Here is a 46,060-nt window from a genome sequence, read left to right as displayed (position 1 = left end):
CCCCCCCCCCCCCCCCCCCCCCCCCCCCCCCCCCCCCCCCCCCCCCTCCTACAGGGGGGGCATTCCCATGCAGGGAACGATCACATCAACCTTTGGTGCGGGTTTCGTGCATCCGCGCCAACTGTCGCTCAAGCATCGACGGGTACGGTTCCATCAACCGCTCCACGCAGCTTGCACCCTCAGGGCTGGCAATTGGGCGGATACGCGCGCGCTGGCGGATCAGCGTGTCTTCGCTGATCTTGCGCTCCACCAGCAGCAGGTTGCGGCTGTGCTGGGACAAGGCCAGTGCGTCCTGGGCGATTTCGGTGAGCAGCAGGTCGATCTGGCTGATGCCGAACAGGTCGTCGCCTACCGTCAGGCCCAGTTGCAGTTGCAGGGTAATGCCGCTGTCGGCCACTTCGATCTGCAGGGCATGGCCCAGGGCACGCAGCAACTCGCCGCAGCAGATGGCGTTGGTCAGGTAGTCTTCGCCGCTGTCTTCACTGTGGAACAGCATCAGCGTGCTGCCATCGTTCAGGGTGTGCAGTTCGCTCTGGTACAGCGAGGCCGCCTGGTCGAGACAGTCGCGGTAGCGCTCCAGCAGCTCAGTCAGGCGTGCGCGCGGCAGGCGGCGCAGTTGGTCCTGGGCACCCAATTGCACAGCCAGTACGGCGCTGTGCTGAGGCTCGGCGTTCTTCACCGGCACGGGCTTGGGCGCTGCAACAGGGGCCGAGGAGTTGTCGCGCAAGTCGGCGAACGGGTCTTCGTCGTCCAGTTCGTCTTCTTCAGCCTTGATCACCTGGCGGGTGGCCGGTTTGAGGCCGGCCACCGGCGGGCTTTCGTCAAAGCCCGGGTCGCGCAGGTTGCGCACTTCAAACTCGGGCTCATCGTCGTAATCGGTGTCGTCGAACTCAGGCTCTGGTTCTGGCTCGCGCACGGCGGGTTCCGGGGCGAAACTGGCGTGCAGTTGGCGAGCGAGGTCGCCGATTTCATCCTGGCGATCAGTGGCCGGGGTGTGTTCGTCGATATCGCGCAGCCAGATGCGCAGTTGCATCAGGGGCGTAGAGATGTGCCGGCCCAGGCGCAGGCTTAAGGCCAGGGCCAATGCCAGCAGGATCGCGCTCAAGATGCCCATGCTTTGCAGGCTGATGGTCATCGGCTGCTGGAACTGCTGCATGTCGAGGCTGATGCGCAGTTGGCCGGCCTTCACGTCCTGGAACGTGATGTTGCTGGAGTACAGACCTTCGGCTTCACCCAACAGGCCGTTTTTCGGGCGCTGCCCGGCTTCGGCCATGATCCGGTTGTCCACGCTGTAGATGGCGGCATGGGCCACCAGCGGGTTTTTGGTCAGGTTGTTGAGCAGCACGTTGAGGCTGAGGATGTCGTTGGACACCAGCAGCTCAGTCGCCGAGGTGGCGGTCTGGGTAGTCAAGCTTTCGCCCAGGGCGTCGGCTTGCTCGTGCATGGCCTGCTTGAACTGCAATCCCATCACGCAGGCGTAGATCACCAGGGCCAGGGCGACCAGGATCACGTTATGGCTGGCGATGCGTAATGCGATCGGTACACGGCGGTGGCGCAGTGCCCGGAAGATCAGCAGGAAGAAATTATCGGTTTTTACTGGCGTGGGCCGGTTCACTTGCGCTCGGCTCTTGGTCCGTGAAGTTGACGCGCAGTATAGCGACAGCCCTAGAACCGGCAAAGCGCTGGCTGTGCCCGATGGTCACTGAAAGTGGGTAGAATGCGGTTTTTTTCCAGCCTGGGGGTGCGCCTTGCGCGAAATTGTCCTGATTAACATCACCGGTGAAGACCGTCCGGGTCTTACTGCGGCTATTACCGGCGTTCTGGCCCAGGGTGGTGTGAACATTCTCGACATCGGCCAGGCAGTGATCCACGACACCCTGTCGTTCGGCATCCTGGTCGAGATCCCGAGCACTGAACAGGCGTCTTCGGTCCTCAAGGACATCCTGTTTACGGCGTACAAGCTGGATCAGCAGGTGCGTTTCACGCCAGTGTCCGAAGAGGATTACCAGCACTGGGTGGCCGGTCAGGGCAAGAAACGCCACATCGTGACGTTGCTGACCCGCAAGGTAACCGCCGAACAATTGCAGCGTGTCAGCTCCATCACCGCGCAATACGGCTTGAATATCGACCATATCGACCGCCTGTCGGGCCGCATGCCATTGGACACCCCGGCCGACAAAGGCAAGGGCTGCATCGAGTTCTCCGTGCGCGGCGAACCAGCTGACCCGCAAGCCCTGCGCGCCGAGTTTCTCAGCGTGGCCCAGGAGTTGAATGTCGACATCGCTTTCCAGGAAGACTCGCTGTTCCGTCGCAACCGTCGCCTGGCCGTGTTCGACATGGACTCCACGCTGATCGAGGCCGAAGTCATCGACGAACTGGCCAAGGCGGCCGGTGTGGGCGAGCAGGTTTCCGAAATTACCGAACGCGCCATGGCTGGCGAGTTGGACTTCCGTGCGAGCTTCAAGGAGCGCCTGGCGCTGCTCAAAGGGCTGGACGTCAGCGTGCTGGACTCCATCGGCGCCTCCCTGCGCCTGACCGAAGGCGCCGAAACCCTGTTCGCCGAACTCAAGCGCCTGGGCTACAAGACTGCGATTTTGTCGGGTGGCTTCACTTACTTCGCCAAGCAATTGCAGGCCAAGCTGGGCATCGACTACGTATTCGCCAACGAGCTGGAAGTGGTGGATGGCAAAGTCACTGGCGTGGCGGTAGAGCCAATTGTGGACGCGCAGCGCAAGGCGGATCTGCTGAAGGAATTGGCCCACAAGGAAGGCTTGCGTCTGGAGCAGACCATTGCGGTCGGCGACGGAGCGAATGACTTGCCGATGCTGGCGATCGCCGGGTTGGGTGTGGCGTTCCGCGCCAAGCCGTTGGTGAAGCAGTCGGCCAAGCAGGCGATTTCGACGTTGGGGTTGGATGGCGTGCTGTATCTGCTGGGCTTCCGCGACCGCGACGGCCAGCTCTAACTCCGCGATCCCCCTGTCGGAATGGGATCAAAATGTGGGAGCTGGCTTGCCTGCGATAGCGATGGTCAATCCAACACCGCTATCGCAGGCAAGCCAGCTCCCACATTGATTGGGTTCCAGCTTTGAATCTGGTGTGGATCAGGCTTTCGGCAGTGCGATGCCTTGGCCCATCTGTACCGGCGTACCGGCTACCAGCTCTTCAGCCCACTTCACCTGATCCGGCCCGAACAGCACGATCGCGGTCGAGCCCAGCTTGAAGCGACCCAGTTCTGCACCTTTTTCCAGATGAATCGGCGCACGCGCGGCTTCGTCGTAACGGAAGGTTTTCAGCTCGCGTTTCGGTGGCGTTACCAGGCCAGCCCAGACCGTTTCAATCGACGCCACAATCATCGCGCCCACCAACACCACGGCCATCGGGCCACGTTCGGTGTCGAAGATGCAGGCAACGCGTTCGTTACGGGCAAACAGCTCAGGCACGTTTTCAGCGGTGGTCTGGTTCACCGAGAAGATGCGGCCCGGGATGTAGATCATCTCGCGCAGGGTGCCGGCCAATGGCATGTGCACGCGGTGATAGTCCTTCGGCGACAGGTAAACCGTCGCGAAGTCGCCGCCCATGAACGGCGCAGCCACGGTAGAGTCACCACCCAACAACTCCAGCACGCTGAAACTGTGGCCCTTGGCCTGGAACACACGACCGTGTTCGATTGGGCCCAATTGGCTGACGGCACCGTCGGCCGGGCTCAGTACCGCGCCTGGGGTCTGGTCCAGCGGGCGGGCGCCGTCTTTCAAGGCGCGGGTGAAGAAGGCGTTGAAGTGCTCGTAGGCGGTCACGTCTTCAACCAGGGCCTGGGACATGTCCACTTGGTAGCGCTTGGCGAACCAGCTGGTGAAGGCATTCTTGAACCAGCGCACGCGGCATTCGGCGACGCAGCCAGCCAGGCGCGACAGCAAGTGGTGCGGCAGCAAGTATTGGCTGAGGATAAACAACTGCTTTTTCATAACTGTCCTTAAACCTTAAATCTCGACGGGGGTGTCGGGGTGGTTGCCCCATTCGCCCCAGGAACCGGCATAACCTTTGACTCGCGGATAACCGAGCGCCTTGGCCACCAGGTAGGTGAAGCCAGAGCGGTGGTGGGTCTGGCAGTGGGTGATGATTTCTTTGTCGCGGGTCAGCCCGAGGTCTTCGAGGATCTGCGGCATGTCGCGGCGGATGCGCAGGTTACGCGCCTTGTCCATGCCGGCGGTCCATTCGAAGTTCACGGCGCCGGGGATGTGACCACCCTTGGCAGCGAGCACTTTTTCGCCGGAGTATTCCAGTGGGCCGCGTGCATCCCAGATGCCCAGGTCGGCAGCACCGAGGCGGCTTTGCAGGTACTCGCGGGTGGCCGTGGGGCCATCATGCAACGTGAGGCTGACCGGGCCGCCGACAGGTGCGGGCACGTCGGTGGTTACCGGGTGCTGGCCTTCGAGCCACGCCAGCAGGCCGCCGTCCAGGTAGTGGTATTTCTGGTGGCCGATCACGTCGAGCATCCAGATGAAGCGCCCGGCCCAGCCGCCGCCTTCGTCGTCATAGACCACGTAGGTCGCGTCCGGGGTGTGGCCCAGTTCGCCGAAGAGTTTTTCCAGGTCGGCCTTGTGCGGCAGCAGGCCAGGGGCGGGTGGCTGGCCCAGTTGGGTGCGCTTGGGGTCAACGAAATGCGCGCCGGGGATATGCCCTTCGGCGTAGCGGGCGGCACTGGTGAGGTCCACCAGAATCAGGTGTTCGGCATCAAGGCGACCTTGCAGGTCGCTGGACTCGATCACCAGCGGCAAGCCAGAGAAGTCAGGCATGTGAGGTCTCCTGGGCACAAATGTTGGCGATAAAAGAGGGCGATTGTAGCGCAAGCATCAGGCGCTGCGGTTGGTAAAGCTGTGCAGGGCTTTCTCGATGCACTGGGCGGTTTTGCCGAACGCCTGCACGGTGGTTTCCGAGAACGGCCCGCCACCCTGATCGGCCACCATCAACATCACCACGCGGCCATTGCAGCTCAGGGAGCGCAGCAGCAAATGCTCGCCGGTGAACAGGCGACGCAGGATCGGCGGTAACAGCGCCGAAAACTGCGCATGGTTCTCGGGGTTGAGGCGTACCTGGGCGGATTTCTCCAGCAAGCGTTGCAGCAGCGTGCTGTTGACCACGTCCAGGCTCAGATTCGCGGCGTCTTTGGGCAAGCCGTCAGCCTGGTGCACTCGCAGCGTGCTCAGGGCGCGATCGGCCATGAACAGCAAGACCCGTTGCATGCCGCTGGCCACCAGGGCCTCTTTGGCGCAGGTGGTCAGGTGCATGGCGTTGGCAAAGCGGCTTGGCTCCACCAGCAATTCGGTGCAGCGCTTGCGCCACACCGCCAGGGACTCAGCCGTGGGTGGCGGCGCCGGCAGCAGGCCTCGATGGATCTTCTGCACATGCCACGGCCAGATCAGCGACAGCGCCGGGTGCCACAAGTCGGGCATCAGGGTTGCGCGGGCACTGGTCACCGCTTGCTGGTGAACCTGCTGCTGTACCTCGGCCAAAGGCTGTTGCAGGTACAGCGCGGTGAGGTATTGCCAGCGTTCGGTGTGCGGGCAGGTCCAGGATTCCTGGGCCGACATCGCCAGGCCATTGGCCAAAAGCACGGTGTTGGCCGGCTGATTCAGCCAGCGACGCAAATTGGGTTCGGCATCGAGCAGTTGCTGGTGGCGCAGCGGGTCATCTTCACGGGCGATGTGCAGGGCCTTGACCAGCAGGCGTTGCTCGGTCAGCAAGAGCGTATAGCCCTGGGAGACCCAGATCGGCAGGTGCCAGGTTTCGGTCAGGCCGATGCACAGGTCCAGCAGGCGCACACCGAACAATTCCTGCTCGACCTGGCGCGCGGACTGGCCCTTGTGGATCACCCGCAGTTCCCATTCTTCCAGGAGTTTGGGGTACGCCACGGCCATTGGCCACAACGGCGACAGGAACAACAGGCTGCCCCAGTGGATGTCTTGCCACAGCCGCGCCAGGCGGCTGGCGAACAGGCCGTTGGCTTGCTGTGATGCATGCTGGCTCACCAGCAGCAGTTGGCGCAGCGCCACGGGAATTTCGTTGGCCGGCACTGAAGGCAAGCGTGCCAGCAGCTCTTCGGCGCGCTTGAGACCGAGGCGGTTAAGCGCCACTTCAAGGTTTTCGGCCGGTTCCGCCAGGCTGCCGTGGGTATGGCTGTTGGCTTCGCGCATCACGCTGAGCACCAGCGCGGGGCTGTTCTGCATCAGTTCGGCAATGTCTCGCAATGAACTGCGGCTGTCGCGGATGGCTTTGCACACGCGCTCGTGGCTGGCCTGTGGGACGGGCAGCAGCACATCGTCCAGGCGCTTGATCCAAGCGGCGAGGGTGGTGGGTTTTGAACTTGGGACTGTCGTTTCATTAGCCATGATTGGGGCGCGATCATCACTTGCATTCAACACGCCCGGAACGGGCCGAATTGGCTTTTCGCCTTAACGGGCTATAGTCTGGCGCAGTTTTGCCGATAAGTAGAACAAGAGTTTTCGGCTACACCCAATATGTCCATGAACCCGACGGCGCAAGTACAGATCCCCTATGGCTAAAATTATCGGCATCATCGTCGTCATCGCAAGCGTGCTCGGTGGGTACGTCCTGTCCCACGGTAAAATTGCTGCACTGATCCAGCCTTTCGAAGTGCTGATTATCGGTGGTGCCGCGTTTGGTGCATTCCTGCAGGCCAACCCTGGCTACATGACCATGCACGTGATCAAGAAGTCGCTGGGCATGTTCAGCTCGCGCTTCTCCCACACCTTCTACCTGGATGTGCTGGGGCTGATCTACGAGATTCTCAACAAGAGCCGCCGCGAAGGCATGATGGCCATCGAAGCCGACATCGAAGATGCCGCAGCCAGCCCGATTTTCGCCAAGTACCCGGCCGTGCTCAAAGATGAGCGCATGACCGCCTACATCTGTGATTACCTGCGCATCATGTCCTCCGGCAACATGGCTCCCCATGAGCTGGAAGGCCTGTTCGACATGGAACTGTTCAGCCTCAAGGAAGAGCTGGAGCATCCCTCCCATGCGGTGACCGGCATTGCCGACGGCATGCCCGGTTTCGGTATCGTCGCGGCGGTACTGGGTATCGTGGTCACCATGGCGTCCCTGGGCGAAGGCGACCAAAAGGCTATCGGCATGCACGTAGGTGCGGCACTGGTGGGTACCTTCTTCGGTATTCTCGCGGCCTATGGTTTCTTCGGCCCGCTGGCCACCTCCCTGGCCCACGACGCCAAGGAAGAAGTGAACCTCTACGAAGCGATCAAGGCGTGCCTGGTGGCTTCGGCCTCTGGCATGCCGCCATCGCTGGCGGTGGAGTTCGGGCGCAAGGTGCTGTACCCGAAACACCGCCCAAGTTTTGCCGAGCTGGAACAAGCGGTTCGCGGTCGCTAAGTCATGGAAAACAACCAGCCGATAATCATCAAGCGCGTCAAGCGCTTCGCTGCGGGACACCATGGCGGCGCCTGGAAAATCGCCTTCGCCGACTTTGCGACGGCGATGATGGCGTTCTTTTTGGTGCTGTGGTTGATGTCTACCGCCACGCCGGAACAAAAGATTGCCATCGCCGGTTACTTCAAAGACCCGATTGGCTTCTCGGAAAGCGGTACGCCCTTTGTGATCGACCTGGGCGGCTCGCCACAGCTGGCGCCTGAGCGCACCATCAACCCCGAGGTCAAGACCGAGACGCCGCAGCAGAACATTCCTATCGAGCGCGAAACTGTCGAATCGATGGCGGAGCAGGTCGAGAAGGAACGCCTGGAGTTGCTGCTGCAGGAGCTGCAGACCAAGGTCGAGGAAAATCCGCAACTGCTGAAGTTCAAGGACCAGATTTCTTTCGAAATCACGCCTGAAGGCTTGCGCATCCAGATCACAGACGCCGCCAACCGGCCGATGTTCGACTCCGGCAGCGCCCGCCTGAAGCCGTACTTTGAGGACATCCTGCTGGCCATGGCCGATACCATCAAGGCGGTGCCGAACAAGATCAGCATCAGCGGCCACACCGATGCCAAGCCGTATGCTGGCCAGGGCGATTTCGGTAACTGGGAGCTGTCGGCCAACCGTGCCAACGCCGCTCGCCGTGCGCTGGTGGCGGGCAGCTACCCCGACCCGCAAGTGGCGCGCGTGGTGGGCTTTGCGTCCTCGCAGCTGTTTGATCATGAAGACCCGTTCAACCCGGTCAACCGCAGGATCGACATCGTGGTGCTGACCAAAAAGGCCCAGCGTGCGATTGAAGGTGACCAACCGCCACCTGCGCCGACCCCAGGCGCCGGCGCCCCGGGCGAGGTTCCGGCCGACCCGAACGCGATCCCGCCAGGGCAGGAACCGTTGCCGGCCCATGAACTGCGTCAGAAGCTGAATCTTTTTGATGATGGTGGGGTGAAGGATCCTACGGTTCCCAAGGCAGGTTCCTAACCGTCTCTTTACTTGGCCTCAATGAAAACGCCCCGATTGATCGGGGCGTTTTCATTTTTGCTCAGAAGGGCAGTTAGGCTTTGACGCCGCTGATGACGCCTCGCATGTCATCGGTGCACAAGCGGGGCACAAAATATTCCCGGCCTTTGGATCGGGTTTTTCGGTGCAGTTTGTCCAGGCGCTCGAAGCTGACGGTGTAGATCATGTCGCACTTCACCCAGAGCTCTTTGTGGCCGTCGGATTGAAGTGGATTGGCGCGCAGGAGGTGGTGCCAATCGTGCTGGATGTCGGGGGCGGTCGAGGAGATCGGTACCACTGTGCAGAGTTTGCGTTTATGTGTGGCGGTGGGGGAAATCACCACGACTTTGCGGATTTTCAGCATTTCTGGCGCAACAAAGCCTCGTGTGAAATCGCAGAGCAGCACATCGCCTTGTTTAGGGTGATAGTAGAGAGCCAATGGTTAATTCCCCACAAAAAGCAAAGCCGCCCGGAGGCGGCTTCATTCGACACGCAGTGGAGCTTGCTTCGCCCCTTCTGCGCCGCTGGATCAACTTCGAAAAGGATCCAGACTCCTGCCAGCTTGCGCTGGTGACGGAGCGATTATGAGCATCGGGAAATTCGAATTCAAGCTGGCTTGTGTCGACGAGCCACCCAGTTGTGCCGAATTCTTGATGCCAACTCCCTTTAAATCAATGGACTAGGGAGCTTTACGTTGCCCTTTATATGTATCAAGAAATGGCCTGTCAGTAACTGCTTTCCGGCAAGCTCGCAATGATCGACCGATAGCTGTTCATCCGTTGCTGCTGCACGCGGCCGTCTTCCAGCGCCTTGAGCAATGCACAGCCCGGCTCGCGGTCGTGCTTGCAGTCGCGGAAGCGGCAGGTGCCGATCAGGTCGTTGAACTCGATGAAACCGGCTTCCACGTCGCTGCGGCTGACGTGGCCGAGGCCGAATTCGCGGATGCCTGGGGAGTCGATCAACTCACCGCCGCCCGGGAAATGGAACAACCGCGCCGTGGTGGTGGTGTGGGTGCCTTGGCCGGACAGTTCCGACAGCGGGCCCACGCGGGTTTCGACGTCCGGTAGCAGGCTGTTGACCAGCGACGACTTGCCCACGCCCGATTGGCCGACAAACACGCTGATGCGCCCGTCCAACTGCTGTTGCAGCTGTTCCATGCCGTTGCCGTGATGGGCCGACACTTCCAGCACCGGGTAGCCCAAGGTGCGGTACACCGCCAGCAAGGCATTCAGCGCCGGGGCGTTCTGTTCGTCGATCAGGTCGTACTTGTTGAGCAGCAACAGCGGCCGGATGCCGGCGTGTTCAGCCGCGACCAGGTAACGGTCGATCAGGTTGGCATGGGGCTCGGGCAGTGGCGCGAACACGATCACGATCATGTCGACGTTGGCCGCCACCGGCTTGAGCTGGCCACGGCTGTCCGGGCGACGCAGCTCGGTGGTGCGCGGCAACTGGGCGACGATCACGCCGATACCCTGGTTGCCGGCACGCCAGACCACCTGGTCGCCAGTCACCAGCGCTGGCAGGTTGGCGCGCAAATGGCAGCGGAACACCTGGCCGGCGAGTTCGCCTTCCAGCGCCTCCACTTCGACCTGCACACCAAAGTGCGCGATCACCAGGCCCGTTTGTTCAGGGCCCAGGTCGCCGCCCTCAAGCGCTTCCACGGCGGAGGATTCACGTTTGGCGGCGCGAGCGGCGCGTTCACCTTGAATCTTTTCGATGCGCCAGTTTTGGCGACGATTGAGCTGGCGTTTGGCCATGGGTGTTCCGTGTCGATAATGCAAAGGTTGGGTAAAACGGTCGCGAGTCTAGCACGGCCCCGCCTGCTAAACTGCGCAGCTAAGCCAAGGTGCCAAGAGAATAGAGCCATGCAAAACCCACAGAACCTGATTTGGATCGATCTGGAAATGACCGGTCTGAACCCTGACACCGACGTCATCATCGAGATGGCCACCATTGTCACCGACAGCAACCTCAACACCTTGGCCGAAGGTCCGGTGATCGCCATCCATCACAGCGACGCCGTACTCGCCACCATGGACGAGTGGAACACCCGCACCCATGGCAACTCCGGCCTGACCCAGCGCGTGCGCGACAGCCGCATTAGCATGGCTGAGGCCGAGGCCGAAACCATCGCCTTCCTGGAAAAATGGGTGCCCAAGGGCAAGTCGCCGATCTGCGGCAACAGCATCTGCCAGGATCGCCGCTTCCTCTATACCCACATGAAGGCGCTGGAAAGCTACTTCCACTACCGCAACCTGGATGTGTCCACCCTTAAGGAGCTGGCTGCGCGCTGGGCGCCGGAAGTCAAAGACAGCTTCCATAAAGGCAGCACGCATTTGGCGCTGGATGATATTCGCGAGTCGATTGCCGAGTTGCAGCATTACCGCAAGCATTTCATCAAGGCCTGATTAAGCGGCGCCTGAACCGGCACCATCGCAGGCAAGCCAGCTCCCACATTTGATTGCATTCACACATCAAACTGTGGGAGCTGGCTTGCCTGCGATGAGGGCAGCGCGGTCTTTCGCCAAGCGCCCCCTTTTGGTGCCATCACCAAATGATTAGACTGCGCGCCTCTTTGCAAGGATCGCCATCATGCTGTTGATGCTCTACCTCATCGCCATCACCGCCGAAGCCATGACGGGCGCGCTGTCCGCCGGGCGACGCGGCATGGACTGGTTCGGTGTGGTGTTGATCGCCTGTGTGACAGCGTTGGGCGGCGGTTCCGTGCGTGACGTGCTGCTGGGGCATTACCCGCTGACGTGGGTCAAGCACCCCGAATACCTGGTGCTGACCTCCATCGCCGCGCTGGTGACCATCTTCATCGCGCCACTGATGCGACGCCTGCGCTCGTTATTCCTGGCGCTGGACGCCCTGGGCTTGGTGGCCTTCACCCTGATTGGCTGCATGACCGCGCTGGAAATGGGCCACGGCATGCTCGTGGCCTCGGTCAGCGGCGTGATCACCGGTGTGTTCGGCGGCATTCTGCGGGACATCTTCTGCAACGACATCCCGCTGATCTTCCGCCGTGAGCTGTACGCCAGCGTGTCGTTCCTCGCCGCCTGGTTCTACATGCTGTGCCTCTACCTGGAATTGCCCAGCGAGCAAGCGATCCTGCTGACCCTGTTCAGCGGCTTTTTACTGCGCCTGCTGGCGATCCGTTTTCACTGGGAAATGCCCAAGTTCGTCTACAACGACGACGTGCATTAACGGCTGGCGTGCTGGGCCAGCGCCCATTCCACGTGTTCGCGTACCAGCTCCGACGGGTAATCCCGGCGGGCCTTCAGGGCTTCCAGCACGGGAATGCTCGACGGCGCATTGCCCAGGCCCACGGCCAGGTTGCGCAGCCAGCGCTCGTAACCGGCGCGGCGTAGCGGCGAGCCCTCGGTACTGCTGAGGAATTTATCCTCGTCCCACATAAACAGTTCCGCCAGCTCGGCGTTGTCCAGGTTGTGCCGTGGCTTGAAGTCACCTTCGGCGGTTGAGCGGGCGAAGCGATTCCATGGGCACACGATCTGGCAGTCGTCGCAGCCGAACACGCGATTGCCGATCAACGGCCGCAGGTCTTCGGGGATCGCGTTCTTCAGCTCGATGGTCAGATAAGAAATGCAACGTCGCGCATCCAGCACATAGGGGCCGACGAAGGCGTTGGTGGGGCAGATATCCAGGCACGCCGTGCAGCGGCCGCAGTGTTCGGTGCTATGGGGTTCGTCTACCGGCAGCGGCAGGTCGACAAACAGCTCGCTCAGGAAAAAGTAGCTGCCGGCTTTGCGGTTGAGCACCAGGGTGTTCTTGCCGATCCAACCCAGCCCGGCTTTTTCGGCGATGGCTTTTTCCAGCACGGGGGCGCTGTCGACAAAGGCGCGAAAGCCAAACGGGCCAATTTGCGCCTGAATGCGGTCGGCCAGTTGCTGCACGCGCTTGCGGATCAGCTTGTGGTAGTCGCGGCCCAGGGCGTAGCGCGAGATATAGGCTTTTTCCGGCTTGGCCAGCAGTTGCGCCATTTGTGTGTCGCCCGGCAGGTAATCCATGCGCAGCGACACCACACGCAACGTGCCCGGCACCAGCTCATCCGGGTGCGAGCGTTTGCTGCCGTGGGCGCCCATGTACTCCATCTCGCCGTGGTAGCCCGCGTCGAGCCAGCGTTGCAGGTGCTGTTCATGCTCGCCCAGGTCCAGGCCGCTGATGCCGACTTGTTGAAAGCCCAGCTCGCGGCCCCAGTCTTTGATCGATTGGGCGAGGGCAGGCAGATCGGAGGTAATGGCAGGCATGAGACACAGGAAACCGCAGGTTAGATGCGTATAATTCTGCCAGACATCGGAGCTCGAAGACGCATGCCGCAGACAAAACACGAAATAACCGACGTTCAGCCCCTGTTGCACGGCCATTTGCCGCAACTGGCTGCGCGTTCACCCGACGCCCATAAGGGCCAGTTCGGGCACTTGCTGGTCATCGGGGGTGACCGCGGCTTTGGCGGCGCGGCCTTGCTGAGCGCCGAAAGCGCCTTGCGCAGTGGCGCGGGCATGGTGTCCCTGGGCACGCGCGCCGAGCATGTGCCTGCAGCACTGGCGCGTTTGCCGGAGGTCATGACCGTGGGCGTCAGCTCGGCGAACCAGCTAATGGGCTTGCTGGAAAAAAACTCGGTCATCGTCATTGGCCCGGGCCTTGGTGAGGCCGCGTGGGGCAAAAGTCTGCTGTCGGTTGCCGCCAATGCCAAGCAGGCGCAGGTCTGGGACGCCGATGCCTTGAACCAACTGGCCAAGGGCGGCGTGCAGCTACCGGCCAACTGCGTGATCACGCCGCATCCGGGTGAGGCGGCACGTTTGCTGGGCCTGTCGACAGACGAGGTTCAGGCCGATCGCCTTAAGGTGGTGCGCGCGCTGAGTCAGAAATTCAAAGCAGTGGCTATCCTCAAGGGTGCTGGCAGTTTGATTGCCAGCCCGGACGGGCGTGTTTCGCGCTGCGACCAGGGCCATCCGGCGATGGCCACGGCGGGGCTTGGCGACGTGCTGGCGGGCCTGGTGGGCGCGCTGCTCGCCCAAGGCATGCCGGCTTATGAGGCCAGTTGCCTGGCCGTGTGGTTGCACGCCACGGCGGGGGATCGCCAGGGCACCTTTGGTCGCGGCTTGGCTGCCAGCGACTTGATACCTGCCATTCGTCAATTGCTGGAGGAGCAATCGCCGTGTCTGAAGTAATCCTTTTCCTGGCCGATAAAGACGCCATGGTGGCGTTCGGTAATCGCATTGCCCAGGTGACAACGGGGGCGGGGCTCATCTTTCTTGAGGGTGACCTGGGCGCGGGCAAGACCACCTTGTCGCGAGGGATTATCCGAGGGTTGGGCCATACAGGGGCAGTAAAAAGCCCTACGTTCACCCTGGTAGAACCCTACGAAATCGGTGCCGTACGGGCCTTCCACTTCGACCTTTATCGCCTGGTAGACCCCGAAGAGCTGGAATACATGGGCATTCGCGACTATTTCGATGAAGACGCGCTGTGCCTGATCGAGTGGCCAGATAAAGGCACAGGCTTTTTGCCAAAGCCGGACCTGACCATTACCATTACGCCGCATGAGCACGGACGTCAGCTGAAGTTGTTGCCCCAGAGCGCGCGCGGCCAGTCGTGGTGCGCCGCTTTGGCATTGGAATTCAAATAATTGGTGGGGTTAGGTATGCGCTTTCGCGCGTTGGTTGCTGTCGTAGGGGTGTTGCTTGCGGCAATGACTGTCAATGCTCTGGCTGCTTCACAGGTGAAAAGTGTTCGCCTGTGGCGTGCGCCGGATAACACGCGACTGGTGTTCGACCTGTCTGGCCCGGTCCAGCACAGTGTCTTTACCCTGACGGCACCTGATCGCCTGGTGATCGACATCAACGGTGCGACCCTGGCCGCGCCGTTGAAAGTCTCCACCGCCAACACCCCGATTACTGCCATGCGTTCGGCCCAGCGCACGCCGACCGACCTGCGCGTAGTGATCGACCTGAAAAAGACCGTGACCCCGAAAAGCTTTGTGCTGGCGCCCAACGCGCAATATGGCAACCGGCTGGTGGTCGACCTGTTCGACAACGCCGCCGATGCCAACCCGCCACCCGCTCCGCCTCCGAGCGTAGCGACCGTACCTGCCGTGCCGGTCAACCCGTCGCAGCCGCAGGTTAAATTGCCTCCGCCGCCACCGGCACCGGCTGGTAAGCGCGACATTATCGTGGTGATCGACGCCGGTCACGGCGGTGAAGACCCGGGCGCTTCCGGTTCCCGCGGCCAGCATGAAAAAGACGTGGTACTGGCCATCGCCCGTGAGCTGCAACGCCAGGTCAACGCGATGAAAGGCTACCGTGCCGAGTTGACGCGTACCGGTGACTATTTCATTCCGTTGCGCGGCCGTACCGAGATCGCGCGCAAGAAAGGCGCCGACCTGTTTGTGTCGATCCACGCTGACGCCGCCCCTTCGGCTGCCGCCTTCGGCGCCTCGGTGTTTGCCTTGTCGGATCGCGGTGCTACGTCCGAGACCGCCCGTTGGCTGGCCGACAGCGAAAACCGTTCCGACTTGATCGGCGGGGCCGGCAACGTGTCCCTGGACGACAAGGACAAGATGCTCGCCGGCGTGCTGCTCGACCTGTCCATGACCGCGTCGCTGACCTCCAGCCTGAACGTCGGTCAGAAGGTGTTGAGCAACATCGGTCGCGTGACCTCGCTGCATAAACAGCGCGTGGAGCAGGCCGGGTTCATGGTGTTGAAGTCGCCGGACATCCCGTCGATCCTCGTGGAGACCGGGTTTATTTCCAACTCCAACGAGGCGTCCAAGCTGGCCAGCGCAAGCCACCAGCAGGCGTTGGCGCGTTCGATCAGCGCGGGTATCCGCCAGTTCTTCCAGCAAAACCCGCCACCGGGCACCTACATTGCCTGGCTGCGTGACTCCGGGAAAATCGCCCAGGGCCCGCGTGATCATCGCGTGCAGCCCGGCGACACCCTGGCCATGTTGGCGGTGCGTTTCCAGGTTTCACCCGCAACGCTGCGCAGTGCAAACAACCTGAAAACCGATGAGTTGAAAGTCGGCCAGGTGTTGACCATCCCCGGCACTGAATTGGCGGCGCAGTAATGAGCGAATCAGTCTTGAACAACGGCTCGCGCATCGAGCTGCTCAGCCCGCGTCTTGCCAACCAGATTGCCGCAGGCGAGGTGGTTGAGCGCCCGGCATCGGTGATCAAGGAGCTGTTGGAAAACAGCATCGACTCCGGCGCCAAGCGTATTGATGTGGATGTGGAGCAGGGCGGCGTCAAGCTGCTGCGCGTGCGCGATGATGGCAGCGGCATCTCCTCCGATGACTTGCCGCTGGCTTTGGCCCGACACGCCACCAGCAAAATTCGCGATCTGGAAGACCTTGAGCGCGTGATGAGCCTGGGTTTTCGTGGTGAGGCGTTGGCGTCCATCAGTTCCGTGGCCCGCCTGACGCTGACCTCGCGCACGCGCAGCGCCGATCAGGCCTGGCAGGTGGAAACCGAGGGGCGTGACATGGCGCCGCGGGTCCAGCCGGCCGCCCACCCGGTGGGTACCTCGGTGGAAGTGCGCGACCTGTTCTTCAATACCCCGGCGCGACGCAAATTCCTCAAGGCTGAAAAGACCGAATTCGATCACTTGCAAGAAGTCATCAAGCGCCTGGCCTTGGCGCGTTTTGACGTGGCATTTCACCTGCGTCACAACGGCAAGACCATCCTCAGCCTGCACGAAGCCCATGACGATGCCGCGCGTGCGCGCCGGGTGTCGGCGATTTGTGGCTCGGGCTTCTTGGAGCAGGCGCTGCCGATTGAAATCGAGCGCAATGGCCTGCGCCTGTGGGGGTGGGTCGGTTTGCCGACGTTCTCCCGCAGCCAGGCGGACTTGCAGTACTTCTTCGTGAACGGCCGTGCGGTGCGCGACAAGCTGGTGGCCCACGCGGTGCGCCAGGCCTATCGCGACGTGCTGTTCAATGGGCGGCACCCGACGTTTGTGCTGTTTTTTGAGGTCGACCCTTCGGTGGTCGACGTCAACGTGCACCCGACCAAGCACGAAGTGCGATTCCGTGATGGGCGCATGGTGCATGACTTCCTCTACGGCACCTTGCACCGCGCGTTGGGTGATGTGCGCCCGGATGACCAGTTGTCTGCGCCGATTGTGACGGCCGTGGTGCGGCCGAGCGGCCCGGAAGCCGGCGAGTTCGGCCCCCAAGGCGAAATGAGCCTGGCGGGCAACTTGCTGCAGTCGCCTGCGCCACAGCCGTCGTATAGCGCGCCAGGTTCTGGCTCGGGTGCGGGCTATCAGTACCAATACACCCCGCGTCCGCAGTCGACGGTGCCGGTGGCCGAGGCCCAAGCGGCGTACCGCGAGTTTTTCGCACCGCTGCCCGGTGCCGAGTCGGGCGCGCCTGTTGCCTTGCCAGAAGGTGGCGGGGATATTCCGCCGCTGGGTTACGCGCTGGCGCAGCTCAAGGGCATCTACATTCTGGCGGAAAACGCCCATGGGCTGGTGCTGGTGGACATGCACGCCGCCCACGAGCGGATCATGTACGAGCGCCTGAAGATCGCCATGGCCAGCGAAGGCCTCAGCGGCCAGCCGCTGTTGGTGCCCGAATCCCTGGCCGTGAGCCAGCGTGAGGCCGATTGTGCCGAAGAACACACCAGCGTGTTCCAGAGCCTGGGCTTTGAGCTGCAACGCCTGGGCCCGGAAACCCTGGCGATCCGCCAGATTCCCGCGCTGCTCAAGCAGGCTGAGGCCAACCGCCTGGTCGCCGACGTGCTGGCGGACCTGATGGAGTACGGCACCAGTGACCGCATCCAGGCCCACATCAACGAATTGCTCGGCACCATGGCCTGCCACGGCGCCATCCGTGCCAATCGCCGCCTGGCGCTGCCGGAAATGAACGGTTTGTTGCGCGACATGGAAAACACCGAGCGCAGCGGGCAATGCAACCATGGCCGACCGACCTGGACCCAGATGGGCCTGGACGATCTGGACAAACTGTTCCTGCGCGGCCGCTGATGAGTGCCTTGCCCCCCGCCATCTTCCTGATGGGCCCCACGGCCGCCGGCAAGACCGACCTGGCGATCGAGCTGACCAAGGTGCTGCCGTGCGAGCTGATCAGTGTCGACTCTGCCCTGGTTTACCGGGACATGGACATTGGCACGGCCAAGCCGTCCAAAGCGCTGCTGGCCCAGTATCCGCACAAGCTGATCGACATCATCGACCCGTCCGAGAGCTATTCGGCGGCGGATTTTCGTACCGATGCCCTGGCGGCCATGGCCGAGATCACCGCGCGCGGCAATATCCCGCTGCTGGTGGGCGGCACGATGCTCTACTACAAGGCTTTGCAGGAGGGGTTGGCCGATATGCCGCCCGCCGACGCCCAGGTGCGCGCCGAGCTTGAAGAAGAGGCTGCACGCCTTGGCTGGCAGGCCCTGCACGACCAGTTGGCTGCGGTAGATCCGGTGTCCGCTGCCCGTATTCACCCCAATGACCCCCAGCGCCTGACGCGCGCCCTGGAAGTCTGGCGGGTGAGCGGGCAGACCATGACTGAACATCGGCTGAAACAAAGTGCGCAAAGTGCTGACGCAGGCGCATCTGGCACGTCACAATTGCCCTATACTGTGGCGAATCTGGCCATCGCTCCGGCAAATCGCCAGGTGCTGCATGAACGAATTGCACAAAGATTCACAATTATGTTGGAACAGGGGTTTGTGGACGAGGTCGTAGCTCTGCGTTCCAGAGGTGACCTGCATCCAGGGTTACCTTCGATACGTGCTGTAGGCTACCGCCAAGTCTGGGATCATCTGGATGGCAAGCTGACGTCAGCCGAAATGCAGGAACGCGGCATCATTGCCACGCGCCAATTGGCGAAACGCCAGTTCACCTGGTTGCGCAGCTGGAGCGATTTGCACTGGCTGGACAGCCTGGACAGCGACAATCTGTCACGCGCCTTGAAATACTTGGGAACGGTCTCCATATTGAGCTGAGTCCTTGCAATTGCCGTCTATCCTTGGGGGTGTGACGGCCATAAGCTATCTATTTTCCGATTTTTTATTATTGATCCTTAAAGGAGTGCGGCACATGTCAAAAGGGCATTCGCTACAAGACCCTTACTTGAATACTTTACGTAAAGAGAAAGTGGGGGTTTCCATCTATCTGGTCAACGGTATCAAGCTGCAAGGCACGATCGAGTCGTTCGACCAGTTCGTGATCCTGCTGAAGAACACCGTCAGCCAGATGGTTTACAAGCACGCTATCTCGACAGTCGTTCCAGTTCGTCCAATCCGTCTGCCTAGCGCTACCGGTGATGATGCAGCTGACGCTGAGCCAGGTAACGCCTGATAGGAGTCTCCTTTGTTCTTTGAGCGCCACGGTGGTGGTGAGCGAGTCATCCTCGTTCACTTGGATGGACAGGACCCTGAGGCGCGCGAAGATCCGCAGGAGTTTCAGGAGTTGGCAAATTCGGCCGGCGCCGAGACCGTTGCGTTTTTTAACGTGCCGCGTCATCGGCCAACCGCCAAATTCCTGATTGGCAGCGGCAAGGTCGAGGAACTGCGCGACCTGGTTCATGCCGAAGAAGCCGATCTGGTGATCTTCAATCACACCCTCACGCCCAGTCAGGAACGTAACCTCGAACGTGTTTTCGAGTGTCGCGTGATCGACCGTACCGGCCTGATTCTCGATATTTTCGCCCAACGCGCCCGCACCCATGAAGGCAAGCTCCAGGTAGAACTGGCCCAGCTTGACCACATGAGCACCCGGCTGGTTCGTGGCTGGACTCACCTTGAGCGTCAAGGTGGCGGTATCGGCATGCGCGGTCCGGGTGAAACCCAGTTGGAAACCGACCGTCGACTGCTGCGGGTTCGCCTGCGCCAGATCAAGGGCCGCCTGGAGAAAGTGCGCAGCCAGCGCGAGCAATCGCGCCGCGGCCGTTCCCGCGCGGATATCCCGACCGTTTCCCTGGTGGGCTATACCAACGCCGGCAAATCCACGCTGTTCAACAACGTGACCAAGTCCGACGTGTATGCGGCCGACCAACTCTTCGCCACCCTTGATCCGACCTTGCGCCGTCTGGACCTGGCTGACCTTGGGCCGATTGTCCTGGCGGATACGGTGGGTTTCATCCGTCACTTGCCCCACAAGCTGGTCGAGGCATTTCGGTCTACGCTCGAAGAGTCGAGCAATTCCGACCTGCTGTTGCACGTGATCGATGCGGCCGAACCGGATCGCATGTTGCAGATCGAGCAGGTGATGCTGGTATTGGGTGAGATTGGGGCCCAGGACTTGCCGATCCTCGAGGTCTATAACAAACTCGATTTGCTTGAAGGCGTTGAGCCACAAATCCAGCGCGACGAAAACGGCAAGCCCCAGCGGGTCTGGCTGTCGGCGCGTGATGGCAGTGGTTTGGAACTGCTCGAGCAAGCCATCGCCGAGTTGCTCGGCAGTGATTTGTTCGTCGGCACCTTGCGCTTGCCCCAGCGTTTTGCTCGACTGCGTGCACAGTTTTTCGAGTTGGGCGCGGTACAGAAAGAAGAACACGACGAAGAAGGTGTCAGCTTGCTGGCCGTTCGATTGCCGCGCTCGGAGCTGAATCGGCTGGTCAGCCGTGAAGGCGTGGTGCCGACGGAGTTCATCGAACAACACACTTTGCAATAAAAGCCTCCGAAAGCGGTTGTGCCGCAGTAGCAGGCATTCTGTAGCATTGGTCGGCGCGCCGTGGGTGCGTCTTTGCTTTATCAGATGGAGAGCGCTATGGCTTGGAATGAGCCGGGTGGCAACTCGAATAATCAGGATCCTTGGGGTGGTAAACGCCGCAATAATGGCGACCGCAAGGGGCCACCAGATCTCGACGAGGCCTTCCGAAAGCTGCAGGAAAGCCTGAATGGGTTGTTCGGTGGTGGAAAAAAACGTGGTGGTGACGACGGCGGTCGCACAGGCAAGGGCGGTGGCTATGGCCTGCTCGGCCTGGGCCTTGTCGTGCTGGCGGCCGTCTGGCTGTACAGCGCCGTGTACGTCGTGGACGAGCAGGAGCAAGCCGTGGTGCTGCGCTTCGGCAAGTACTACGAGACGGTCGGGCCGGGCCTGAACATCTATTTCCCGCCGATCGACAAGAAGTACATGGAGAACGTCACGCGTGAGCGTGCCTACACCAAGCAGGGCCAGATGCTGACCGAAGACGAGAACATCGTCGAAGTGCCGCTGACCGTGCAGTACAAGATCAGCAACCTGCAGGACTTCGTGCTGAACGTCGATCAGCCGGAAATCAGCCTGCAACACGCAACCGAAAGCGCCCTGCGCCATGTCGTCGGTTCTACCGCGATGGACCAGGTGCTGACGGAAGGTCGTGAATTGATGGCCAGCGAAATCAAGGAGCGCCTGCAACGGTTCCTCGATACCTACCGCACCGGCATCACCGTTACCCAGGTGAACGTACAGAGCGCAGCGGCACCGCGTGAAGTGCAGGAAGCCTTTGATGACGTGATCCGCGCCCGTGAAGACGAGCAGCGTTCGCGCAACCAGGCTGAAACCTACGCCAACGGCGTCGTGCCGGAAGCCCGTGGCCAGGCCCAGCGTATCCTCGAGGATGCCAACGGTTACCGTGACGAAGTGGTCTCCCGCGCCAAGGGTGAGGCGGATCGCTTCACCAAGCTGGTCGCCGAGTACCGCAAGGCACCTGAAGTGACCCGTGAGCGTCTGTACCTGGACACCATGCAGGAAGTCTTCAGCAACACCAGCAAGGTTCTCGTGACCGGCAGCAAAGGTGGGCAGAACAACCTGCTGTACCTGCCGCTGGACAAGATGATCGAAGGGGGCCGTAGCGGTACCAGCGCGCCGTCCACCAGTTCGAATGCCGCTGCCAATGAAGCGAGCGCCCGTGCGGCCGCAGACTTGCTGCAACAGCAAACACGTACCAGGGAGAGTCGTTGATGAGCAATAAATCGCTGACAGCCCTGATTGTGGGTGTCGTCGTGGTCATCGCTGCCTGGAACTGCTTCTACATCGTGTCTCAGACCGAGCGCGCGGTGTTGCTGCAATTCGGTCGTGTGGTGCAGGCGGATGTCCAGCCAGGTTTGCATGTGAAGGTCCCTTACGTTAACCAGGTGCGCAAGTTCGACGGCCGCCTGATGACGCTGGATGCACCGACACAACGCTTCCTGACCCTGGAAAAGAAAGCCGTGATGGTTGACGCCTACGCCAAGTGGCGCGTCAAGGACGCCGAGCGTTTCTACACCGCGACTTCCGGCCTCAAGCAGATTGCCGACGAGCGTCTGTCGCGCCGTCTGGAATCGGGCCTGCGTGACCAGTTTGGTAAGCGCACCCTGCACGAGGTGGTCTCCGGTGAACGTGACGCGCTGATGGCTGACATCACGCGTTCGCTCAACACCATGGCGGAAAAAGAGCTGGGCATCGAAGTGATCGATGTCCGGGTCAAGGCCATCGACCTGCCGAAAGAAGTGAACCGCAGCGTGTTCGAGCGTATGAGCACCGAGCGTGAGCGTGAGGCCCGTGAGCACCGCGCCAAGGGTAACGAACTGGCTGAAGGTATCCGTGCGGATGCCGACCGTCAGCGCCGTGTACTGCTGGCCGAAGCCTATCGCGAGTCTGAAGAGGCCCGTGGTGATGGCGATGCTCAAGCCGCGGCGATCTACGCCAAGGCCTACGGCCAGGACCAGGAGTTCTACGCGTTCTACCGTAGCCTGCGTGCCTACCGTGAAAGCTTCGCGAACAAAACCGACGTCATGGTGCTGGACCCAAGTAGCGATTTCTTCCGCTACCTGGAAAAAGCCAAGTAATCAGCTCGTCACTGTGTAGGACCCACTCCGTCGGGCGGCTAAAACGCCTGGCGGGGTGATCCTTTCAGAAAACGGGTGTATGATGCGGCAGCCGGGAAATTCCCGGCTTTTTTGCGTCTGCATGTTTGATTGTTGTTTGGCCGCGCAGACGCCACAGGTTTTTCGAGGAAAGTGCCCGACGAGGCCGCTAGCAGGCCATTCGTCACGTCGTTCTTGCGCGTTGTTTATGCAGGGGCCGGGCATTTTCTGCTTCACTCAAGGCTCGGCCGAGGGCTGGCCGCCCGGATCATAGGGGAATGGCGTAATGGCAACGGTAGACCGCTGGCTGCTGCCAGATGGCATCGAAGAAGTACTGCCACCGGAAGCTGCGCGCATCGAAGTAGCGCGTCGGCAGGTGTTGGATCTGTTCCAGAGCTGGGGTTACGAGTTTGTCGTGACCCCCCATATCGAGTACCTGGAATCCCTGCTGACCGGCGCGGGCCAGGACCTGGATCTGCGCACCTTCAAGGTCATCGACCCGCAATCGGGCCGGCAAATGGGCTTCCGTGCCGACATCACCCCGCAAGTGGCGCGCATCGATGCGCACACCCTGCGTCGTGAAGGCCCGAGCCGCCTGTGCTATGCCGGCAGTGTGCTGCATGCACAGCCGCGTGCCTTGTCGTCGTCCCGCAGCCCGATCCAGTTGGGCGCCGAGTTGTACGGCGACGCCAGCCCGAGCAGCGACGTTGAAGTGATCAGCTTGATGCTGGCCATGCTGCAACTGGCTGACGTGCCGGATGTGCACATGGACCTGGGCCATGTCGGTATCTACCGTGGCCTGGCCCGTGCGGCCGGTTTGTCCGGTGAAGTGGAGCAACAGTTGTTCGATGCTCTGCAACGCAAGGCCATCGATGAAGTCATCGCGCTGACCGCTGGCGTGCCTGCCGACCTGGCTGACATGCTGCGTGCGCTGGTGAACCTGTGCGGTGGCCGTGAAGTGCTGGTAGCCGCCCGCGAGCGCCTGGCCAATGCGCCGGCGCCGGTATTGGCTGCGCTGGACGACGTGCTGGCGATTGCCGAGCAGTTGTCGGCGCGGTTCCCGGACTTGCCGCTGTACTTTGACCTGGGTGAGTTGCGCGGTTACCACTACCACACCGGTGTGGTGTTCGCGGTGTTTGTGCCGGGTGTTGGTCAAGCCATCGCCCAAGGCGGTCGTTACGACGATATCGGCGCTGACTTCGGTCGCGCGCGTCCGGCGACTGGCTTTTCTACCGATTTGAAAACCCTGGTGACCCTGGGGCGTGCTGAGGTCGAGCTACCGTCTGGTGGCATCTGGATGCCCGACAGTACGGACGCAGCACTCTGGCAGCGGGTTTGCCAGTTGCGCAGTGAGGGTCAGCGTGTCGTCCAGGCCTTGCCTGGGCAGCCATTGGCCGCCGCCCGTGAAGCGGACTGCGACCAGCAATTGATTCTGCAGAACGGGCTTTGGCAAGTATCGCCACTGGCTTCTTGAGTTTTCCTGCCGGCCATCGCCGGCACCAAGTTTGCGCGAATGAGGACAAGTGTTATGGGTAAGAATGTCGTAGTCCTGGGCACCCAATGGGGTGATGAGGGCAAAGGCAAGATCGTTGATCTGCTGACCGAACATGCTGCCGCCGTAGTGCGCTACCAAGGTGGCCACAACGCTGGCCACACCCTGGTCATCGATGGCGAAAAAACCGTCTTGCACCTGATCCCGTCGGGTGTACTGCGCGAAGGCGTGCAGTGCCTGATCGGCAACGGCGTGGTGGTTGCACCTGACGCCCTGCTGCGCGAGATCACCAAGCTGGAAGAGAAAGGCGTACCGGTGCGCGAGCGTCTGCGTATCAGCCCGTCCTGCCCGCTGATCCTGTCCTTCCACGTTGCGCTGGACCAGGCCCGTGAAAAGGCCCGTGGCGAGCTGAAGATCGGCACCACCGGTCGTGGCATCGGCCCGGCCTACGAAGACAAGGTTGCACGTCGTGGCCTGCGTGTAGGCGACCTGCTCAACATGCCGCGCTTTGAAGACAAGCTGCGTGAATTGGTGGATTACCACAACTTCATGCTGGTGGGTTACTACAAAGAACCGGCCATCGAGTTCGAAAAGACCCTGGCCGAGTGCAAGGAATACGCTGAACTGCTCAAGCCGCTGATGCTGGACGTGACCGCTGAGCTGCACGACCTGCGTCGCGCGGGCAAGGACATCATGTTCGAGGGCGCCCAAGGCTCCCTGCTGGACATCGACCACGGCACCTACCCGTACGTGACCAGCTCCAACACCACCGCTGGCGGCGTTGCCACCGGTTCGGGCGTTGGCCCGATGTTCCTGGACTACATCCTGGGCATCACCAAGGCTTACACCACACGCGTAGGCTCCGGTCCGTTCCCGACTGAGCTGTTCGACGAAGTCGGTGCGCACCTGGCCAAGCAAGGCCACGAGTTCGGCGCCACCACTGGCCGTGCTCGTCGTTGCGGCTGGTTCGACGCGGTTATCCTGCGTCGCGCTATCGATGTGAACAGCATCTCGGGCATCTGCCTGACCAAGCTGGACGTACTCGACGGTCTGGAAACCATCAACATCTGCATTGGCTACAAAGATACAGAGGGCAAAGACGTTGCTCCGACCGACGCTGACAGCTATGTAGGCCTGCAGCCTGTGTACGAAGAAGTGCCGGGCTGGACTGAATCGACCGTGGGCGCCAAGACCCTGGAAGAGCTGCCAGCCAACGCTCGCGCTTACATCAAGCGTGTGGAAGAGCTGATCGGCGCGCCAATCGACATTATTTCGACGGGCCCGGACCGCAACGAGACCATCGTTCTGCGTCACCCGTTCGCTTAATAAGCTGTTGATGTAGAAAGCAAAGGGCTCCTTCGGGAGCCCTTTGTCGTTTCTGGCTGGCAAACGGCACGACCCTTGCTATGGTTCTTTCTTTCGCGGTGCTATCAAATTAATGGCACCCGTGGTGGAGGGATTCCCAGTGTCTGCCGTTCTCTCATTGTTACAAAGCCGGCTGTTGCGGCCGGTGTTCGTTACCCTAGGTATCGCTCTTTTGGTGCAGGTGCTGGTGGCCGTCGCCCTGACGCGGAGCACCGTCACTGCGTTGGAAGCGGATTTGGGCAATCGCCTGGGTATCGACAGCCAGAAACTCTCTGGCGAGCTGGCGCAAGCCGGCAAGGAAGTGACGTCCAGCCTGGACAGCCTGTCGACCAGCACACGTCAGCGCCTGACTGCGGGGCTTTCGACTCGCCTGCAGGAAGAGCAGAAGCAACTGCGTGCGACCCTTGAAAAAGACCTGAAAGACTCTGCCAATGACATGGCACAGCTGCTGGCCTCGGTGGCACCCCGCGCCATGTGGGACAGCGACGTGCCGACGTTGTCGGAGTTTGCCCGGCGTGCGCAGCGCAATCCCAACGTGCTGTTCGTGGTCTATGACGACGCGGCGGGTGAGCATTTGACCCGCTACCTCAACCGTGAAAACCCGATCAATCAGGCGCTGCTGGAAAAGGGCAAGGGCGACCGTGCCCTGGATAAAGTGTTGGATGCGGCGAAAGATGACCCTTCCGTGTTCTACGTCGAAGCGTCCATCAGCCCCAATGGCGTGGAGATCGGCAAGGTGCGCATGGGGGTTTCCACCGCAGCGGTGGAGGCCGACTTGGCCGCGCTGGACAAGCGTTTTACTGCGCTGATCGCCAGTGGTGATCAATTGGTTGGCGATAGCCTCAAGGGCGCAGCGGCCGACAGTGCTGCGGCCATGGGCGCGCGCCTGCAGTCCGCGCAAGCCACCGCCACCCAGATGACCGCCAACACCAGCAGCGCCGTGCAGGACGCCGCGGGCACCTTGCGCTGGCGCATCGGCATGGGCTTGGCGCTGGTGGGTTTTGGTGTGTTGCTGCTGATCGCCATCGTGTTGGGGCGTCGTGTGGTCAACCGTTTGAAGCTACTCATCGCGGCCATGGACGACTTGGCCGCGGGCGAGGGCGACCTGACCAAGCGTGTGCAGATCAGCAGCAAAGACGAAATCGGCGACATGGCGTCGGCCGTCAATCGCTTTGTCGATAAGTTGCAGCCGATCGTGCGTGAGGCGGGCGATGTGGCCCAGCGTACCGGCGTGGAAATCGGCGCGATGACCCTGCGCAATGCCGGGGCCGATGCGGCGGCGGGTTTGCAGCGTGATGAAGTGGCCGAGAGCCTGCGCGCGTTGTCGCAGATGGCCGATGAAGCCCAGGCTGAAAGTCACGCCATGCAGGCGGCGTTGCAACAGGTGGTGGATATTCGCCAGGCCACGGATGAGAACTCACGCACTTCGGCGGAAGTCGGCAGTTTGATCGAAGCGTTGGCGGGGCAGGTGCAGGCCGGGTCCACAGTGATCGAGCGGCTCGCGCAGCAAAGCGAGCAGATTGAAGTGGTGTTGACGGTGATCCATGGCATCGCCGAGCAGACCAACCTGCTCGCCCTCAATGCGGCAATCGAGGCGGCGCGTGCCGGTGAGACCGGGCGCGGTTTTGCGGTGGTGGCGGACGAAGTGCGTGCGCTGGCGAGCAAGACCCAGAGTTCGACCGGCGACATCCAGGCGCATATCGTGGCGTTGCAGCAAGGTGCGCGTGAGGCGGTGGAAACCATCGGCAAGGCCGGGCGCCAGGCCAGCGAAGGGTTGCTGGTGCTGCGTGACAGCGTGCGCCTGCAGCAGACGGTGCAGGCTTCGGTGGAGCAGGTGCATGCGGCGATTGGTTTGGCGACGCGTGCGGCCGAGCATCAAGCTCAGGGCGCCCATGCGGTGCGTGGTCGGGTCGAGGTGATTCATGCCCAGGCCGAGCGTGCGGCGCAGGCGGTCGTGGAGACCACGGCCAGTGGCAAGGTGCTGGATGGGTTGGCGGCGCAGTTGAAGGCGAGTCTGGGGCAGTTTCGAGCCTGAGGTTGTCTGCTCCGGCCTCATCGCAGGCAAGCCAGCTCCCACAGGGGAATGCATTCCAAAGGTGGGAGCTGGCTTGCCTGCGATAGCGGTCTTAACGGCTCAAATACATCCGCGTCGTGAGCAGATACACCGGCAACCCCGACACCACTATCAACAACGCCGCATAAGGCGCCGCCGCCGCGAACTCCACATTCGAGGTATGCGCCCACACCGCTGTCGCCAGGGTATTGAGGCCCGTCGGACTCAGCAGCAAGGTGGCAGTCAATTCCTTCATCGCATCCAGAAACACCAGTGCAAATGCAGCGCCCAGCGCCGGGAAGATAATTGGCAGCGTCACCCGGCAGAACGCACTGAATGACGATGCTCCCAGTGTACGTGCCGCTTCTTCCAATTGTGGCGCGGCCTTGTTCAGTGCCGTGCGAATCGGTGCCTGGGCCAGCGGCAAAAACAGCAGCGCATACGCGATTAACAGCAGTGCCGACGTCTGATACAGCGCCGGTACATAATGCAGGGCGAAATACACCAGCGTCAGTGCAATCACCAGGCCGGGCAGGGCGTGCAGCAGGTAAGGCAGGCGTTCGGCCCAGATCGCCAACTGGCCTTTATAGCGCACCACCAGCAGCCCGACGGGTACCGCCAATACCAGGCACAACGCCGCGCCGCCCAGGGACAGCGCGAGTGACGACAGCAATGCCTCGCCAATTTCGGCTACCGGAAATGCTGCTGACGAACCCACGGCTAACCAGTAACCGAGCATCCCCAGCGGAATCCCGCTGCCGATGATTGCCAGCACCAGACAAAAGAGTTGCCCCAGCGGCGCCCACTTGCCCAGCCGTACTTGTTCGGCGTGCCGCGCCGCGCCCTGGCCGATGCGCACGTGTCGGCCTTTGCCGCGCACGCGCAGCTCCAGCCACAGCAGCGTCAAGCACATCACCAGCAATACCGCCGACAGCATTGCGGCGTTGGCATTGCTGAATTCCAGTTCGAACTGCTGGTAGATCGCCGTGGTGAAGGTCTGCAGGCCGATGATCGACAGGGCGCCGAATTCCACCAGCATGTGCAACGCGATCAGCAGCGCTCCGGCCAGTAGCGAAGGCCACAGCAGTGGCAGCGTAATGCGGAAAAACACGCCCCAGCGATTCAGCCCCAGGGTGCGGGCCGATTCTTCCAGGGAGGGATCAAGATTGCGCAATGTCGCTGCCACCGGCAGAAACACCAGCGGGTATTTGGACAGGCTCATCACCAGGATCGCGCCGCCCAGGCCTTCGAAATTCGCGCTGAGCGACACCCAGGTAAAGCTGCTGACAAATGCGGGCACCGCAAACGGCAGGCACAGAATCACACCCCAGATGCGTCGCCCCGGCAGGTTGCTGCGTTCCAGCAGCCAGGCCAGTGACAGGCCGATCACACCGCAGGTCACTGTGACGCCGACCATCAGCGCCAAGGTGTTACGCAGCAGCCCGAAGACATATGGCCGCCACAACAGATGCAGCGCCTGCGTCCAGCCGGCTTGCCATGCCTTGAGCCCGACATACACCAGCGGCAGCAGGCTGAGGCCTACCAGCAACAGTACCGGCAGTAGCAGCCAGATCGACGGGCGCTTGCGCCTGGGGCTCAAGCCCCCACGCAGGGTGGGGGCGGTCAACGATGGGTTCATCAGTTCAAGCCAACGTCACGTTCCAGGTCCAGGGCCTCTTCAGCATTGCCAAGGTCCGCCGGGGTGACTTTCGGCGGTTGCAGTTCGCTGAACGGCTTGAGGCCACGGTTGGATTCCATGCCCTTGCGCAACGGGTATTCGGCCGAGGTGTTGGTGATCACGCGCTGGCCTTCTTCGCTGGCCATGAATGCCAGCAATTGCTGAGCTTCCTTGGGGTGCTTGCTGGATTTGAGCGCGGCGGCGGACGACACGGTGATCAGGCCGCCGACATCGCCGTCGGTGAAGTAGTGCAGTTGGGAGTCCAGCTTGGTTTTTTCTTTCTTCAGGGCGAACCAGTAGTAGTTGTTCACCAGCACGGTGGCCACTTCGCCGTTTTCCACGGCTTTGAGGGCGACCATGTTGTTGCTGTACACCTTGCCGAATGCACGCAGGCCGGTCAGCCATTCCTCGGCAGCTTCGCGGCCGTGCAGCTTGATGATGGCCACGGCCTGTTCCTGGAAGGCGCCGCTGGTGGGCACGAAGCCGACCTTGCCTTGCCACTCGGGGCCGGCGAAATCCAGTACTGACTTGGGCAGGTCTTTTTCAGCGATCAGTTTGGGGTTGAAGGCCACGACGCGGGTGCGTGCGGTCACGCCCATCCAGTCGCCGTTGGCACCTACGTAATCCTTGGGCAGCACGTCGAGGGTGCTGGCGTCGATCTTGGCCAGCAGGCCTTGCTCGCCGAGTTTGTTCAGAGGCGGTGATTCTTCAGTGTAGATCACGTCGGCAGGGGAGCGGTCGCCTTCTTCAACGACTTGGCTGGCCAGCTGGTTGCTGCTGCCTTTGCGCACGTTGACGTGAATGCCGGTCTTGGCTTCGAAGGCCTTGGCGAGCTCGTCGCCGACTTCTTTATGCTGGCCGTTGTACAAGGTCAGGGAGACTTTGTCGGCGGAGTGGGCGGTAGGAGAGAGCAGGGTCAGGCCGAGCAGAGTGATGGTCAGGCCACGCAGAAGGGATGTCTTGAGACGGGTATCGCGGATCATCATCCGGGGTTTTCCTCACTTGAGTGCAACAAATCGTTGCAAGGATAAACGATAAAGTTTCTCAGGTGCGGACGAGGAGGGAATAGGGGAGTAAGTTTTCAAACCCCGGAAACGAAAAAACCCGCTTTCGCGGGTTTGATCTGAATTTGGTGCCCAGGAGAAGACTCGAACTTCCACGACCGTAAGGTCACCAGCACCTGAAGCTGGCGTGTCTACCAATTTCACCACCTGGGCTTATCAACAACGCTTGCGCTGTTGATGGAGCGAACTATACGGAGGGCTTTTTGATCTGTAAACCCCTGATTCGAAAATATAAATCAAAAATCTCGTTAAGAATCAAAGGCCTGAAACGCAAAAACCCGCTTTCGCGGGTTTTTGGAGACTCAAGGCATAACCTTGAGTTTGAAATTGGTGCCCAGGAGAAGACTCGAACTTCCACGACCTTGCGATCACCAGCACCTGAAGCTGGCGTGTCTACCAATTTCACCACCTGGGCAGCATCAACAACGTTGCCGTCGTCGATGGCGCGCACTATACGGAGGGGATTTTGAGCTGTAAACCCCTGCCATGAAAAAAGCCTGGAATTTTTCGCCAGTGGTCATGCAAGGTGCACTGCGGGGGCCGGAAAGGGCTTTTAAACGCTTGTTGATGCCTGAAATTTCCCGTTTCAATACGCGTATGCCAAACTAACCCGCATATAGACAAGGTGAAAACTCTCTAATGGCCGATTGGCAGTCCCTCGATCCCGAGGCCGCTCGTGAAGCGGAAAAATATGAAAACCCTATTCCTAGCCGCGAACTGATCCTGGCGCATCTCGCCGATCGGGGTTCGCCTGCTAGCCGCGAGCAGCTGGTTGAAGAATTCGGTCTGACCACCGAAGACCAACTCGAAGCGCTGCGCCGCCGCCTGCGCGCCATGGAGCGCGATGCACAACTGATCTACACCCGCCGTGGCACTTACGCGCCCGTGGACAAGCTCGACCTGATCCTGGGCCGCATCGCCGGTCACCGTGACGGCTTCGGCTTCCTGATCCCGGACGATGGCAGTGACGACCTGTTCATGAGCCCCGCGCAAATGCGCCTGGTGTTCGACGGTGACCGCGCCCTGGCACGCGTGTCCGGCCTCGACCGTCGCGGTCGCCGTGAAGGCGTGATCGTCGAAGTGGTGTCCCGTGGTCACGAGACCATCGTCGGTCGTTACTTCGAAGAAGGTGGCATTGGTTTTGTCGTGCCGGATAACCCCAAGGTGCAGCAGGAAGTGCTGATCACCCCGGGCCGCAACGCCAACGCCAAGATCGGTCAGTTCGTCGAGGTGAAAATCACCCATTGGCCAACCCCGCGCTTCCAGCCGCAGGGTGACGTGATCGAAGTGGTCGGCAACTACATGGCGCCAGGCATGGAAATCGATGTGGCGCTGCGCACCTACGATATCCCCCACGTCTGGCCTGAAGCTGTCGTCAAAGAAGCCCGCAAGCTCAAGCCTGAAGTGGAAGAGAAGGACAAAGAGAAGCGCATCGACCTGCGCCATCTTCCGTTCGTCACCATCGACGGTGAAGACGCCCGCGACTTCGACGACGCCGTTTACTGCGAAGCCAAGCCAGGCAAGCTGCGCCTGTTCTCCGGTGGCTGGAAGTTGTACGTGGCGATTGCCGACGTCTCCAGCTATGTGAAGATCGGTTCAGCGCTGGATGCCGAGGCTCAGGTGCGTGGCAACTCGGTGTACTTCCCCGAGCGCGTGATTCCGATGCTGCCAGAGGAATTGTCCAACGGCCTGTGCTCCCTGAACCCGAAAGTCGACCGCTTGGCCATGGTGTGCGAGATGACCATCTCGAAAACCGGCGAAATGACCGACTACCAGTTCTACGAGGCGGTGATTCACTCTCAGGCACGCCTGACCTACAACAAGGTCAGCACCATCCTGGAAGCGCCGAAGACCAGCGAAGCCAAGGCTTTGCGTGGCGAATACGCTGGCGTGGTGCCGCACCTCAAGCAGCTGTATGCGCTGTACAAGGTGTTGCTGGGCGCCCGTCACACCCGTGGCGCGATCGATTTTGAAACCCAGGAAACCCGGATCGTCTTCGGTTCCGAGCGCAAGATCGCCGCGATCACCCCGACTACGCGCAACGACGCGCACAAGCTGATCGAGGAATGCATGCTGGCCGCCAACGTGGCCACTGCTGAATTCCTGAAAAAGCACGAGATTCCTGCGTTGTACCGCGTGCACGACGGCCCGCCGCCGGAGCGCCTGGAAAAACTGCGTGCGTTCCTCGGCGAGCTCGGCCTGTCCCTGCACAAAGGCAAGGACGGCCCGACGCCGAAGGATTACCAGGCTCTGCTGGCCAGCATCAAGGACCGTCCGGATTACCACGTGATCCAGACCGTCATGCTGCGCTCCCTGAGCCAGGCGGTGTACAGCGCGGATAACCAGGGCCACTTCGGCCTGAATTACGAGGCGTACACCCACTTCACCTCGCCGATCCGTCGTTACCCGGACCTGCTCACGCACCGCGCCATCCGCAGTGTGATCCACTCCAAGCAGAACACCCCGCACGTCAAGCGCGCCGGTGCCATGACCATTCCGAAGGCGCGGATCTATCCGTACGACGAAGCGGCCCTGGAGCAGTTGGGCGAGCAGTGCTCGATGAGCGAGCGCCGCGCCGACGAAGCCACCCGCGACGTGGTAAACTGGCTCAAATGCGAGTTCATGAAAGACCGCGTGGGCGAGTCGTTCCCGGGCGTGATCACAGCCGTGACCGGCTTTGGTCTTTTCGTTGAATTGACCGATATCTACGTCGAAGGCCTGGTGCACGTCACCGCCTTGCCGGGTGACTACTACCACTTCGACCCTGTGCATCACCGCCTGGCGGGCGAGCGTACTGGTCGCAGCTTCCGTTTGGGCGACACGGTGGAAGTACAGGTCATGCGCGTCGACCTCGACGAACGCAAGATCGACTTCGGCATGTCCGACAAGCCGGCCGAATCGCCTGGCAACCGTAAAAACCGCGGCAGCAAAACCGCGACGCCGGCCGCCAAAGGCAAAGATGCGCCTGCGAAAGCAGCAGCCACCGAGCCTGCGCCAGCCAAGCCGGCTCGCCGTTCTTCTGCCAAGGACAAGGCCCCTGAAGCCTACCGCCCAAGCGACGCTGCGGCAAAAAATGCCGAAGTGCGCAAGAGCCGCGAGTTGAAGCAGCAGTTGCTCAACGAAGCCAAAAGCGGTGGTAAAGCGGCGTCTGGGGGAAAGTCCCACGGGTCGGAAAAACCGTCGAGCAAGCCAAGTAAACACCGTAAAGGCCCGCCCAAAGCGGGTTCGGCCCCTGCCAAGAGCGGCGGGTCGCGCAAACCTAAGGCCAAGTCATGAGTCTGGAAAAAATCTACGGCGTCCACGCCGTAGAAGCACTGCTGCGTCACCACCCTAAGCGCGTCAAGCAGGTGTGGTTGGCAGAAGGTCGCAGCGAGCCGCGCGTACAGGCGCTGGTCGAGTTGGCCACCCAAAACAAGGTTGCCATCGGCCAGGCCGAGCGCCGCGAGATGGATGTGTGGGTCGAAGGCGTCCACCAGGGCGTGGTGGCGGATGTCAGCCCGAGCCAGGTCTGGGGCGAGGCGATGCTCGACGAGCTGCTCGACCGTACCGAAGGCGCGCCGCTGCTGCTGGTGCTGGACGGTGTGACCGACCCGCACAACCTCGGCGCCTGCCTGCGTTCGGCGGATGCTGCTGGTGCGCTGGCGGTCATCGTGCCAAAAGACAAGTCTGCCACGCTGACGCCCGTGGTGCGTAAAGTGGCCTGTGGCGCGGCGGAGGTGATTCCGCTGGTGGCCGTGACCAACCTGGCGCGCACCCTGGAAAAACTCCAGCAGCGCGGCCTGTGGGTCGTGGGCACGGCGGGGGAGGCTGAGGTCAGCATTTATGACCAGGACCTCACCGGCCCAACCATCCTGATCATGGGTGCCGAAGGCAAAGGCATGCGCCGCCTGACCCGTGAGCATTGTGACTACCTGGTGCACCTGCCGATGGCCGGTAGCGTCAGCAGCCTCAACGTGTCGGTCGCCACCGGCGTGTGCCTGTTCGAAGCCCAGCGCCAGCGTGGCGCCAAGGCCAAGCCGAAGAAATAACTGCCTCAACCTGTAGGAGCCGGCTTGTGTGGGAGCTGGCTTGCCTGCGATAGCATCACCTCAGTATTGCTGAAAGACCGAGGTGCCTGCATCGCGGGCAAGCCCGGCTCCCACAAAGGCCGGCTCCTGCAATGGTTTTTGGTGTTTAGGTGATTGTTCAAATAATCACCAATCACCTTGCGCCCTTTCTCCCCCTTCTCTACAATTGCGCCCCTTGCCTTCCTGGCAGGCGCCTATGTGCCTCCCCGCGGCAAGATCCATAAGTGTCATTCACTCCTTGTCTGACCGTTTTTGAGCGGCAGGCTACAACCCGTAAGGAGCATTCATGCGTCATTACGAAATCATCTTTTTGGTCCACCCGGATCAAAGCGAGCAAGTCGGCGGCATGGTTGAGCGTTACACCAAGCTGATCGAAGAAGACGGCGGCAAAATCCACCGTCTGGAAGATTGGGGCCGTCGTCAACTGGCCTACGCAATCAACAATGTTCACAAGGCTCACTACGTGATGCTGAACGTTGAGTGCACTGGCAAGGCCCTGGCCGAGCTGGAAGACAACTTCCGCTACAACGATGCAGTGATCCGTAACCTGGTCATCCGTCGCGAAGAAGCCGTTACCGGCCAATCCGAGATGCTCAAGGCTGAAGAAAACCGCAGTGAGCGCCGTGAGCGTCGCGACCGTCCTGAGCACTCCGACGCCGAAGGCGTTGATGGTGATGACAGCGACAACAGCGATAACGCTGACGAGTAATCCACGGACCTTTTAAGGAGCCTATCAAATGGCACGTTTCTTCCGTCGTCGTAAATTCTGCCGCTTCACCGCTGAAGACGTGAAAGAGATCGATTACAAAGATCTCAACACTCTGAAAGCCTACGTATCCGAGACCGGCAAAATCGTTCCAAGCCGCATCACCGGTACCAAAGCTCGTTATCAGCGTCAGCTGGCCACCGCTATCAAGCGCGCCCGCTTCCTGGCCCTGCTGGCCTACACCGACAGCCACGGCCGCTGAGACCGGGCAGTCGACAAGTAGTAAGGGATTGAATGCATGCGCGCCTTAGCTGAGTTCATCATGCGCGGTCGCGTGCAGGCCACTCTGGTAGTGGCCGGATGTGCGGCATTGCCGTTGCTTTATTGGTTAGGTGCTGCCGCAGGTTGCCTTGTGCTGCTGCGGCGCGGTTTGAAGGACGCCTTTGGCGTTCTTGCCCTGGGATTGTTGCCGGCCTTGATCTGGTGGCTGCAATTTGGTGATCCACGAGTACTTCTGGTACTGCTGGGGTCATCGAGCCTTGCGTTGGTTTTACGCGCAAGTGAGTCCTGGGTCCGTACGCTGCTGGTCAGCGTGGCATTGGGTTTGGTGTATTCAGTGATGCTTGGCGCGGCTTTCCGCCCGCAAATCGAGGTGCTGGCACAGGAGATCGTCAAGATCCTGCCGCTGGCCCTCGGGGATCTCTACCAGCAATTGGAGGTAGATGAGCGAGCGCAACTTGCGTCACTGATTGCACCGGTCCTGACCGGCCTGATTGCGGCATTGTTGCAGGTCGTTAGCGTGCTGAGCCTGATTCTTGGGCGTTATTGGCAGGCGTTGTTGTACAACCCGGGTGGTTTTGGTCGCGAGTTTCGCGATATCAGGATCCCCGCGGGGCCGGCGATGTTGCTGCTGGCGTGCATGGTTGTCGGGCCGAAGTTAGGTCCACAGATGGCCTTGCTGGCGCCGATTTGCAGCGTACCGCTGGTGTTTGCCGGGCTGGCCCTGATTCATGGGCTCGTTGCGCGAAAGCGCCTTGCCAAGTTCTGGCTGGTGGGGTTGTACGTCACGCTGTTGCTGTTCATGCAGCTGATCTATCCGTTACTCGTGGTCTTGGCCATTGTCGACGGCCTGATTGATTTTCGCGGTCGTCTGGCGTCGAAAGACGCCGATAACGCGAACGGTGAAGGTTAAAAGTTAGAGGATTTTCACATGCAACTGATCCTTCTGGAAAAAGTCGCCAACCTGGGCAACCTGGGCGACAAAGTGAACGTTAAGGCCGGCTACGGTCGTAACTACCTGCTGCCATACGGCAAAGCCACCGCTGCAACCGCTGCCAACCTGGCTGCGTTTGAAGAGCGTCGTGCTGAGCTGGAAAAAGCAGCAGCAGACAAAAAAGCTTCGGCCGAAACTCGCGCTGCCCAACTGGCTGAGCTGGAAGTGACTATCACTGCCACCGCTGGTGACGAAGGCAAGCTGTTCGGTTCGATCGGCACCCACGACATCGCTGATGCACTGACCGCCTCCGGCGTTGAAGTGCAGAAGAGCGAAGTTCGTCTGCCGAACGGCACCATCCGCAACGTAGGCGAATTCGACGTAGCCGTGCACCTGCACGCCGAAGTTGAAGCCACCGTACGCGTTGTCGTGGTAGCAGCTTAAGTCGCACCTAACTGACTGGCACCTCGCGTGCCAGGCGGTTAACATCGGGCACGATCCTGTTTACAGGTCGTGCCTTTTGTTTTTCTACAAACCCCAAATTCCAAGTGGCCATGAACGATATTTCAGCTCCTGAGCAATACGATCTGCAAACCGCTGCCCTGAAGGTGCCGCCGCATTCCATCGAGGCCGAACAGGCCGTGCTCGGTGGCTTGATGCTGGACAACAACGCCTGGGAGCGCGTGCTGGATCAAGTCTCGGACGGTGATTTCTATCGCCATGACCACCGCCTGATCTTCCGCGCCATCGCCAAGCTGGCCGACCAGAATTCACCCATCGACGTGGTGACCCTGGCCGAACAGCTGGACAAGGAAGGCCAGACCTCCCAGGTCGGCGGCCTGGGCTACCTCGGCGAGCTGGCGAAAAACACGCCGTCCGTCGCCAACATCAAGGCCTATGCCCAGATCGTGCGCCAGCGGGCCACGCTGCGCCAGCTGATCGGCATCAGCACCGAGATCGCCGACAGTGCCTTCAACCCGGAAGGGCGCACCGCCGAAGAGATCCTCGACGAAGCCGAGCGCCAGATCTTCCAGATCGCCGAAGCCCGCCCGAAAACCGGCGGCCCGGTGGGCGTCAACGAGCTGTTGACCAAGGCCATCGACCGCATTGACACGCTGTTTAACACCGACGCGGCCATCACCGGTATTTCCACCGGCTACACCGACCTCGACGAGAAGACCAGCGGCCTGCAACCCGCCGACTTGATCATCGTCGCCGGCCGTCCGTCCATGGGTAAGACCACCTTTGCGATGAACCTGGTGGAAAACGCCGTGTTGCGCAGCGACAAGGCCGTGCTGGTGTACTCCCTGGAGATGCCAGGTGAATCGCTGATCATGCGGATGCTGTCGTCCCTGGGTCGTATCGACCAGACCAAGGTCCGTTCCGGCCAACTCGAAGACGACGACTGGCCGCGCCTGACCTCGGCGGTCAACCTGCTCAACGACCGCAAGCTGTTCATCGATGACACGGCGGGCATCAGCCCCTCCGAGATGCGCGCGCGTACCCGCCGCCTGGTGCGTGAGCACGGCGACATCGCCCTGATCATGATCGACTACCTGCAGTTGATGCAGATCCCGGGTTCCAGTGGTGACAACCGCACCAACGAGATTTCCGAGATCTCCCGGTCCCTCAAGGCCCTGGCCAAGGAATTCAACTGCCCGGTGGTGGCGCTGTCCCAGCTCAACCGCTCCCTGGAACAACGTCCCAACAAGCGCCCGGTGAACTCCGACTTGCGGGAATCGGGTGCGATCGAGCAGGACGCCGACGTGATCATGTTCGTGTACCGCGACGAGGTGTACCACCCCGAAACGGAACACAAAGGCATTGCCGAGATCATCATCGGCAAGCAGCGGAACGGCCCGATCGGTTTCATCCGCCTGGCGTTCATTGGCAAATACACCCGCTTCGAAAACCTTGCACCGGGCAGTTACAACTTCGATGACGACGAGTAACCGTCACGCCTACGGCACGCGTTCAAACAGCTTTTGTGCAACTTTCAAGCTGATTGCTTCACGCCAAATGGCTTGATGAGCACGCCCCGCTTGCTCCTCGCGTTGCTGAAAGTCGCTGCCCTGTCGGCTTTGCGCCAGAGTTTTCAAATGGCCGCCTTTGATCATGTAGTCCAGCGCCGGGCGATCAAGGCGGTCGTAATGGAAATGTGCTTCCCATAGCGGCGTATTGTCGGCGGCGTCGTTGATCCCATACACATCCAGATATGAGCGCTCATTACCCTTGCCCAGCGATTTGCGGTTCAGTGTTTTGACAACCCTGAGCTGGGCATTGTCGAGCAGATAATCCAGACGCTGTACATTGAGCACGTCTTTGTTCTTGTACATACGGATCAGCAGGTCGCGACCTTCCGTCATCAAACGGTTACTGCCCGCCTTCAAGCGCGCGATCCTGTCGCTGTCTACGTCCGAGCCCTCAAGTTTATGCGCCAGTTCGCTCAGCTGGTTGGCCTTGCTGCTCAAAAACTCGTAGATATTGGTCGGGTAGTGTTTTTTACGTTCGTTGGCTCGCGCCAGTGCCACATGGTCATCCACTTTTGCCAGCAGGGCGTCGGCTTGTCCTGCCAGCAAGGGTTTGGCCGGCGGGCTGAGAGCGACCTCCACGAGTTGCCATTCGCCAGCCTTTTTCTCATAGCGGCGTGCTGTATCCAGCTTGAACGGATCATCCACGGTTACCGTCACGCTGCCATCCGCTGCGGTTTCCTTGATGCCCACCATGACTTTGTAGGCACCGTTGCGCCGTGTGCGAAACATCTTCCGGACAGTGGCCGGCCCGGGGGCTTCAGCAGGTTGCGCCGGGATAAAATCAAAATCGATGTCCTGATCGTAGGCCGGTAACTCCTGATTGCTCGCCAGTTTTTCATGCAGTTGGGTAATACGGTTTTCCAGTTGGGTTTCATAGGTGTCGATGATCGCGAGGATGCCGTTGACCGATGCGATCCGTTCCGGGGAAACCGTACCCAGCAGTGCCACATAGTCGGGTTTCTCCACCGCGATCTGCTCCAGCGCCAGGCGCAACGCCACGGGTTGGGAGCGTTCGGGGATATTCGGCAGGTCCTCCGTCACCCAATGAATGGCCATGGCGGTATCGATCCCGATGGTAGGAGGGGCCTTGGGATTGTCGGTGAGCAGGCGGTTCAGCACGTTGAAACGCGTGACTTGCACCTTGTTTTCATCGGGAAGGCCAGCATTGATGCGGTCCATTTTCTCGGCATCGCTGCGTGACAGTTTGCGGATCTGTTCGATCACCTCCTTGCGCTTTTGCAGAATTTCGAGTTTTTTGTTCATGTGGGCCAGGACCTTCTTGCACGTCTCAGCGGTGATGTCTTGCTCGACAACCTGGCGACCACGCAGGTCCATGATGACCATGAGCTTGTTCAGGAAGTCGACTCGGAGGGTCTGTTGCTCCACCAGTTCTTCCTTGTACAGGCCTCCTGTCTTGAGCAGTACCAACCAGTCCTTGTGTTCAATCAGCGAGTTGACATAGCTCTCCTGCAGGCGTGTGTGCCTGATAGTGTGCACTTCAAGCGCTACCAGTGCGGCCGTTTCGGCATCGCTGCCTTCAGGGTGTTTTTGCGCCAGTGCCAATAGTTCGTCAAACCGTGTACCAGAAGAAACCAAGCCGTTGAAGGCCGTCCGAATGGGCTCATAACGTTGCATCAAGAAGGCCTTGATGTCATGCCGCTGTGCAGTGCGGCGCATTCCGCCGAGGGCACCAACGAGTGCCGTGACCCACAAATTGGCAGTATTGCGCGTGATAGCACGGGTCTCGCCGCTGCGGCTGGCACGGTAAATATTCTCGCTCTCCAGCGCCACCGGATCTTGAGGTTTAACAATGCGCCAGACCTTGTTATCGACAGTCGAGGCATCAAGGTCGAGCATTACTTGATAGGCTTTCTGATCAACATTGACGTATTTTCGACCGGCGATTGTGTAAATGCCGTCGACATCGGGCAGTTGTGCGACTTGGTGCGTGTCAAAGGCGCGCCAATCGGCCAGTGTTTGGCTGGAAAGAGGCAGCTGTGGGGAAGGCGGCAGGACGTCAGGTAGATAGTCACGATGTACGCGTGCTTGTTGCATGACATCCGTGACTAATCCAGCGCGATCATAGATGCCCCTGCCCAGGCTGTTGCGTTGCGCGTCAGTGAGGGTGCGAAGGGTGGCACTGACCAGGCTGTTTTCAGTGGCGGGCGGCAGTTGCACATCGCCGCTGTCTTGCAGGTAGCCGGCGTACTTGCGGCCATCTTTGACCAGCATCACAAACGTGTCCGAATCCGGATGGCCGTAGGTGTCCAATAAAAGGCCGCGCCCGGTCACGTGGCCGGCGTGATTATAGGTCGGCAGGTAAACCTGGATCGCAAGGTTGGTCGGCCAGTTCGGCAGCAATGGCAGCAAATGACAGAACAAGGCTTCGCTGTGCTGATCAAGGCCGATGCCAGCCGAATCGCTCAAGGCGCCCAGTGCCTGGACCACGCGACTCTCTCTCACGTGCGCATGGATTGCGGCGCGAGCGGGCGCGTCGATGGGGGAGTAGTCGCCAGCGGTCAATGAAGGATGCAGGCGCGCCAGCTCATCCGCTGCGCTGCGGGAAAGGTCAGGGAAGCGGCGCCGCAACGTGTGGCTCACCGACTGCTCGATGGGTCTGTCTGTCGGTGCGAACCGTCGGGCACCATTGCTTACGGCCAGTTGCCCGCGCGGCAGACCGCGCCACAGCGCGTGAAACACCTCGTCAAGATGTTGGCCAAGGTGCTCGCCCAGTGTTTTACGCACCTCCAACAGGCGATTCGCCAGGTGCTGGTCCTGAGCGTTGATCCCGGTTTTGCCCAGGGTTGCGCCGGGGTTCAGTCGCTCGTATTCCTTTACTGCCAGATGCAGCAGTGTGTCAGGGGGGGAGGTAGGCGCTCGCGTGCGATAGTCGCCGTCGCCGGTCTGCAGCAGTTCGATCACCGGTGCAGCCCGTTCGTTGACGGCGAGCACAGGTGAATGCCGGGTGATCAGCGTGGTGCCGTCAAGTTGATAAATAGCGAGGTCGCAACGGCTGATGTCGGCCAGCAGTGCAGGCAACAGTTGATCGGCGATCGCCGGCAGGCGCGTGTCCGGCTGTTGGAGTGCGCTGTGCAGCAACCGGATTTGCTCGCGCAGATACTGTTCCTCGATGGCTTGGGTGAACGTCCAGCGGGGTGTTTCATGGCCTGCCCAGGCATTCAGCAATTGCCGGCGATCAATGCCTGCCACATCCAGTGCCCTGCGACAGCCGTCCAGTGACAGAGCCTGTTCGGTTGGGGCCAGTATCCGTTGCAGGAGCTGATGGTCGCTGAGTGGCTGCGTGTCGATAGGGTCCAGCGTCCAGCGTTTGTGCTGTGGGTGGTAAGTGACAAACGGCTCGAAAGCGGCGGTCTGATGGGTCAGGCGATAGCGTCCTGAGACACTGTCCCGTGCAACCCTGGCCACCTTGTCCTGGCCTTCGACACTGATTTTGATGAAGTGCTGGCCGGCGCGCTCGAACAGCCCTTGCTCGTTCGCTTCGAGACCCTCCAGGGTTTTGGGATCAACCTGGGTATAGGCCTGCATGAACCACAACCCCGGGCTGCCAGCACCCTGCATGCCTGCTTTGGGCGAACCCAGGGTGTGCATCAACTGCCGGTTCCGGTGTTGTGACAAGCGAGCGCCCACACCTTGAAGGCGTGCGCTGACCACCAGATCGAAGATATCGCTTACCGCCTGGATCAGCTCGGCCTGGCGCCCCTGGCGCAAGGCGCTCACTGCCTCTACGGTCTGGGCTGTCAATGTACCAAGGGTGGCGAACAGCATGACCCTGCTCAAGCCTGTCACGCCGCCGGGTACCGGGATCAGCAGCATCGACAAGGTTTCGCTGACCACATATTTGAGTAAGCCCAGTGCAGCCTCGCGATCGGCCAGGCGCGTGTTGCGGGCCAGGCGTACAAGGTCGGACTGGATTGGCCACGACAGGCTGATCGCCAGCGTGTGCATCAATGAGTGCGGTGCCACACCGTAGGGTTCGATCAGCAATTTTTCCCGGTTTGGGGTTTTGCTGGTGAACAGGTCGTAGAAAAGGCGTGCGTGCCAGTAAAGCTTATCGCGGTTGACGGTGAGCGGCTTGATGAACGTTCTGAGCTTTTCCTGGTTGTTCAGCGAAAGGGTTTTGATAAACCAATTGAACGTTTCCAGGTTCACGTCATTGCGCAATTGCAGCTGCAAGCCTTCCACGGCGTCGGCCACGGAAAAATGACGACGAAACGCGCCGTTTGGGCGGTCGGGGAAATAGCTGTAAACCCGTGTGCCCTGGGGGGTCTCAAAGCGTCGGGTAAAGAACGGCAGGGTGATTTTTTCACCGCCTGCATCGATCTGGTAGGTACTCCAGTTGAAGGTGTTATCGGACAGTTGCCGATTGAGGCGGTTGAATTCCTGCGCGTCGATGCCCCATGGCTGCGTTGTGCGGCAGGCGTCATGCAGGGCCAGCGACAGTTTGGTGGCGTGCAAGGAGAACAGCGGGGCAGATAACCGTGCTGTGTAGTTCTGTTCAATGAAATCGGTGACTTGTCTGCCCAGGTCGGTTTGCCGCGCAACCTCAACAAATTCGGACACGTTAAGGCTATTGTCGCTGATGTAGCTGGCGTTCTGTTCTTCTGTCGAAAAGTAAGCGGTAAAGCCGAAGTTGCGCTGTGCCGCTTCCAGCAACGTCATGGACCTTTCGTACTCACGAACGGCGAGGTCTTCTTTGAACATCTGAACGTGCTGGCTCAACGCGTCGTTGTCGTCAATCTCCGGTAAATCGCTTGCAGGAATTGGCAGTTGCCGAACACGTGTTTTCAGATAAGTGGTACGCGCATTTATCGTTTTGCCGGTCTTGAGCCGGAGTGCGGTTTCCAGTGACTCCAGCATTTGTCGGTTGAGGTCACTATAGAAACTGTTGATTGCCAGGCTCAGGGTTGTTTCATGCCTGATGTGTTCCTTGCATAGACGCAGGTAGTCTTGTTGCTGTGCCGGGGTGAGTTTGCCCATGAAGGTGTTCAGGTTACCTTCAATGACATTCAGGGCCTGAAGCTCGCTCCAGTATTCACTGGACGGTATAACGCTGGGGGCGTGGGTGGCAGGAGTCGCCATGGTCGTCGCTCGAAAAAAGAATCGAGCGACTCTAGGCATTGGGAGACCCGTTCAGGCGGTACTTATTATTGTCTTTAAAAGCCGACCATTGCCGTCGGAATTGGTCAAAATTTGTGCTATATTCCGCGCCCGCGATTTTTCATCTCAACACCGGTCACCGTCATGCAAACAGCCAAGCCGTTATTTGACTATCCCAAGTACTGGGCCGAATGTTTCGGTCCAGCGCCATTCCTGCCCATGAGCAGGGAGGAGATGGATCAGCTTGGCTGGGATTCCTGCGACATCATCATCGTCACCGGTGATGCCTACGTTGACCATCCCTCGTTCGGCATGGCGATCATCGGCCGGCTGCTGGAGTCCCAGGGCTTCCGCGTCGGGATCATCGCCCAGCCGAACTGGCAGTCCAAAGACGACTTCATGAAGCTCGGCGAGCCGAACCTGTTCTTCGGCGTCGCGGCCGGCAACATGGACTCGATGATCAACCGCTACACCGCCGACAAGAAAATCCGTTCCGACGACGCCTACACCCCTGGCGGCATGGCCGGCAAACGCCCGGACCGCGCCAGCCTGGTGTACAGCCAGCGTTGCAAGGAAGCCTACAAGAACGTGCCGATCGTACTCGGCGGCATCGAAGCCTCCCTGCGCCGCATCGCTCACTACGACTACTGGCAGGACCGCGTGCGCAACTCGATCCTGATCGACGCCACCGCCGACATCCTGCTGTACGGCAACGCCGAGCGCGCGATTGTCGAAGTTGCCCAGCGCCTGTCGTGGGGCCACAAGATCGAAGACATCACCGACGTGCGCGGCACCGCGTTTATCCGCCGTGACACGCCGGTGGGCTGGTACGAAGTGGACTCCACCCGTATCGATCGTCCGGGCAAGATCGACAAGATCATCAACCCGTACGTGAACACCCAGGACACCCAGGCCTGTGCCATCGAGCAGGAAAAAGGTCCGCAGGACGATCCGGAAGAAGCCAAGGTCGTGCAGATCCTGGCCAGCCCGAAGATGACCCGCGACAAGACCGTGATCCGTCTGCCGTCGGTCGAGAAAGTGCGCAACGACGCGGTGCTTTATGCCCACGCCAACCGCGTGCTGCACCTGGAAACCAACCCGGGCAACGCCCGCGCCCTGGTGCAGAAGCACGGAGAGGTGGATGTGTGGTTCAACCCGCCGCCCATTCCTATGACCACTGAAGAAATGGACTACGTGTTCGGCATGCCTTACGCCCGTGTTCCGCACCCGGCGTACGGCAAGGAGAAGATCCCGGCCTACGACATGATCCGCTTCTCGGTGAACATCATGCGTGGCTGCTTCGGCGGCTGCACCTTCTGCTCGATCACCGAGCACGAAGGCCGCATCATCCAGAACCGTTCCGAAGAGTCGATCATTCGCGAGATCGAGGAGATCCGCGACAAGGTCCCGGGCTTTACCGGCGTGATCTCCGACCTCGGCGGCCCGACCGCGAACATGTACCGCATTGCGTGCAAGAGCCCGGAAATCGAATCCGCATGCCGCAAGCCATCGTGCGTGTTCCCGGGCATCTGCCCGAACCTGAACACCGACCACTCGTCGCTGATCCAGCTGTACCGCAGCGCCCGTGCGTTGCCGGGTGTGAAGAAGATTCTGATCGCCTCCGGCCTGCGCTACGACCTCGCCGTGGAGTCGCCGGAGTACGTGAAAGAGCTGGTCACCCACCACGTCGGTGGCTACCTCAAGATCGCCCCGGAACACACCGAGGAAGGTCCGCTCAACCAGATGATGAAGCCGGGCATTGGCAGCTATGACAAGTTCAAGCGCATGTTCGAGAAGTACACCAAGGAAGCGGGCAAGGAGCAGTACCTGATCCCGTACTTCATCGCGGCCCACCCGGGCACCACCGACGAAGACATGATGAACCTGGCCCTGTGGCTCAAGGGCAACGGCTTCCGTGCCGACCAGGTGCAGGCGTTCTACCCGTCGCCGATGGCCACCGCCACTGCGATGTACCACTCGGGCAAAAACCCGCTGCGCAAGGTCACGTACAAGAGCGACGCGGTGACCATCGTCAAGAGCGAGGAGCAGCGCCGCCTGCACAAGGCGTTCCTGCGCTACCACGACCCGAAAGGCTGGCCGATGCTGCGTGAAGCGCTGACCCGCATGGGCCGCGCCGACCTGATCGGGCCGGGCAAGGACCAGTTGATCCCGCTGCACCAGCCGAGCACCGACAGCTACCAGAGCGCCCGTCGCAAGAACTCGACGCCGGCTGGCAGCCACAAGGTCGCCAAGGAAACCACCACCAAAATCCTCACCCAGCACACCGGCCTGCCGCCGCGTGGCAGTGATGGCAGCAACCCGTGGGACAAGCGCGAACAAGCCAAGGCTGCGGCCCAGGCACGCAACAAGCAGGCCGCCAAGGAGCGCAGCGATGCCGCGAAGGGCAAGGGCGGCAAGCCTGCGCGCAAGCCCGTCGTGCCGCGTTGATCGCAGCCTGAATAAACAAAACGCCAGCCTCGTGCTGGCGTTTTGCTTTCTATTCGCTGGCGAGCCTGTTTGTTAAGGTGGCGCCTATTGAATCGCCATCGCCGGCAAGCCCGCTCCCACCGTTTGGAACGCGTTCCCCTGTAGGAGCCGGCTTGCCGGCGATGGGGCCAGCACGGCCACCAACACCGTCAAGGAAGAACACTCATGGGCAACCCCCTGGCCACCATCGGCATGGACTCCAACCGCTCCCAATTCATGGCGCGCCAGCGCATTGAAAGTCAGATCAACCTACCGCGCCTGTTTGCGGCCATCGACGCCGATCCCGCCATCGTCGGCGCGGGTGTCGTGTACATCGACGCCGATTTTAACGTGGTGACCCTGCGCGAATTCCAACCCATCTGCAGCATCGCGCCCAAGCGGTTGATCCTGCGTGAGGCGCAGAAGTACATCGCACCGACGCAATTCGCTCAGCAGGTGCAAGACAACCCCCGCGAATCGCGATTAGTGGGCGAAGCGGTCAATACCACCTTGTCGTGTGCAGGAGCGGTGATCGGATGGATTGTGGTGCTCAGTGGTTCCGTC

Annotated in this window: 36 protein-coding genes and 2 tRNA genes (1 of these 38 running past the window's edge); 26 read left to right on the top strand and 12 right to left on the bottom strand. The window is 60.8% G+C overall.

Annotation, left to right across the window (positions count from 1 at the left end; genetic code table 11):
- Positions 1-85: 85 nt before the first annotated feature.
- Positions 86-1,615: an AhpA/YtjB family protein gene (locus tag AC07SU_RS19310; protein WP_176997147.1), complete on the bottom strand. Its 1,530-nt coding sequence runs from the start codon at positions 1,613-1,615 to the stop codon at positions 86-88.
- Positions 1,616-1,748: 133 nt separating this feature from the next.
- Here AC07SU_RS19310 and serB point away from each other — a divergent pair, with 133 nt between their 5' ends.
- Positions 1,749-2,963 (top strand): phosphoserine phosphatase SerB, encoded by a 1,215-nt coding sequence (gene serB, locus AC07SU_RS19305; protein WP_038850738.1) that lies wholly within the window; start codon positions 1,749-1,751, stop codon positions 2,961-2,963.
- A gap of 138 nt (positions 2,964-3,101) precedes the next feature.
- Here the strand turns inward: serB and asd are convergent, their stop codons facing one another.
- The 3 genes from asd to AC07SU_RS19290 are packed head-to-tail and all read right to left on the bottom strand — an operon-like array spanning position 3,102 to position 6,386.
- Positions 3,102-3,962 carry an archaetidylserine decarboxylase gene (asd, locus tag AC07SU_RS19300; RefSeq protein WP_494997915.1) on the bottom strand — a complete coding sequence of 287 codons (861 nt, stop codon included), beginning with the start codon at positions 3,960-3,962 and terminating at the stop codon, positions 3,102-3,104.
- 15 nt (positions 3,963-3,977) lie between these two features.
- Positions 3,978-4,793, bottom strand: a complete 816-nt coding sequence (locus AC07SU_RS19295; protein WP_457404962.1) for a rhodanese-like domain-containing protein — start codon at positions 4,791-4,793, stop codon at positions 3,978-3,980.
- A 57-nt stretch (positions 4,794-4,850) separates the two neighbouring features.
- Entirely contained in the window at positions 4,851-6,386 is a 1,536-nt protein-coding gene (locus AC07SU_RS19290) for an HDOD domain-containing protein (protein ID WP_494997914.1), read from the bottom strand.
- 166 nt (positions 6,387-6,552) lie between these two features.
- On the opposite strand from AC07SU_RS19290, the gene motA reads away from it, so the two are divergent.
- Together motA and motB are read left to right on the top strand one after the other, a co-directional pair.
- A complete protein-coding gene (gene motA / locus AC07SU_RS19285; protein ID WP_176997143.1) occupies positions 6,553-7,404 on the top strand; it encodes a flagellar motor stator protein MotA in 852 nt (283 codons plus the stop codon).
- A 3-nt stretch (positions 7,405-7,407) separates the two neighbouring features.
- A complete protein-coding gene (gene motB / locus AC07SU_RS19280) occupies positions 7,408-8,424 on the top strand; it encodes a flagellar motor protein MotB (protein WP_176997142.1) in 1,017 nt (338 codons plus the stop codon).
- A gap of 73 nt (positions 8,425-8,497) precedes the next feature.
- Here motB and AC07SU_RS19275 read toward each other — a convergent pair whose 3' ends face one another.
- Both AC07SU_RS19275 and rsgA read right to left on the bottom strand, forming a co-directional pair.
- Complete coding sequence (locus AC07SU_RS19275) at positions 8,498-8,881, bottom strand: type II toxin-antitoxin system PemK/MazF family toxin (protein ID WP_494997913.1); 384 nt, start codon at positions 8,879-8,881, stop codon at positions 8,498-8,500.
- A gap of 286 nt (positions 8,882-9,167) precedes the next feature.
- On the bottom strand, positions 9,168-10,199 hold the full coding sequence (gene rsgA, locus AC07SU_RS19270) for a small ribosomal subunit biogenesis GTPase RsgA (RefSeq protein WP_178918673.1): 1,032 nt from the start codon (positions 10,197-10,199) through the stop codon (positions 9,168-9,170).
- Between the two features lie 108 nt (positions 10,200-10,307).
- Here rsgA and orn point away from each other — a divergent pair, with 108 nt between their 5' ends.
- Both orn and AC07SU_RS19260 read left to right on the top strand, forming a co-directional pair.
- The gene (gene orn, locus AC07SU_RS19265; RefSeq protein WP_010213620.1) at positions 10,308-10,850 is read left to right on the top strand and encodes an oligoribonuclease; all 543 of its coding nucleotides are present in this window, start codon (positions 10,308-10,310) and stop codon (positions 10,848-10,850) included.
- A gap of 181 nt (positions 10,851-11,031) precedes the next feature.
- Positions 11,032-11,649 (top strand): trimeric intracellular cation channel family protein, encoded by a 618-nt coding sequence (locus AC07SU_RS19260; RefSeq protein ID WP_176997469.1) that lies wholly within the window; start codon positions 11,032-11,034, stop codon positions 11,647-11,649.
- Here the strand turns inward: AC07SU_RS19260 and queG are convergent.
- The gene (gene queG / locus AC07SU_RS19255) at positions 11,646-12,710 is read right to left on the bottom strand and encodes a tRNA epoxyqueuosine(34) reductase QueG (protein ID WP_176997140.1); all 1,065 of its coding nucleotides are present in this window, start codon (positions 12,708-12,710) and stop codon (positions 11,646-11,648) included. The genes AC07SU_RS19260 and queG overlap by 4 nt on opposite strands.
- A 63-nt stretch (positions 12,711-12,773) precedes the next feature.
- Here queG and AC07SU_RS19250 point away from each other — a divergent pair, with 63 nt between their 5' ends.
- From AC07SU_RS19250 to AC07SU_RS19195, 12 genes are all read left to right on the top strand, one after another.
- On the top strand, positions 12,774-13,634 hold the full coding sequence (locus AC07SU_RS19250; RefSeq protein WP_494997912.1) for an NAD(P)H-hydrate dehydratase: 861 nt from the start codon (positions 12,774-12,776) through the stop codon (positions 13,632-13,634).
- Complete coding sequence (gene tsaE / locus AC07SU_RS19245; protein WP_494997911.1) at positions 13,622-14,092, top strand: tRNA (adenosine(37)-N6)-threonylcarbamoyltransferase complex ATPase subunit type 1 TsaE; 471 nt, start codon at positions 13,622-13,624, stop codon at positions 14,090-14,092. Before AC07SU_RS19250 ends, tsaE begins: the two co-directional genes overlap by 13 nt.
- Positions 14,093-14,107: 15 nt before the next feature.
- The gene (locus tag AC07SU_RS19240) at positions 14,108-15,529 is read left to right on the top strand and encodes an N-acetylmuramoyl-L-alanine amidase (protein WP_494997910.1); all 1,422 of its coding nucleotides are present in this window, start codon (positions 14,108-14,110) and stop codon (positions 15,527-15,529) included.
- Entirely contained in the window at positions 15,529-17,445 is a 1,917-nt protein-coding gene (mutL, locus tag AC07SU_RS19235) for a DNA mismatch repair endonuclease MutL (protein ID WP_494997909.1), read from the top strand. Before AC07SU_RS19240 ends, mutL begins: the two co-directional genes overlap by 1 nt.
- The gene (miaA, locus tag AC07SU_RS19230) at positions 17,445-18,416 is read left to right on the top strand and encodes a tRNA (adenosine(37)-N6)-dimethylallyltransferase MiaA (RefSeq protein WP_494997908.1); all 972 of its coding nucleotides are present in this window, start codon (positions 17,445-17,447) and stop codon (positions 18,414-18,416) included. The genes mutL and miaA overlap by 1 nt, the downstream gene beginning before the upstream one ends.
- Before the next feature lie 94 nt (positions 18,417-18,510).
- Positions 18,511-18,771, top strand: a complete 261-nt coding sequence (gene hfq, locus AC07SU_RS19225) for an RNA chaperone Hfq (RefSeq protein ID WP_176997135.1) — start codon at positions 18,511-18,513, stop codon at positions 18,769-18,771.
- Positions 18,772-18,783: 12 nt separating this feature from the next.
- A complete protein-coding gene (gene hflX, locus AC07SU_RS19220; RefSeq protein WP_178918678.1) occupies positions 18,784-20,085 on the top strand; it encodes a ribosome rescue GTPase HflX in 1,302 nt (433 codons plus the stop codon).
- Positions 20,086-20,181: 96 nt separating this feature from the next.
- On the top strand, positions 20,182-21,357 hold the full coding sequence (gene hflK, locus AC07SU_RS19215; RefSeq protein ID WP_176997133.1) for an FtsH protease activity modulator HflK: 1,176 nt from the start codon (positions 20,182-20,184) through the stop codon (positions 21,355-21,357).
- The gene (gene hflC, locus AC07SU_RS19210) at positions 21,357-22,223 is read left to right on the top strand and encodes a protease modulator HflC (RefSeq protein ID WP_105695167.1); all 867 of its coding nucleotides are present in this window, start codon (positions 21,357-21,359) and stop codon (positions 22,221-22,223) included. Before hflK ends, hflC begins: the two co-directional genes overlap by 1 nt.
- Positions 22,224-22,527: 304 nt before the next feature.
- Entirely contained in the window at positions 22,528-23,715 is a 1,188-nt protein-coding gene (locus AC07SU_RS19205) for an ATP phosphoribosyltransferase regulatory subunit (RefSeq protein WP_176997132.1), read from the top strand.
- Between the two features lie 54 nt (positions 23,716-23,769).
- Positions 23,770-25,059: an adenylosuccinate synthase gene (locus AC07SU_RS19200; protein WP_494997907.1), complete on the top strand. Its 1,290-nt coding sequence runs from the start codon at positions 23,770-23,772 to the stop codon at positions 25,057-25,059.
- Positions 25,060-25,198: 139 nt separating this feature from the next.
- Complete coding sequence (locus AC07SU_RS19195) at positions 25,199-27,133, top strand: methyl-accepting chemotaxis protein (RefSeq protein WP_494997906.1); 1,935 nt, start codon at positions 25,199-25,201, stop codon at positions 27,131-27,133.
- Between the two features lie 91 nt (positions 27,134-27,224).
- Here the strand turns inward: AC07SU_RS19195 and AC07SU_RS19190 are convergent, their stop codons facing one another.
- From AC07SU_RS19190 to AC07SU_RS19175, 4 genes are all read right to left on the bottom strand, one after another.
- Positions 27,225-28,790 (bottom strand): ABC transporter permease, encoded by a 1,566-nt coding sequence (locus AC07SU_RS19190; protein WP_494997905.1) that lies wholly within the window; start codon positions 28,788-28,790, stop codon positions 27,225-27,227.
- Positions 28,790-29,815, bottom strand: coding sequence for an iron ABC transporter substrate-binding protein (locus AC07SU_RS19185; protein WP_494997904.1), 1,026 nt, complete (start codon positions 29,813-29,815; stop codon positions 28,790-28,792). Before AC07SU_RS19185 ends, AC07SU_RS19190 begins: the two co-directional genes overlap by 1 nt.
- Positions 29,816-29,959: 144 nt before the next feature.
- Positions 29,960-30,046: transfer RNA gene (locus tag AC07SU_RS19180), tRNA-Leu, on the bottom strand.
- Between the two features lie 175 nt (positions 30,047-30,221).
- Positions 30,222-30,308: transfer RNA gene (locus AC07SU_RS19175), tRNA-Leu, on the bottom strand.
- 224 nt (positions 30,309-30,532) lie between these two features.
- Here AC07SU_RS19175 and rnr point away from each other — a divergent pair.
- The 7 genes from rnr to dnaB all read left to right on the top strand — a co-directional run bounded on the left by rnr (position 30,533) and on the right by dnaB (position 37,831).
- The gene (gene rnr, locus AC07SU_RS19170; RefSeq protein ID WP_494997903.1) at positions 30,533-33,169 is read left to right on the top strand and encodes a ribonuclease R; all 2,637 of its coding nucleotides are present in this window, start codon (positions 30,533-30,535) and stop codon (positions 33,167-33,169) included.
- Entirely contained in the window at positions 33,166-33,921 is a 756-nt protein-coding gene (gene rlmB, locus AC07SU_RS19165) for a 23S rRNA (guanosine(2251)-2'-O)-methyltransferase RlmB (RefSeq protein ID WP_038851248.1), read from the top strand. The genes rnr and rlmB overlap by 4 nt, the downstream gene beginning before the upstream one ends.
- Before the next feature lie 325 nt (positions 33,922-34,246).
- The gene (gene rpsF / locus AC07SU_RS19160; RefSeq protein ID WP_008035342.1) at positions 34,247-34,669 is read left to right on the top strand and encodes a 30S ribosomal protein S6; all 423 of its coding nucleotides are present in this window, start codon (positions 34,247-34,249) and stop codon (positions 34,667-34,669) included.
- A 28-nt stretch (positions 34,670-34,697) separates the two neighbouring features.
- A complete protein-coding gene (gene rpsR, locus AC07SU_RS19155) occupies positions 34,698-34,928 on the top strand; it encodes a 30S ribosomal protein S18 (protein ID WP_002551829.1) in 231 nt (76 codons plus the stop codon).
- A gap of 36 nt (positions 34,929-34,964) precedes the next feature.
- The gene (locus tag AC07SU_RS19150; protein ID WP_494997902.1) at positions 34,965-35,858 is read left to right on the top strand and encodes a hypothetical protein; all 894 of its coding nucleotides are present in this window, start codon (positions 34,965-34,967) and stop codon (positions 35,856-35,858) included.
- Positions 35,859-35,876: 18 nt separating this feature from the next.
- Positions 35,877-36,323 carry a 50S ribosomal protein L9 gene (gene rplI, locus AC07SU_RS19145; protein ID WP_003171376.1) on the top strand — a complete coding sequence of 149 codons (447 nt, stop codon included), beginning with the start codon at positions 35,877-35,879 and terminating at the stop codon, positions 36,321-36,323.
- A gap of 110 nt (positions 36,324-36,433) precedes the next feature.
- Positions 36,434-37,831, top strand: a complete 1,398-nt coding sequence (gene dnaB / locus AC07SU_RS19140) for a replicative DNA helicase (protein ID WP_016972593.1) — start codon at positions 36,434-36,436, stop codon at positions 37,829-37,831.
- Positions 37,832-37,840: 9 nt separating this feature from the next.
- Here dnaB and AC07SU_RS19135 read toward each other — a convergent pair whose 3' ends face one another.
- On the bottom strand, positions 37,841-42,910 hold the full coding sequence (locus AC07SU_RS19135) for a hypothetical protein (protein ID WP_494997901.1): 5,070 nt from the start codon (positions 42,908-42,910) through the stop codon (positions 37,841-37,843).
- Between the two features lie 264 nt (positions 42,911-43,174).
- On the opposite strand from AC07SU_RS19135, the gene AC07SU_RS19130 reads away from it, so the two are divergent.
- Together AC07SU_RS19130 and ssp4 are read left to right on the top strand one after the other, a co-directional pair.
- Positions 43,175-45,478, top strand: a complete 2,304-nt coding sequence (locus tag AC07SU_RS19130) for a YgiQ family radical SAM protein (protein WP_494997900.1) — start codon at positions 43,175-43,177, stop codon at positions 45,476-45,478.
- 204 nt (positions 45,479-45,682) lie between these two features.
- A protein-coding gene (gene ssp4 / locus AC07SU_RS19125; protein WP_494997899.1) for an Ssp4 family T6SS effector crosses the window boundary here: on the top strand, positions 45,683-46,060 show its start. The gene runs 543 nt beyond the window's last position; 378 of the gene's 921 nt are visible here — the first part of the coding sequence; its start codon is at positions 45,683-45,685; the stop codon falls past the right edge of the window.

The sequence above is a fragment of the Pseudomonas sp. GW821-FHT05H12 genome (assembly GCF_059419385.1).
Note: the sequence above shows the minus strand (reverse complement) of the source record. Positions and strands in the feature narration are given on the sequence as shown.

Excerpts from the sequence above, each read along its gene's own strand:
- asd (WP_494997915.1), bottom strand. The coding sequence starts at position 3,962 with ATGAAAAAGCAGTTGTTTATCCTCAGCCAATACTTGCTGCCGCACCAC.
- AC07SU_RS19295 (WP_457404962.1), bottom strand. The coding sequence starts at position 4,793 with ATGCCTGACTTCTCTGGCTTGCCGCTGGTGATCGAGTCCAGCGACCTG.
- AC07SU_RS19290 (WP_494997914.1), bottom strand. The coding sequence starts at position 6,386 with ATGGCTAATGAAACGACAGTCCCAAGTTCAAAACCCACCACCCTCGCC.
- motA (WP_176997143.1), top strand. The coding sequence starts at position 6,553 with ATGGCTAAAATTATCGGCATCATCGTCGTCATCGCAAGCGTGCTCGGT.
- motB (WP_176997142.1), top strand. The coding sequence starts at position 7,408 with ATGGAAAACAACCAGCCGATAATCATCAAGCGCGTCAAGCGCTTCGCT.
- rsgA (WP_178918673.1), bottom strand. The coding sequence starts at position 10,199 with ATGGCCAAACGCCAGCTCAATCGTCGCCAAAACTGGCGCATCGAAAAG.
- orn (WP_010213620.1), top strand. The coding sequence starts at position 10,308 with ATGCAAAACCCACAGAACCTGATTTGGATCGATCTGGAAATGACCGGT.
- queG (WP_176997140.1), bottom strand. The coding sequence starts at position 12,710 with ATGCCTGCCATTACCTCCGATCTGCCTGCCCTCGCCCAATCGATCAAA.
- AC07SU_RS19250 (WP_494997912.1), top strand. The coding sequence starts at position 12,774 with ATGCCGCAGACAAAACACGAAATAACCGACGTTCAGCCCCTGTTGCAC.
- AC07SU_RS19240 (WP_494997910.1), top strand. The coding sequence starts at position 14,108 with ATGCGCTTTCGCGCGTTGGTTGCTGTCGTAGGGGTGTTGCTTGCGGCA.
- mutL (WP_494997909.1), top strand. The coding sequence starts at position 15,529 with ATGAGCGAATCAGTCTTGAACAACGGCTCGCGCATCGAGCTGCTCAGC.
- miaA (WP_494997908.1), top strand. The coding sequence starts at position 17,445 with ATGAGTGCCTTGCCCCCCGCCATCTTCCTGATGGGCCCCACGGCCGCC.
- hfq (WP_176997135.1), top strand. The coding sequence starts at position 18,511 with ATGTCAAAAGGGCATTCGCTACAAGACCCTTACTTGAATACTTTACGT.
- hflK (WP_176997133.1), top strand. The coding sequence starts at position 20,182 with ATGGCTTGGAATGAGCCGGGTGGCAACTCGAATAATCAGGATCCTTGG.
- hflC (WP_105695167.1), top strand. The coding sequence starts at position 21,357 with ATGAGCAATAAATCGCTGACAGCCCTGATTGTGGGTGTCGTCGTGGTC.
- AC07SU_RS19205 (WP_176997132.1), top strand. The coding sequence starts at position 22,528 with ATGGCAACGGTAGACCGCTGGCTGCTGCCAGATGGCATCGAAGAAGTA.
- AC07SU_RS19200 (WP_494997907.1), top strand. The coding sequence starts at position 23,770 with ATGGGTAAGAATGTCGTAGTCCTGGGCACCCAATGGGGTGATGAGGGC.
- AC07SU_RS19190 (WP_494997905.1), bottom strand. The coding sequence starts at position 28,790 with ATGAACCCATCGTTGACCGCCCCCACCCTGCGTGGGGGCTTGAGCCCC.
- AC07SU_RS19185 (WP_494997904.1), bottom strand. The coding sequence starts at position 29,815 with ATGATGATCCGCGATACCCGTCTCAAGACATCCCTTCTGCGTGGCCTG.
- rnr (WP_494997903.1), top strand. The coding sequence starts at position 30,533 with ATGGCCGATTGGCAGTCCCTCGATCCCGAGGCCGCTCGTGAAGCGGAA.
- rlmB (WP_038851248.1), top strand. The coding sequence starts at position 33,166 with ATGAGTCTGGAAAAAATCTACGGCGTCCACGCCGTAGAAGCACTGCTG.
- rpsF (WP_008035342.1), top strand. The coding sequence starts at position 34,247 with ATGCGTCATTACGAAATCATCTTTTTGGTCCACCCGGATCAAAGCGAG.
- rpsR (WP_002551829.1), top strand. The coding sequence starts at position 34,698 with ATGGCACGTTTCTTCCGTCGTCGTAAATTCTGCCGCTTCACCGCTGAA.
- AC07SU_RS19150 (WP_494997902.1), top strand. The coding sequence starts at position 34,965 with ATGCGCGCCTTAGCTGAGTTCATCATGCGCGGTCGCGTGCAGGCCACT.
- rplI (WP_003171376.1), top strand. The coding sequence starts at position 35,877 with ATGCAACTGATCCTTCTGGAAAAAGTCGCCAACCTGGGCAACCTGGGC.
- dnaB (WP_016972593.1), top strand. The coding sequence starts at position 36,434 with ATGAACGATATTTCAGCTCCTGAGCAATACGATCTGCAAACCGCTGCC.
- AC07SU_RS19135 (WP_494997901.1), bottom strand. The coding sequence starts at position 42,910 with ATGGGCAAACTCACCCCGGCACAGCAACAAGACTACCTGCGTCTATGC.
- AC07SU_RS19130 (WP_494997900.1), top strand. The coding sequence starts at position 43,175 with ATGCAAACAGCCAAGCCGTTATTTGACTATCCCAAGTACTGGGCCGAA.